This window comes from Streptomyces vulcanius (assembly GCF_042653945.1).
Taxonomy (GTDB): Bacteria; Actinomycetota; Actinomycetes; order Streptomycetales; family Streptomycetaceae; genus Streptomyces; species Streptomyces mangrovi.
Map to the genome: position 1 here is coordinate 112668 of NZ_JBHSFK010000023.1, position 57671 is coordinate 170338.

34 protein-coding genes (2 of these 34 cut by a window edge) are annotated in these 57671 nt (G+C 71.8%); 22 read left to right on the forward strand and 12 right to left on the reverse strand.

The genetic code is table 11. The annotated features are described in order from the left end of the window. Both ACFPIH_RS31500 and ACFPIH_RS31505 read left to right on the forward strand, forming a co-directional pair. A protein-coding gene (locus tag ACFPIH_RS31500) for a DMT family transporter (protein ID WP_381175976.1) crosses the window boundary here: on the forward strand, positions 1-713 show its 3' portion. The gene continues 277 nt to the left of window position 1, outside the view; only the last 713 of its 990 coding nucleotides appear in the window; its start codon lies beyond the left edge, outside the window; its stop codon occupies positions 711-713. 267 nt (positions 714-980) lie between these two features. Continuing rightward, a complete protein-coding gene (locus tag ACFPIH_RS31505) occupies positions 981-1886 on the forward strand; it encodes an endonuclease/exonuclease/phosphatase family protein (RefSeq protein ID WP_385877926.1) in 906 nt (301 codons plus the stop codon). A gap of 26 nt (positions 1887-1912) precedes the next feature. On the opposite strand, the gene ACFPIH_RS31510 is transcribed toward ACFPIH_RS31505, so the two are convergent. After that, positions 1913-2362, reverse strand: coding sequence for a hypothetical protein (locus ACFPIH_RS31510; RefSeq protein ID WP_381175982.1), 450 nt, complete (start codon positions 2360-2362; stop codon positions 1913-1915). Positions 2363-2680: 318 nt separating this feature from the next. On the opposite strand from ACFPIH_RS31510, the gene ACFPIH_RS31515 reads away from it, so the two are divergent. Next, positions 2681-3703, forward strand: coding sequence for a chitinase (locus ACFPIH_RS31515; RefSeq protein WP_381175985.1), 1023 nt, complete (start codon positions 2681-2683; stop codon positions 3701-3703). Between the two features lie 71 nt (positions 3704-3774). On the opposite strand, the gene ACFPIH_RS31520 is transcribed toward ACFPIH_RS31515, so the two are convergent. Both ACFPIH_RS31520 and ACFPIH_RS31525 read right to left on the reverse strand, forming a co-directional pair. Next, positions 3775-5358 (reverse strand): purple acid phosphatase family protein, encoded by a 1584-nt coding sequence (locus tag ACFPIH_RS31520; protein ID WP_381176138.1) that lies wholly within the window; start codon positions 5356-5358, stop codon positions 3775-3777. Positions 5359-5578: 220 nt separating this feature from the next. Further along, a complete protein-coding gene (locus tag ACFPIH_RS31525) occupies positions 5579-6808 on the reverse strand; it encodes a glycosyltransferase (RefSeq protein WP_381175988.1) in 1230 nt (409 codons plus the stop codon). A gap of 272 nt (positions 6809-7080) precedes the next feature. Between ACFPIH_RS31525 and ACFPIH_RS31530 the strand changes: the two genes are divergently transcribed. From ACFPIH_RS31530 to ACFPIH_RS31540, 3 genes are read left to right on the forward strand one after another with little or no spacing between them, the layout of a single operon-like run. After that, on the forward strand, positions 7081-11016 hold the full coding sequence (locus ACFPIH_RS31530; RefSeq protein WP_381175992.1) for a non-ribosomal peptide synthetase: 3936 nt from the start codon (positions 7081-7083) through the stop codon (positions 11014-11016). Continuing rightward, entirely contained in the window at positions 11016-20198 is a 9183-nt protein-coding gene (locus tag ACFPIH_RS31535; protein WP_385877931.1) for an amino acid adenylation domain-containing protein, read from the forward strand. Before ACFPIH_RS31530 ends, ACFPIH_RS31535 begins: the two co-directional genes overlap by 1 nt. Positions 20199-20228: 30 nt before the next feature. Further along, positions 20229-21104, forward strand: a complete 876-nt coding sequence (locus tag ACFPIH_RS31540) for a TauD/TfdA dioxygenase family protein (protein ID WP_381175997.1) — start codon at positions 20229-20231, stop codon at positions 21102-21104. Positions 21105-21118: 14 nt separating this feature from the next. On the opposite strand, the gene ACFPIH_RS31545 is transcribed toward ACFPIH_RS31540, so the two are convergent. Then, complete coding sequence (locus ACFPIH_RS31545) at positions 21119-22165, reverse strand: LacI family DNA-binding transcriptional regulator (protein ID WP_381175999.1); 1047 nt, start codon at positions 22163-22165, stop codon at positions 21119-21121. Positions 22166-22255: 90 nt separating this feature from the next. On the opposite strand from ACFPIH_RS31545, the gene ACFPIH_RS31550 reads away from it, so the two are divergent. From ACFPIH_RS31550 to ACFPIH_RS31570, 5 genes are read left to right on the forward strand one after another with little or no spacing between them, the layout of a single operon-like run. Next, positions 22256-23575, forward strand: a complete 1320-nt coding sequence (locus tag ACFPIH_RS31550; RefSeq protein WP_381176002.1) for an ABC transporter substrate-binding protein — start codon at positions 22256-22258, stop codon at positions 23573-23575. Beyond that, positions 23572-24504 (forward strand): carbohydrate ABC transporter permease, encoded by a 933-nt coding sequence (locus ACFPIH_RS31555; protein ID WP_381176005.1) that lies wholly within the window; start codon positions 23572-23574, stop codon positions 24502-24504. The genes ACFPIH_RS31550 and ACFPIH_RS31555 overlap by 4 nt, the downstream gene beginning before the upstream one ends. Positions 24505-24512: 8 nt before the next feature. Then, positions 24513-25379 (forward strand): carbohydrate ABC transporter permease, encoded by an 867-nt coding sequence (locus ACFPIH_RS31560; RefSeq protein WP_381176008.1) that lies wholly within the window; start codon positions 24513-24515, stop codon positions 25377-25379. Further along, positions 25379-27100 carry a DUF2264 domain-containing protein gene (locus ACFPIH_RS31565; protein WP_381176011.1) on the forward strand — a complete coding sequence of 574 codons (1722 nt, stop codon included), beginning with the start codon at positions 25379-25381 and terminating at the stop codon, positions 27098-27100. The genes ACFPIH_RS31560 and ACFPIH_RS31565 overlap by 1 nt, the downstream gene beginning before the upstream one ends. After that, a complete protein-coding gene (locus tag ACFPIH_RS31570) occupies positions 27097-29757 on the forward strand; it encodes a discoidin domain-containing protein (RefSeq protein WP_381176014.1) in 2661 nt (886 codons plus the stop codon). Before ACFPIH_RS31565 ends, ACFPIH_RS31570 begins: the two co-directional genes overlap by 4 nt. A gap of 53 nt (positions 29758-29810) precedes the next feature. Here the strand turns inward: ACFPIH_RS31570 and ACFPIH_RS31575 are convergent, their stop codons facing one another. The 3 genes from ACFPIH_RS31575 to ACFPIH_RS31585 all read right to left on the reverse strand — a co-directional run bounded on the left by ACFPIH_RS31575 (position 29811) and on the right by ACFPIH_RS31585 (position 36371). Continuing rightward, entirely contained in the window at positions 29811-31955 is a 2145-nt protein-coding gene (locus tag ACFPIH_RS31575) for a glycosyl hydrolase family 95 catalytic domain-containing protein (protein ID WP_385877961.1), read from the reverse strand. Positions 31956-32268: 313 nt separating this feature from the next. Further along, a complete protein-coding gene (locus ACFPIH_RS31580) occupies positions 32269-34200 on the reverse strand; it encodes a beta-N-acetylglucosaminidase domain-containing protein (protein WP_381176020.1) in 1932 nt (643 codons plus the stop codon). Then, complete coding sequence (locus ACFPIH_RS31585) at positions 34197-36371, reverse strand: endo-beta-N-acetylglucosaminidase (protein WP_381176023.1); 2175 nt, start codon at positions 36369-36371, stop codon at positions 34197-34199. The genes ACFPIH_RS31580 and ACFPIH_RS31585 overlap by 4 nt, the downstream gene beginning before the upstream one ends. Before the next feature lie 136 nt (positions 36372-36507). On the opposite strand from ACFPIH_RS31585, the gene ACFPIH_RS31590 reads away from it, so the two are divergent. From ACFPIH_RS31590 to ACFPIH_RS31635, 10 genes are all read left to right on the forward strand, one after another. Beyond that, complete coding sequence (locus ACFPIH_RS31590; RefSeq protein WP_381176026.1) at positions 36508-37536, forward strand: LacI family DNA-binding transcriptional regulator; 1029 nt, start codon at positions 36508-36510, stop codon at positions 37534-37536. A 97-nt stretch (positions 37537-37633) separates the two neighbouring features. Beyond that, positions 37634-38938 (forward strand): ABC transporter substrate-binding protein, encoded by a 1305-nt coding sequence (locus tag ACFPIH_RS31595; RefSeq protein ID WP_381176030.1) that lies wholly within the window; start codon positions 37634-37636, stop codon positions 38936-38938. Further along, a complete protein-coding gene (locus ACFPIH_RS31600) occupies positions 38935-39834 on the forward strand; it encodes a carbohydrate ABC transporter permease (RefSeq protein WP_381176033.1) in 900 nt (299 codons plus the stop codon). Before ACFPIH_RS31595 ends, ACFPIH_RS31600 begins: the two co-directional genes overlap by 4 nt. Continuing rightward, positions 39831-40664, forward strand: coding sequence for a carbohydrate ABC transporter permease (locus ACFPIH_RS31605; protein ID WP_381176036.1), 834 nt, complete (start codon positions 39831-39833; stop codon positions 40662-40664). Before ACFPIH_RS31600 ends, ACFPIH_RS31605 begins: the two co-directional genes overlap by 4 nt. A gap of 131 nt (positions 40665-40795) precedes the next feature. After that, positions 40796-42364, forward strand: a complete 1569-nt coding sequence (locus tag ACFPIH_RS31610) for an acyl-CoA carboxylase subunit beta (RefSeq protein WP_381176141.1) — start codon at positions 40796-40798, stop codon at positions 42362-42364. Between the two features lie 35 nt (positions 42365-42399). After that, positions 42400-44115 carry a fatty acyl-AMP ligase gene (locus ACFPIH_RS31615; RefSeq protein ID WP_381176039.1) on the forward strand — a complete coding sequence of 572 codons (1716 nt, stop codon included), beginning with the start codon at positions 42400-42402 and terminating at the stop codon, positions 44113-44115. After that, positions 44112-48038: a beta-ketoacyl synthase N-terminal-like domain-containing protein gene (locus tag ACFPIH_RS31620; RefSeq protein ID WP_381176042.1), complete on the forward strand. Its 3927-nt coding sequence runs from the start codon at positions 44112-44114 to the stop codon at positions 48036-48038. Before ACFPIH_RS31615 ends, ACFPIH_RS31620 begins: the two co-directional genes overlap by 4 nt. A gap of 45 nt (positions 48039-48083) precedes the next feature. Then, on the forward strand, positions 48084-49052 hold the full coding sequence (locus ACFPIH_RS31625; protein ID WP_381176045.1) for an alpha/beta hydrolase: 969 nt from the start codon (positions 48084-48086) through the stop codon (positions 49050-49052). Between the two features lie 122 nt (positions 49053-49174). Further along, complete coding sequence (locus tag ACFPIH_RS31630) at positions 49175-50407, forward strand: PucR family transcriptional regulator (RefSeq protein WP_385877942.1); 1233 nt, start codon at positions 49175-49177, stop codon at positions 50405-50407. Between the two features lie 111 nt (positions 50408-50518). Then, on the forward strand, positions 50519-51160 hold the full coding sequence (locus tag ACFPIH_RS31635; RefSeq protein ID WP_381176051.1) for a cutinase family protein: 642 nt from the start codon (positions 50519-50521) through the stop codon (positions 51158-51160). A 56-nt stretch (positions 51161-51216) separates the two neighbouring features. On the opposite strand, the gene ACFPIH_RS31640 is transcribed toward ACFPIH_RS31635, so the two are convergent. From ACFPIH_RS31640 to ACFPIH_RS31650, 3 genes are all read right to left on the reverse strand, one after another. Continuing rightward, positions 51217-52938 carry a hypothetical protein gene (locus ACFPIH_RS31640; protein ID WP_381176054.1) on the reverse strand — a complete coding sequence of 574 codons (1722 nt, stop codon included), beginning with the start codon at positions 52936-52938 and terminating at the stop codon, positions 51217-51219. Positions 52939-53137: 199 nt separating this feature from the next. Continuing rightward, complete coding sequence (locus ACFPIH_RS31645) at positions 53138-53317, reverse strand: hypothetical protein (protein WP_381176057.1); 180 nt, start codon at positions 53315-53317, stop codon at positions 53138-53140. After that, the gene (locus ACFPIH_RS31650; RefSeq protein ID WP_381176059.1) at positions 53314-53775 is read right to left on the reverse strand and encodes a methyltransferase domain-containing protein; all 462 of its coding nucleotides are present in this window, start codon (positions 53773-53775) and stop codon (positions 53314-53316) included. Before ACFPIH_RS31650 ends, ACFPIH_RS31645 begins: the two co-directional genes overlap by 4 nt. A 230-nt stretch (positions 53776-54005) precedes the next feature. Between ACFPIH_RS31650 and ACFPIH_RS31655 the strand changes: the two genes are divergently transcribed. After that, on the forward strand, positions 54006-54653 hold the full coding sequence (locus ACFPIH_RS31655) for a hypothetical protein (RefSeq protein ID WP_381176062.1): 648 nt from the start codon (positions 54006-54008) through the stop codon (positions 54651-54653). 100 nt (positions 54654-54753) lie between these two features. Here ACFPIH_RS31655 and ACFPIH_RS31660 read toward each other — a convergent pair whose 3' ends face one another. Both ACFPIH_RS31660 and ACFPIH_RS31665 read right to left on the reverse strand, forming a co-directional pair. Beyond that, positions 54754-57195 carry a glycoside hydrolase family 2 TIM barrel-domain containing protein gene (locus ACFPIH_RS31660; protein WP_381176065.1) on the reverse strand — a complete coding sequence of 814 codons (2442 nt, stop codon included), beginning with the start codon at positions 57193-57195 and terminating at the stop codon, positions 54754-54756. A 144-nt stretch (positions 57196-57339) separates the two neighbouring features. After that, positions 57340-57671, reverse strand: the 3' end of a protein-coding gene (locus ACFPIH_RS31665; protein WP_381176068.1) for an alpha/beta hydrolase. It continues 616 nt past the right edge of the window; 332 of the gene's 948 nt are visible here — the last part of the coding sequence; its start codon lies beyond the right edge, outside the window; it ends in the stop codon at positions 57340-57342.

The following is a 57671-nucleotide window of genomic DNA, read 5'->3' on the forward strand; positions in this document are numbered from 1 at the left end:
TCGGCCAGCGGAGCATCGACTCGGGCGTCGCCGGCGTACTGAACGCGACGACCCCGTTGTGGGCGCTGCTGATAGGCGTCCTCACCGGAGCCGAGCGCGGACTGCGGCCGGCCCGGCTGGGCGGACTCCTGCTCGGGTTCGCCGGTGTCGTGCTGATCCTCGCCCCGTGGCAGGCGGCCAGGCCGGACGGCTGGGGGGTCCTCGCCGTCGCCGTCGCGGCGGCGAGCTACGCGGTCGGCTTCGCGTACATGGGCCGCTTCCTCGTCGGCCGGGGAATCCCGACCATCTCGCTCTCCGCGGCGCAACTCCTCGCGGCGACCGCCCTGACGGTCCCCCTCCTGCCCGCCGGCGGCTCGGTACCGGTGGACATCGACCCGAAGACACTGATCGCGGTCGTGATCCTGGGTGTCGTCTGCACCGGGGCGACCTTCCACCTCACCTACCGCAACATCGCCGCCGAGGGGGCCACCAACACGGCGGCCGTCGGCTACCTGCTGCCGGTGGTCTCGGTCGCGCTGGGGATCGTCGTGCTGGACGAGGCCTTCAGCCTGAGGATCGCCGCCGGGATGGCGATCGTCCTCGCGGGCGTCGGCCTGACCCGCCGACACGCCCGCCCACCGGCGACCGTGACACGGCAGCCCCCGACGCCGGACAGCGCCACCGAGGAACCGGCGCACCGCCTGGCCCGACAGGGCGGTCGTCCTCGAGGGTGAGGCCGACCGGTCGGCGGACACACCGCCGGCCGTCCGGCCGGCCTTCCTCCGCCTCGCCGTACTCCTGCCCGGGACGTCTGCCACAGGTGACCGACGCGTCCGCCGGGCGGGTCCTAGTCTTCGGGTGGGACGGGATCGAGTGGGCGGGAAGCGATGGGGGAGACGGTGGGCAGGGGTGCGGTGTCGTCCGTGGGGGCGGCAGGACTCTGGTGGGTGCGGTTGGCGGGCCGGGATGTGAGGGGCCGGTGGGCCTGGGGGCGGGGGCGGGTGCTGACCGTGTTGGCGGTGCTGGCGGCCGGGCTGCTGGCGGGCCCCCGGGCTGTGCCCAACTCCGTGGGGCGGGTCGGGAGTCTGCTGGAGGTTTTCCTGCCCTGGCTGGGTCTGGCGGTCGTGGTGCTGTTCGGCCTGGCGTTGCTGCGGCGTTCGGCTGTCGCGCTGGTGGCGCTGCTGCTGCCGGTGGCGGCGTGGACGTATCACTTCGGCGGGCTGCTCCTGCCCGGGGCAGAGCCCGGCGCCCGGGATCTGGTCGTGGTGCAGCACAACGTCAGTGACGAGAACACCGACCCCGCGGACACGGCCCGCGCCCTGGCGGACGTCGGGCCCGATCTCATCGCGATGGAGGAACTGGTGCTCCCGGGACTGTCGGTGTACGCGAAGACCCTCGCCCCGGACTATCCGTACCACGTGGTCCGGGGCACGGTCGGACTGTGGTCGAAGCACCCGCTGAGCGACACGCGGTGGGTGGACATCAGACCCGATGGGATCACGGAGGGCTGGAGTCGCGGGCTGCGCGCTGTGGTCCGCACGCCGCACCGTGAGATCGCGGTGTACGTCGCGCATCTGCCCTCGGTCCGCGTCGGGGCGAGCGGCCTCGCGTCGTCCTGGCGGGACGAGAGCGCCGACCTGCTGGGCAGGGCCGTCGCCGCGGAGAGGCTGAGGACGGTGATCCTTCTGGGGGACCTCAACGGCACCGTCGAGGACCGTGGGCTGGCCCCGCTGACGTCACGGATGAACGTGGCGCAGCGGGGCTTCGCCTTCAGCTATCCCGCCGGTTTCCCGCTGGCCCGGATCGACCAGGTCATGGCCCGCTCGGCGACCGTCGGCCACATCCGCACCCTGCCCGCCACCGGTAGCGACCATCTGCCGGTGGCCGCCCGGATCATCCTGGGCTGAACGCGTGCTCCGGGCCACGAACTTGCTCAGCCGGCGTAGACCCGTCCCTCCCGCACGACGAAGCGCGTCGGCTCGGAGCAGCCCAGGGACGGTGTGAGCAGCAGGCTCACCGTGAGCGGGGCGGGCTCCGTGCTCGCGGTCGAGAACTGGCACACGGCGGCCCGGCCGGTGAGCGGATACCAGAACCAGCCGTCCACATCGCCCACGGTCACCCGGTCCGACTCCTTCCACGCCCCGTTGACCTGCGTGTAGACCTGCAACCGCACGGACGCGGCGTACTCGTCGTCCGTCGAACGCAGCGCGGTGAGGGTGACCTTGTAGTCCGTGCCGAGAACGGACGAGGCGATCTGACGAGTCTGTGGCGCCGCGGTGTCCGCCTGTGAGGCTCCTGCGCCGGCGGCGCCGAGAGCGGTCGCCGCGAGCGCGACCAGGGCTGTGGCGGTGACGCCACGGGTGCGCATACGAGTGAGGTCCATGTGATCCCCCGTTGGGGCGAGTTGTGGTGGAAGGCTTTGAATTACCCCGTTTGCACATCAGGCACGCGCAACGCCTCGAGGGTGTGCACGAGATCCGGCCAAAAAGGACTGTCCGGGTGTGGCGCGTGACTCCAGCCGCCCAGCTGGGTCAGCTAACTGTAAAGAACCTTGACAGTTAAGTGGTCTAGTCCAAGCATGGTCGCTGTTCGCCCCAGCGGTTCTGTCCTCCGCTGTCCCCGCCTGCCCCTTCCCATGGGAGCGTCAGTGAGACGACCTGGTCCCCTTCGTCCGTTGCTGTCCTGTCTGAGCGCGACCGCTGTGTCCGCCGGGCTTGTCGCCGTCGGGGGAGGGAGTGCGCTCGCCGCGCCGGACTCACTCCCCGCCCACGGCAAGCCCATGCCGGCCCACGTGGCGGCGCCCTACTTCGAGGCGTGGACCGGCGAGAGCCCGGCCGCGCTCGCCGCCGCCTCGGGCAACAAGTACCTCACGCTGGCCTTCCTCCAGACGGCCGCGCCGGGCTCGTGCACCGCGTACTGGAACGGCGAGGCCGGCCAGCCGATCTCCCGGAGCACCTTCGGCCGTGACATCGCCACGATCCAGGCGCGCGGCGGCAACGCCATCCCGTCCTTCGGCGGTTGGTCCGCGGACACCACCGGCACCGAACTGGCGGACAGCTGCACCGACGTCGACGCCATCGCCAAGGTGTACGAGAGCCTCGTCACGACGTACGGCATCACCCGGATCGACCTCGACATCGAGGGCGACTCCATCGACAACGCGGCCGGTATCGACCGCCGTAACAAGGCGATCGCCAAGGTCCAGCGCTGGGCCGACCGGACCGGCCACAGCGTGCAGTTCTCCTACACCCTGCCGACCTCCACGACCGGTCTCGAGGCCAACGGCGTGGCCGTGCTGCAGAACGCCGTCGACAACGGCGCGCGCGTGGACGTCGTCAACATCATGACGTTCGACTACTACGACGGCGCCACCCACGACATGGCGGCCGACACCAAGACGGCTGCCGCCGGTCTGCACACCCAACTGGCAGCGCTCTACCCGAAGAAGAGCGCCGCGAAGCTGTGGAACATGATCGGCGTCATCGAGATGCCCGGCATCGACGACTTCGGACCCGAGGAGACCTTCACGACGCAGAACGCGGTCACCGTGGAGAAGTGGGCCGAGGCCAAGAAGATCAACACACTCTCCTTCTGGGCGCTCCAGCGCGACAACGGCGGCTGTGTGGGCACCGGCGGCTCCGACTCGTGCTCCGGCATCGCCCAGAAGACCTGGCAGTTCAGCCACGCCTTCGAGCCGTTCACGAGCGGGGGCGCCCGCCACTAGCGCGGGACGACTCAGGAACGGCGAAGGCCCGGCGCACCACGCGACCGGGCCTTCGCCCTACGGTCGTCGCACTACCGACGGTGCCCTCCGGCCACCGTGCGCGAGACCGTGAACCGGTCGACCTCGGCGCCGGTGGCGGCCAGCGCCCGCACGGTGAGGGTCGCCGTACGCCCGGGCGTGGCCGGAGCGACGTCGACGCGGATGAACGAGTAACCGGTGTAGCGGACCCGGGACCAGTCGGCGTTCTCCATGACCTTGCCGTCCTTGCCCGTCCAGTACGTGGGCACCGAGTCGACCGCGTCCTCGTGGCCCTCGTAGCTGTCGGCGACCGGGAAGCTGTACACGCTCTCGCCGCCCGCGCCCGCCGTCACGTACACCACACCGCCCCGTGCCGGCTCGTGGGTGCCGCCGATGGGCAGGGCCCGAACGGCCTTGTCCCGGACGACGGGGTCGGTGCGCTCGTAGACGTGGTTGTGCCCGTTGACCACCAGGTCCACCTGGTGCTTCTCGTACAGCGGCACCCACTGCTCGCGCACCCCGCCCTCGGAGGCGTGCGAGCTGGTGGTCGAGAAGGCGCAGTGGTGGTGGAAGACGACGATGAAGTCCACGTCGGTACGCGCCCGCAGCTCGCCGAGCCGCTGGTCGAGCCAGGCGGTCTGGCGGCCCCCGGTGTAGCCGATGTTGGCGGGGATCTCGTACGAGACGTCGTTGGCGTCGACCGACACCACGCCCACGTTGCCGTGGACGAAGGAGTAGACGCCGGGCGCCGACGCGGCGTCGAAACCGTTGCCGGGCAGGGTGAAGCGGGCCTCGTTGCCGCCGTACCCGTTGGGCGAGTACCAGGACTCCATGTCGTGGTTGCCGAACGCCACCATCCACGGCACCCGGCTCGACAGCGGCTCGATCTGGGCCAGGAACGAGTCCCACTGGCGGGCGTCGTAGTTGCCCGCGTCCCCGGGAAGCCCGTGGCCGGTCTCCTCGGCGTAGCAGATGTCGCCCGCGTGCAGATGGAACGCCGGGTTCTGCGCCTGGACCAGCGCGTTGAGCCCGATCGACGTGTAGCTGGGGTTCTGGTCGCCGAAGGCGGTGAACGTGAAGGGCCGGGTGCTGTGCGCCCGGGGAGCGGTGGTGAAGGAGTACACGGTGTGCGCGGCACCGGCGTCCGCCGGGTCGAAGCCGTCGTGGCCGACGCCGTAGTAGTACGTGGTACCGGGAGTCAGGTTGTCCAGCGCCGCGTGCACGTAGTACTGGTCGATGTCGGTGCTCTTGCCGATCCCCGCCGGCGTGAACAGGTCGCGCACCTCCGCGGGGATCCGGTGGCTCAGGTCGAGGGGGCTGCGGCCGATGCGCAGGAACGGTTTGCGAACCGGCAGCGGTACCTGCCACGACACACGCATCTGCGTACGCGGGTCGGCCCCGTAGGCCAGGTGCCGGCCGAACGGCGCCACCAGCGAGCCGTGTACGTCGGCGGTGGCGGAACCCGTCACAAGGGTGGGCGTCGCGGCGACCGCGGTACCGGCGCCGCCCGCCAGGGTGACGCCTGCCGCGGCGACCGCGCCACCGCGCAGCAGACCGCGACGGGAGAAGGCACGGCGGAGGTACTCGTGCTGCTCGGGCATGCTCAGCGTGTCGGCGAGCCGGTCGGGGAGCCCCATACGAGGAGTGTTCATGGGCGGGAGACTGGCAGCGGTGATTGAACGACCGATTGCCGACGGCCCATGGACTGTCCATATCCAGGCCATCGCCAACAAATATGTTGCCGCCTACTCGCGAATGACGGGTGCCGAAATTACCTTCTCGGGCGTCATCCATGGGGACATGAGGAACTCCGTGAATTGCAGGAGGAGTCGCAGGAGCGAATACGGCTCCGCGTGTTCACCGGGACGCGGGTGGCCTCTTTCGGCTGGCCGCGTCGAGCAGCATCGTCGCGGCCACCGTCGTTCCGTCGGTGCGGATCGTCCCGGCCACGGCCCGTGCTCGGGCGCGGGTCTCGGGCGCCAGGGCCGTGCCGAGCGCGGCCGACAGGGACTCGGCGGTCGGAGTCGGACCGTCGTGTGCCGTGCCGATACCCAGACCGGCCACCCGGCCGGCCCAGTACGGCTGGTCCACCATCTGGGGTACCACCACCTGGGGCGCGCCCGCCCGGGCGGCCGTCGTCGTGGTGCCCGCGCCGCCGTGGTGCACGACGGCGGCCACCCGCCGGAACAGCGCCTGCTGGTTGACCTCGCCGACGGCGAAGGCGTCGTCCTGGTCGTCGATCAGGCCCAGGTCCGCCCAGCCGCGCCCGACGACCACGCGGCGGCCCTGCGCGCGGGCCGCCTCGATGGACACCCGCGCGGCGTCCCGCGGGGCGCGCATGCTGCCGAAGCCCACATACACCGGTTCCGTGCCGGCGGCCAGGAACGCCTCGAGCCCGGCCGGGAGCGGTCGCTCGTCCGGCAGGATCCACGCTCCGGTCTGTACGACGTCGAGGTCCGCCGCCTCCTGCCACGGGCCCAGCGTCGGGTCCGTGGCCAGCCACGGGCCGCCGGTGAAGACGTGGTCGCGGACGTTGTCCACGGGGGGCAGGCCGATCGAGGCGCGGTGGGTGTTGAGTGCCGCGCCGAACAACTCCTGAATGCTCCGGGCGTCCAGGTCCCACAGCGCCCGGTTGTCGGTCACGCCGGGTGGGAACGGCAGGCCCAGCCGCGGTGGTGGCGGATGGTGCGGCGACGGCAGGGCGACCGGCTGGTAACTCGCGTACACGTAGGGGATGCCCAGCCTCTCGGTCACCGACCGCGCGGCGACCTGCATCAAGCCGGCCGCCACCACCGCGTCGCATCCCTCGGCCGCCGCGGCGACCGTGTCGAACTGCGCGGCGACCAACTCGATGCGGTGCCGGGACAGGTCAGCCGCTGACGGAGGCGTCGTCCCGTGCATGATCGGGCGCACCGGCCGGCCGATCGGCACCAGCGGTACGCCGACACCCGCCAGGATCTCCGCGAACTCCTCGTCCGGCGGCGCGCACACCCGCACCTCCGCGCCCAACTCCCTTAACCGCACCGCGAGTCCGGCCAGCGGTTCGACATCCCCGCGCGACCCGTACGTCGACAACAACACGCGCATAGCCACCCTCGCATCTCTGCCGAACGGCGCGGATCCCAAACCTTTAATCGGGTTCGGCAGCCGGAATGTGAAGGCTTCTTCACCTGCGCCCTGTGGAGTTTTTCTTCCCATATACGAGTTTCGGGGGATTCCTTCGTCGAGCGGGTCGAGCGCCGATGGCGGGTGTTGACATGTACTGAGCCAGTGATTGATGATTGCGGTTGTGTCACGGAGTAATTGAGCAGAATTCTTTCTGCTATCTCTTCGGGAATCGAATAGGTCAGGTAAAGCCGGTGCAGAAAACCCCCCACCCTGTCCCCGCTGTCCCTACTCGCGTCCGGCTCGCCTCCTTCGCCCAGCAGCGACTGTGGTTTCTGGCCCAACTCCCGGGTGCCAACGCCGCGTACAACGAGACGATCGCCTTCACGTTGACCGGACCGCTCGACCGTGACGTGCTGTCACGCACCTTCGACGCCCTGGCCGACCGGCACGAAACGCTGCGGACGCGGCTGGTCGCCGAGGAAGGCGTCGTGCGCCAACACGTCGACCCGCCAGGGGTGGGGTTCGCGCTGGCCTTCGAGGACCTCAGCGCCGTCATCGACCTCGACGCCCGCGTGGCCGCCCTGCAACTCGACGAGGCGGAGCGGCCGTTCGACCTGGCGGCCGGACCTCTCGGACGTGGCCGGCTGCTCGCCGTCGGGCCGGAGCGCCACCTGCTTCTGCTGACGTTCCATCACAGCATCTACGACGGTGCGTCGATGGACGTCATGATGGATGAAGTCGGGCGGATCTACCGGGCGTTCTCGACAGGCGGTGCGAACCCGCTGCCGGCACTCGCCCGGCAGTACGCGGACCATGCGCTGGCCCAGCAGGAAGCCGTTCTCGGCGGTGGCCTCGGCGGCCAGGAGGACTACTGGGTACGCGCCCTGCACGACGCGCCGCCCGTCCTGGAACTCCCCACCGACCGCCCGCGTCCGGCGCGGCAGCACTACGAGGGCGGCCGGGCCGAGTTCGGCCTGGACGCCGAAGTCACCGCCGGGCTGCGCGCCTTGGCCAGACAGTACGGCGCCACCCCCTTCGTGGCCCTGCTGACGGGCTGGGCCGTTCTCCTGTCACGCCTGTCGGGGCAGGACGACATCGTTGTCGGCAGCCCGTTCGCGGGCCGGCGCGGCCCGGGGGCGTCCGGACTCATCGGCTTCCTGGTCAACTCCCTCCCGTTACGGATCGACCTGTCCGGCCCCCTCACCGCGTCCGAGGCCCTCGCCCGAACCCGTGCCGTCGTACGCGAGGCACTCGATCACCAGGACCTGCCCTTCGAGCGCATCGTCGAACTGGTCAACCCCCCGCGCAGCGCCTCCCGCACACCGCTGTTCCAGACCATACTGGCCTGGGTGCCCGACCGACGGGACCTGCTGCACCTGCCCGGTGTCGAGGCCGAACCGCTGCCGATCGACCACGCCCCGGCCAAGTTCGACCTCGCCGTGTCGGCGACCGAGTCCGGCGGCCGAATCACCGGGCACCTGGACTACGCGACCGCCCTCCTCGACCACGCCACCGCACAGCGCTGGACGCGTCATCTGCGGCACCTGCTCACCGACATGACCCGCCATCCGGACCGCGACATCCGGGCCCTGGAACTGATGGAGCCGCAGGAACGCCGACGCATGGTCCTCGACGGTGACGCCACCCGGCCCGCCGGCCCACCCGACCCGGGGGAAGCCGCCCTGCGCACGGCCTCCGGACTCGTCGACCTCTTCGAGACCCAGGTCCGCGAGCGCCCCGCGCAGACCGCGGTCGTCGACCGGGACCGCTCGCTGGACTACGCGGCACTCGACCGCCGCGCCAACCACCTCGCGCACGCCCTCGCCGCCCGGTCCGTGCGCCCCGGCGACGTGGTGGGGCTGCACGCGAAGCGATCCTGCGACCTGGCCGTCGGCATTCTGGGCATCCTCAAGGCGGGCGCCGCCTATCTCCCGCTCGACCCGGGCCAGCCCCGGGAACGCCTCGCGGGCATGATCGAGGACGCCGCCTGCCCCCTCGTGCTGAGCGACCACGACAGCGCGGACCGCGCCGGGGACTGGCTCGACCTGCGAGCGGTGGAGGCCGAGGGAGCGACTCGGCAGGGGGCGCCGACAGATGTCGGCCGAGCGCCCGACCGGCCGGCCTATGTGATCTTCACCTCCGGGTCCACGGGACGTCCCAAGGGCGTCGCGGTGGAGCACCGCAGCGTCCTCAACCTCTTCGCCACCTGGCACGCCCGCATGGGCACGGCCCCCGGCGAGGCAGGCTCCGCCTGGTCCGGCATCGGCTTCGACGCCTCGATCCACGAGCTGCTGCTGCCCCTGACCACCGGCGGCGTGCTGCACATCGTGCCCGAGGAGCTGCGCGGCGACCCCGAGGCCCTGCTGGCGTGGATGCGCGAGCACGCGGTCACCCAGGCGTTCCTGCCGCCCGCCTACGTCAAGTGGATCGACGAGGACCCCGCACCACGGCTGCGCGGGCTGCCGCTGCGCAAGCTGCTGACCGGAGTCGAATCGCTCACCGAAGCCGCTCTCCACCGCATGACACAGCACCTGCCGGGCCTGCGGATCTGCTTCGGCTACGGACCCACGGAAGCGACCCTGTACAGCACCGCCCACTACGACCCCCGGCCGCTGGAGCGCCCCTGCCCCATCGGCCGCCCGCTGCCCCATACCCGCATGTACGTGCTGGACGGCCGCATGGAGCCCGTCCCGCCCGGCGTCGTCGGGGAGGTGTACCTCGGCGGAGCGTCGCTGGCCCGCGGCTATCTGGGCCGCCCCGAGCTCACCAAGGAACGTTTTCTGCCCGATCCGTTCGTGCCCGGCGAACGGATCTACCGCACCGGAGACCTCGCCCGACGGCTGCCGGACGGCGAGGCCCACTATCTCGGGCGCGCCGACGACCAGGTCAAACTGCGCGGATTCCGGATCGAACCCGCGGAGGTCGAGGCGGCGCTCATGGCGCTGCCCGGCGTCCGCGAAGCCGCTGTCCTCGTCGACCGCGACCCGGCGGGGGAGCCCCGGCTGGTCGCCGGCGTCGGCCGGGGCACGGCACCGGCCCGCGGCGTCCACGACTGGCGCACCGCCCTCGAACACCGGCTGCCCGACTACATGATCCCCGCGGTCTTCCTCGACCTCGCCGCCCTCCCGCTCAACCGCAGCGGCAAGCTCGACCGGCCGGCACTGCTGCGCCTCGCCCACGAGCAGACCTCCACCCAGGTCAACACCGCCAGCCCCCGTGACCACGTCGAACACGGCCTGTACCGGATATGGCAGCGGATCCTGCTCCACCCCGACATCGGCGTCAGCGACAACTTCTTCGAGATCGGCGGCACGTCGTTGTCGGCCATCAAGATGGCCCACGCCGTCACCGAGACGTTCGGCCGCGCCCTCCCCGTGAGCGAGGTGATGACGCGGCCCACCATCGAGGCGCTGGCCGCGCTGCTGCGCGAGGACGGCGCCCCCCAGGCCCCGGGCAGCCTCATCGAGTTCCGCCCCGGCACGGGCCCGCGGGTGGTCTGCGTCCACCCCGCCGGAGGCACCGCCTTCTGCTACCTGCCCCTGGCCGCCCTCCTGCCCGAGCGGGCGGGGCTGTACGGCATCCAGTCGCCGGGAGTGAACCCCGGCGAGGACCTGCTGCCCACGGTGGAGGCCATGGCGGAGGCGTATCTGCGCCTCCTCGAACCCCTCGGCGAAGGGCCACTGGTCCTGACCGGCCTGTCCTACGGCGGCCTGGTCGCCCACGAGATGGGACGCGTCCTGGCCCGTGCCGGACGCCGTGCCGTCAGCGTCGTCCTCCTCGACACCCAGGCCACCGACGACGCGTCCGCACGCGCGGAGATCGGCGCTGTCGACGCGGCCGAGTTCCGCGACAAACTCGTGAGGTTCAACGGGATGTATCCCGGCATCGACGACGCCCAGGTCGACCGCTACTTCCACCTCTACAACCACAACCGGCTCACGGCCCGCGCACACTTACCGATACCTTCCCCGGCGCGCCTGGTCCTCGCCCAGGCCGTACCGGACGGCACCGACACCCCCTTCCACGCCGAGGTCCGTGCCTTCTGGCAGCGCCGCGCCGAGGGCGACTTCCGGGTCGAGACGATGGAGTGCGACCACTGGGAGATCCTGGAGGGCGCCGGAGCGGCCCAGGTCGGCGCACTGCTCGGCGCCGAACTGGCCCACCACGACCCCCAGCGGGAGGTGTGATGGGCCTCCACCCCGCCCGCAGCGGCTCGACGCCCCCGAACGGCACAGAGCACGCCCTCCCCGCGAGATCCGCCTCCCTCGCCGACGCCGTACTCGACCAGGCCCGCCGCACACCCTCCGCCGTCGCCGTCGAGGACGGCGACCGGGTCCTCGACTACGCGGAACTCGCACAGGCCGGCGGCCGGGTGGCCGCGCGGCTGCGGGCGGCCGGAGTGCGCCCCGGGCACGCGGTCGCCGTGTGCCTGCCCCGCTCGTGGCAACTGGTCTGCGTCATGCTCGGCATCCGCCGCGCCGGAGCCACCGTCGTCCCCCTCGACCGGCTCAGCCCGCTGGACCGGCAACGGCACATCCTCGACGACTCGGGCGCCGTCGCCGTCGTCCACGACAGCGCGACTTCGCCGCACCTGCCCGCGCACCTCGCCGACTGGGACGCCGACGCGCTCCTGAGCCCCGAGGAGCCGACCGGCAGGCCAGGCCTGCCCGCCGGGTCGTCGACGCCCGCCGCCGACACCGCCACCGGCTTCGTCTTCTACACCTCCGGCAGCACGGGGCGCCCCAAGGGCGTCGAGGTCACCGACGAAGGAGTGCTGCGACTGGCCCGGCCCGGCTACCTCGACCTACGGGCCGGCGCCCGCTACGCCTGCCTGTCCAACCCCGCCTTCGACGCCCTCAGCTTCGAGGTGTGGGTCCCGCTCCTGACCGGCGGCGTCTGCGTCGTACTCGACGACGCCCAGGTGCACAGCCCGCACCGGCTGGCCGGCGTGCTCGCCGAGCGGCGCGTAGGCACCCTGTTCATCACGGCGGCCCTGTTCAACGTGGTCGTCGAGCAGGTGCCCGACTGCTTCGCCACCACCGAACAGGTACTCGTCGGCGGTGAACAGCTCAACGCACGGATCGTCCGCCGCTGGTACGAGGCCAATCCCGCCTCCCGCACCGTCCTGCACAACGTGTACGGGCCGACGGAAGCCACGACGTTCGCCCTGTGCCACCCCATCCCCCGCGACTTCGACGGTGACACGGTTCCCATCGGTACCGCGCTGCCCGGCACCCGCGTGCGGCTGCGTACCGAGGACGGGCGCACCGCCGAGCCCGGTGAGGTGGCCGAACTGCTGCTGTCCGGACCCGCGTTGGCCCGCGGCTACCGCAACCTGCCCGAGCGCACCGGGCGGAGCTTCGTCCTGCTGCCGGACGAGGAAGGCGGCGAACGGCGCTGGTACCGCACCGGAGACCTGGTGCGCCGGGACACCGAAGGCCGGGTGACCTATGTCGGCCGGGCCGACCGCCAGGTCAAGGTGCGCGGCTTCCGCATCGAACCGGGCGAGGTGGAGCGGCAGATCCTGGCGCACCCCGCCGTCCGCCGGGCCCATGTGTGCACCCGCCGCGACGACGCGGACCGAAACGAACTGCTCGCCTTCCTCGTCCTGGGCGACGAACTCTCCTACGACGCCTACGACCGTCACCTCGCCGCCGCCCTGCCGGCCTACATGCGCCCCCACCACACGCACCTCGCCGCCGAGCTGCCGCTGAACGCCAACGGCAAGGTCGACCCGGCCGCCCTGCTGCGCGACGCCGGGACCCCGTGGCGCGGCCCGCACCAGCGCGACACACACGCGGACCCCGGTCAGCGGCGCGTGCTGGAGATCGCCGAGGACATCCTCGCCGTCACCGGCCTGCGCCCCGGCGACCGCTGGGTCCCCAGCGGCGGCGACTCGCTGAAGGCGCTGCGCTTCCGCTTCGAGATCCTCAGCCGCTTCGCCGTCGACCTGCCGCACGACCTCGTCCTGACGGCCGACTTCGCCGCCCTCGCGGACGCCGTCCACGCCCCTGACCCGGCCGAGGGCGAACACCCACCCGTGCCCGGCCCCTCCGACGAGCCGACCGCACCGGCCACCAGCGAACAGGAACGCCTCTGGCTCCTGCACCAGCGAGAGCCCGGGGACCGCTCCTACGACGTGCCGCTCGCCTTCCGCGTCCGGGGCCCCCTCGACACGGCGGCCCTGCACCGCGCGGTGCGCACGCTGGTGGAGCGGCACGTGGCACTGCGCACCCGGCTGGTCCCCACCCCGCACGGCCTGATCCAGCGGACCGGCGAACCCTACGACCCGTGGGAACGGCTCGAAGCCCACGCCGAGGAGGAGTGGCAGGACACCGCCGACCGGTTCTTCAGCCACCCGTTCGACCTCCGGGACGCCCGGATGCTGCGGGCCGCCTGGCTGTCACAGGCCGACGGCGGACTGCTCCTGCTGCACCTGCACCACGTCGCCGTGGACGGCTGGTCACTCAACCTCCTCTTCCGCGACCTCACCGACGCGTACACCACCGCCGGCGCGCCGCCGTCCGCCACCACACCCCTGGACTTCGCCCGTTGGCAGCGCACCTGGCACACGAGCCCCGCGTACCGGCGCCGGCGCGCGCGGCTGCGCTCCCACTACGGCCGCGACGGCGACCCGTCACCCGCCCTGCCGGCCCCCGACACGCCGGGCGCGCCACAGGCGCGGCTGTTACGCGGCTCGCTCGACCTGGTCCGCCGGGGCGCGCTGGACCGTCGCGCCGCACAACTCGGCCTGACGAGGTTCCAGTTGCTGGTGTCCGCGTTCGCCGCGAGCGTGTACGGCGTGACCGGCCAGAGCCGTCCGCTGGTCGCCACACCGGTGGCCAACCGGCCCCGCCCCGAATTCGCGGAAACGGTCGGCATGTTCGCCAACACCGTCCTCCTGGACCTGCCCCTGGAACCGCATCGGTCCCTGGACTCGCACCTCGCGGCCCACTCCGACGCCGTTCGCGCCGTGCTGCGGGAACAGGAGGTCGCCCTCGCCGACGTCCTCGCGGACCGCACCCTCCGTGAGCGGACCCCCCTGTTCGACTACCTGTTCGTGCTGGAGAACACCGAGTTCTCGGCGCTGCGGCTGGACGGCTGCGAGGTACGGCCGGTGTGGCCCGAGCCACTGGGCGCCAAATGCGCCCTCACGCTGTCGGTGGTGGAGCACGAGTCCGGCTTCGACTGCCTGTGGGAGTACCGCGACGACATCGGCCCCGAGCGCGCCGAAGCCGCGAGCCGCCTCTTCCGCCAGGCCCTCGACCACCTGACCGGTGACACCGGCCGCACCCTGCACGAACTGGTCGCCGACCACCGCCGCGCCCTGCCCGACCAGGGCCGAGGTCCCAGGAGGGCACCGGACTTCACCACCGTCGCCGACGGCTTCGCCCGCCAGGCGGCCAGGACCCCGCACACACCGGCCGTCACCACCGGCGACGCGACCCTCACCTACGCGGAACTCGACGCGCAGGCAGCGGAGTTGGCGACCGCCCTGCGCGCCCGCCACCACCTCCCGGCCGATCCCGCCGCCCCGGCCGCCGTGGCGCTCTACCTCCAGCCCTCCGCCGAACACATCGTGGCGCTCCTGGCGGCGGCCCGCCTCAACCTCACCATCGTCCCGCTCGACCCCGCGTATCCGCCGCCCCTGCTGCGGCACGTCCTCGACCGGGCCGACCCCCTGTGCGTGCTCGTGGCACCCGAGGACCAAGACACCCTCGACGCCATCGCGCCACCGTCTCTGCCACGGCACCTCCTGACCCTCACCGACACCCCCGCCACCACGCCCGAACCCCTCGCACACCAGGGACTGCGCCCGCTCTACACCCTGTTCACGTCCGGCTCCACCGGGACCCCCAAGGGCGTCCAGGTGCCCGACCGGACCCTGTGCAACCTGCTGACCTGGCAGCGCACCGACGGCGGCCTCTTTGCGCCCGCCGTCACCCAGCAGTTCTCCATGCTGTCCTTCGACGTCTCCTTCCAGGAGATCTTCACCACCCTGTGCTCCGGCGGTCTGCTGCGCCTGGTGCGACCCGCCTGGCGGCACGATGTCCCGGCCCTGCTGAGGGAGTTGGAGACCGGGGGAGCGGAACGGATCTTCCTGCCGTACGTGGCCCTGCAGCTGCTCGCCGAACACGGCGTACGCACCGGACAGTTCCCCTCCAGGCTGCGCGAAGTCGTCACCGCGGGGGAGCAGTTGGTGTGCACGGACGCGATCCGCCGCTGGTTCGCGGGACTGCCGGACGCCCGCCTGTTCAACCACTACGGTCCCACCGAGACCCATGTCGTCAGCGGCCTGTGCCTCGACGGCGACCCCGTGTCCTGGCCGCTGCGCCCGGCTGTCGGACGTCCGGTGGCCAACGCCGTCCTGCGCGTCGTCGACGACGGCGGGCACCCCGTCCCGCCGGGCGTCACGGGCGAGTTGCTGATCGGCGGTCCCATGGCCAACCGCTGCTACCACGGCGACGACGCTTCGCACGACGACCGCTTCACCGACGACGCCGACCTGGGGACGTTCTACCGCACCGGCGACCTGGCCCGCTTCGACACCCAGGGCCTGCTGCACTACGCGGGCCGCGACGACACCCAGGTCAAACTCGGCGGACACCGGCTGGAGCTGGGGCAGGTCGAGGCCGCGTTGTTGCAGTACCCGGGGGTGACCAACGCGGTCGCGGCCGTGGCGGACGGCCGTCTGGTGGCATGCCTGCAGTTCCGGGCCGAGGACCCCGATCCCGCGGACCTCGCCGACCATCTGTCCGGGCTGCTGCCGGCCTACGTGCGCATCAGCCGCTTCCGCCGCCTCACGGAGCTGCCGCGCACCCCGAGCGGCAAACTGGACCGCCGGGCCGCGCTCACCGTCCCGGGCCGTGAGCTGCGTCCGGCCGGCGCGAACGCCTCGGCCGTGTCGCCGCTCGAAGCACGGCTGGCCGCGCTGTTCGAGACGGTGACCGGCAGGGCGATCACCGTGGAGCAGCGGTTCTTCGACGCGGGTGCCACCAGCCTGGACCTGATGCGCTTTCAGCTCCGCTGCGCGGGCGAGGACGATCTCACCTTCTCCGTACCGGAGTTGTTCGAGCACGTCACCCTCCGCGCCCTCGCCCGCCTCCTCGACCGGCGGGGCGCTGTCCCCGCGACGGACGGTGTCGTCGCTCCCCGGGCCGACCGCGCCGCGTCCGAGGCGCTCGCACCAGGTGACCCCCGGCCGGCCGGGGAGCGGGCCGAGGAACCCGTCGCCGTCATCGGGATGGCCGTACGGCTCCCGGGCGCCCCCGACCTGGCCGCCTTCTGGGACCTGGTCACCTCCGCCCGCCGCGGCATCGAGCACTTTCCCGCGACCGGCGGCCGGATCGGCGCCCGCAGCCAGCTGACGGGGCTGCTCGCCTTCGACCCGGGCCGCTTCACGCTCAGTCCGCACGAGGCCCGGCTGATGGATCCCCAGCAGCGGCAGCTCCTGATGAACTGCGTCGAGGCACTCGCCCACGCCGGTATCGGCACCACGGCGGCCTCCCGGGTGGGACTCGTGGCCGCCTGCGGGGAGAACACCTACTTCCAGCGCATGCTGCGTGAGGCCGACCAGGCCGAACTGCCCGACACCTTCCGGCTGGCGCTGCACCACGAGAAGGACTTCCTGGCCACCAAGGCCGCCTACCACCTCGGTCTGACGGGCCCCGCCTTCACCGTGCAGTCCGCGTGCTCCAGCTCGCTCGTCGGCGTACACGTCGCCGCCGGGCTGCTCAGGCAGGGCGACGCGGACGTGATGCTCGTCGGCGGCGTCCTGGTCGACACCGAACTGACCGACGGCTACACCTACCGGCCGCAGCACATCTTCTCCCCGGACGGCCACTGCCGGCCCTTCAGCGCGGACGCCGCCGGCACCGTCGGAGCCAGCGGCACCGGCGTGGTCGTCCTCAAGCCCCTCGCCGCGGCACGCCGGGACGGGGACACCGTCTACGCCGTCGTCACGGGCTCGGGCATCAACAACGACGGCTCGGACAAGCTCAGTTACAGCGCGCCCGCCCTCGCCGGGCAACGCGCCGCGATCGGTGCCGCCCTGCACCGCAGCGGCCGTACCGGTGCCGACCTCGGCTATGTGGAGGCACACGGCACGGGCACCCGCCTCGGGGACCCGGTGGAGGCGGCGGCGCTGCGTCAGGCGTACGGCCTGGCGGACGACGCACGCATGGCCCTGTCCTCCGTGAAGAGCCAGATCGGGCACCTGGGCGCCGCCGCGGGCGTCGTCGGCATGGTGCGGGCCGTGCTCGCCGTGCACCACGGGACCCTCCCGCCCACGGCGGACTTCGACCGTCTCAACCCGGAGATCGACGACGGTCCGTTCCGCGTACCGACCACGGCCGAACCCTGGCCGCGGGACCTGCCACGCGTGGCCGCCGTCAGCAGTTTCGGCATCGGCGGGACCAACGCCCACCTGCTGCTGGAGCAACCGGACACCACACCGACCGCCCACACCCCGCCCGAACCGGTGCCGTGTCTGGTCCTGTCCGGCTCCTCCGAGGCCGCCGTGCGCGCGGACGGCCGACGGATCGCCGACTACCTGAGCGCACATCCCGAGACCTATCCGCGGGTACTGCGCCACCTCCAGGCCGGCCGCCCCGCACTCGCCCACCGGGCGGCGGCGGTCTGCCCCGACGCCGCGTCGGCCGTGGCCTGGCTGCGCTCGCTCGCCGTTACCGAGCCGGCGCCGTCGGCGCAGCCGCCGGAGCCGGGCCGTGACCCGCAGGCGCTCGCCGAGGCCTGGACGGCCGGACAGACCCTCGTATGGCCCGAGGGCCCCGCCGGGCCTCCATGGGACTTCCCACCACCCGCCTTCGACACGGCCGAGTACGACTTTCCCCGAACTCCCTCGGCGCAGGCATCCGACCCCCGGCCACAACGGCTCCCCGCCACCGACTGGCTGCACCAGCCGCAGTGGACGCGTCTGCGCCGGGCCCGCACCGGACCCGCCCACGCACCGCGCCGCACCGCTGTGGTGGTCACCGCACCGGGCACGGACCCCGACGCGTGGCGGTTCCTGGAGCGCCACTACGACCGGGTGGTCCGGGTACGGGCCACCAGCAGCCTCATCCGTCTTGACGACGATCACTACGAGGCCGATCCCACCGACTCCGGGCACCTCGCGGCACTGTTGGCCCGCGTGACCGATCACGGCGCCTCCGACATCGACTGGCTGCACACGCTCCCGCTCACCCTGGACGGCAGCGTCGACGAGCACTCGCTGGAGACCGCCCAATGGGCCTGCCTGGACACCGTCGCCGCCCTCGGCAGAGCCCTGGCCGACGTCCCGGACACCCGACGGCCACGCGTATGGCTGCTGTCCCACCAGGCGCAGCCGGTCACCGGTGCCATCCGCAGACCCGAAGCGGGACTGCTCGCCGCGGCGACCGAAATCCCCCGTCAGGAACTCGGCGTGACCCTGCGCTGGGCCGACCTGCCCGGACCCGGTCCGGCCGACTGGGCGGACCACCTGCCCGACCTGCTCCTCGACGACACCGTCGCCCACCCGGCGGTCGCCCTGCGCGACGGCTTCTGGTGGCTCCGCACCCTCCACCCGGTCCCCGCACCCGAAACCCCGCCCACGCCCTGGTCCACCACCCCCGGAACCCACCTGATCCTCGGCGGAACCGGCGGCATCGGCAGCACCCTGGCCGCACGCATCCTGCACCACCCCGGAACCCGCGTGGTCCTGCTCGCCAGGGGCGACGGGACGCCGTCCCCTCTGCGTGCGCACGCGGACCGCGTCACCGTCGTCCCGGCCGACCTCGCCACGGAAGACCTCCACACGCTCGCCACGCGCCTGGCCCCGCACCTCGACGGCCTCACCGGCATCGTGCACGCTGCCGGAACAGCCGCGGGCGGAATACTGGCCCGCCGCGACCCCACCACCGCCCGCCGCGCCACGGCGGCCAAGCTGCGCGGCGCCCTGCTCGTCGAGCGGCTCATCGCCGACCACCGCCCCGACCACGCGGCCTACTGCTCGTCGATGGCGGCCCAGTACGGCGGTGTCGGCCAGTTCGACTACGCGGCGGCCAACGCCTGTCTGGATGCCTTCGCCCAGTACGCACCTCCCGGCGCCGGCGACGCGACGGTCCGGATGAGCATCGGCTGGGACGCCTGGCGTGAGGTCGGCATGGCCCAGCACGCACTCGGCGCCGACGCCCGCCACCAGGAGCACCTCGCGGTGGCGCTCACCCCCGAGGACGGCGCGGCCGTCTTCGAACAGGCCCTGCACCTGCAACTGCCCCACCTGATGGTCAGCACCACGCCCTTGCCGCAGGCACGCTTCTTCTACGAACCGGCACCGGCACCGGCCACCGCCAGGCATCATGACGAAACGTCAGCCGCCGACGACCTCGCCGAGGTCCTGCGCGACCTGCTCGGCGTGGACGCCGTCGACCCCGCGGCGCCGCTGTACGACCTGGGCGCCGACTCCCTGACCCTGCTGGAACTCATCGACGAGGTCAAACGCCGCTACGGCGTCGACATCGACCTGTCCCGGCTCAGCCACCGCGTAAGCCTCGCCGAGATCCTCGGCCACCTCGACACCGTCACCCGCCCGACCGATCCGGCGGGCGCCCTGGTGGACGTCGAGGTGTGGCAGCGCGGCACGGGCCGTGACGTGCTCTGCGTAGTGCATCCGGTCGGCGGCGACATCCAGGCCTACCGTCCACTGGTGTCGGCGCTGCCGGACGAACTGACCGTCTGCCTGATCGCCGACCCGGCGCTGCGCGACCCGCAACTGCCCGCCACGTCGATCGCCGACCGCGCAGCGCACTACGTCGACGACGTACGGGCCGCGTTCCCCGGCCCCGACCGCCGACTGCGCCTGACAGGCTGGTCGTTCGGGGCGTGGACGGCCCTGTCGATGGCGGCCCTCGCCGAGCCGGCCGGCCGGCCCGTGCAGGCCCTGTACCTCCTCGACCCGCCGCCGCCCGACGCCGGCGAACGGCTCGCCGCCTACGACGAGCGGCAGGTGGACGCCGTCTTCGCCCGGGAACTGAGCGGCAACGGCACCGACCGCCTGACCGGGCCGGGCCGCGCCTACGCCGAACGCCTCGCGCGCTGCTGCCGTACCAACCTGACCGCCATGGCCGGGCACCGGCTGCCCCGGCTCCTTCGGACACCCACCACCGTGTGGCTCGCCCAGCGCCCCGTCGACGACATGACTCCCCTGGCCCCGGAGCCGACCCCGCCCGAAGCGTGGGACGCCCATCTGCCCCGGCCGGTGTGCGTCCACCATGTCGACGCGACCCACTACGAACTCGTCGCCGAGCCCCATGTCCAGCAGATCGCCGCCGCCCTCAGGGACGACCTCGCCGACGCACCCGAGGCCGCACAGCCGCCTGTTCACTGACGCTCGCTTTCCACCTCACGGAGGTTTCCCATGGAGGACCACGCACGGCAGGCAGTCGCGCGGCTGACCACCCGGCCCGCCGAGCCGTACGACACTCTCTCCGTCACCCCGCTCACCCCGCTGCTGGGCGCGGAGGTCTCGGGGCTCGACCTGTCGCAGGAACTGACCCCCCGACAGGAGAAGGAACTCAAGCACGCGTTCCACACGCACCACGTCCTGGTCTTCCGCGACCAGGACATCACCCCCGAGCAGCACAAGAGGTTCGCGGGCGTCTTCGGCGAGCTGCACCCCGTCGCGCTTCCGGCCGAGGGATCCGACCCCTACATCCTGGAGATCAAGGCGACCGAGGAATCCCGGGATGTCGCGGGCAACGGCTGGCACGCCGACGGTACGGCGGACGCCGAGCCCTCCCTCGGGTCGCTGCTGCACCTCACGACGGTTCCCGAAGACGGCGGCGGCGACACCCTGTTCGCCAACATGCATCTCGCCTACGAGCTGCTCTCGCCGTCCATGAGGGAGTTCCTCGACGGACTGACCGCACTGCACGACGGGGCCCTGCCCTGGAGCGCCGCCGGGCAGACCCCGCCGCCCGAGTACGACATCCCGCGCACCGAACACCCCGTCGTCGTCCGGCACCCGGAGACGGGCCGCAAGCTGCTGTTCGTCAACGCCCCCTACACCTCGCACATCACCCAGTTGTCCCGCGCCGAGAGCGACGCCCTGCTCGCCATGCTGTACGCGCACATCGCCCGGACCCCGCTGCTGCACTGCCGTGTCCACTGGCAGCCGCGCACCCTCGTGTGCTGGGACAACCGCAGCGTGCAGCACCACGCCGTGTGGGACTACTTCCCCCACACCCGCCACGGCCGCCGCGTGGCCGTCAACGGCACCCGCCTGGAGGGCTGAGCCACACCGGGGGTTCAGACCCCCGGAGGTCCGCTGCTCTCGCGCACGACCAGTTCCGTGGCCACCTCCACCCGCCTCGTCTCCGGCTCCTGCCCCGACAGCAGCCGCAGCACCATGCGGGCGGCGAGCGCGGTCATGTCGGCGAGCGGAGTGCGGATGGTCGTCAGCCGTGGGGTCACCCAGTCCGCGAACGGCAGGTCGTCGAAGCCGACCACACTGACATCGTGGGGGATGCGCAGTCCCAGTTCGGCCGCCGCGCGGTAGGTGCCCAGCGCCTGGTGGTCGCTCCCCGCGAAGACCGCCGTGGGGCGGTCGGGCAACGCCAGCAGATCCAGGGCGTGCCGATGGGCGAGTGCGTGGGTGAAGTCGCCGTAGCGGACCAGTCCGGGGTCGAAGGGGAGCCCGGCCTCCGTCAGCGCCGAGCGGTAGCCGTCCACCCGGGCGCGTGAGGTCAGCCGCCGCTCCGGGCCGCTGATCACGGCGATGCGCCGGTGGCCGAGCTCGACGAGGTGACGGGTCGCGGCCAGCCCGCCGGGCCAGTTGGTCGCGCCCACCCAGGGGATGCCGGGTGCCGGTTCGTCGATCGGCGCGACGAGGGCGTACGGAATGCCGAGGCCGGCGAGGTCCCCCTGCTGCTCGGGGGTGAGTTCGGGCACGACCAGGATCGCGCCGCGGGTGGGACGCGTGGCCAGCGAGTCGAGCCACTGACGCGCCCGCTTCTGCCGGCCGTGCGTCGCCGAGACGACCAGCCCCATGCCCGCCTCGTGCAGCACATCCTCCGCGCCACGGATCAGCTCCACCGCCCACGGGCTGTCCAACTCGTTGATGACCAGGTCGATCAGCCCGCCCGGCGGTGCCGCGGTGGCCGAGGCACGCTGCCGTGCGAGATAGCCGTGCTTCTCCAGCAGGCGCTGCACCTTGGCCCTCGTCCCGGCAGATACATCGGATCTATCGTGCAGCACCTTGGAGATGGTGGAGACGGAAACCCCCGCCTCCTCGGCGATTTCGGCCAGCGTACGCCGCCGGGCATCACCGGATCCTGTCCCGACTGTTGACGTCATCGGATGAATCTCCTACGTTTCGGAGCGGCCGCAGATTGCGAAAACTATCGCAATCCAACCCTCCAGCGTAGAGGTGGCAGGTGGTTGTCCATGAAGAGATGGCGTCCGGTCCGGAGTTGGCGCACCGCAACGCTGGCCACCGCCACCGCGGCGCTTTTACTGGCCGGCTGCGGTGGCACCGGAGGCGGCGGCAACTCGGGAGGTGACAAGGGCGAGTTGCTGGTGTGGGTGGACAACACCCGTACACCGGCGGCCCAGCAGTACAAGAAGGCGCATCCCGACGTGAAGATGCGCATCGTCACCATCCCGCCCGACGCGGGCTACGTCCCCACCAAGGTCTCGCTCGCCAACCGCACCAAGAGCGGCTGGCCCGACGTCGTCTTCCTCGCCAACCCGGCCGAGGCGGCGACCCTCGCGAGCGACAGGTTCGGCTACGCCGCCCCGCTCGACGACCTCGTCCCGAAGTCCGTCCGCGACGGATTCGCCCCCGGCTCCCTCGACACCTGCACCTTCGGCGGCAGGACGTACTGCCTGCGCAACGACATCGCGCCCACGGTGCTCTGGTACGACGCGAAGCTCATGGAGCAGTACGGCTACGACGTCCCCAAGACCTGGGCCGAGTACCAGCAGGTCGGCCTGAAGGCGGCCGAGGAGCACTCCGGCACCGTCGTCGGAGCGGTCAACGGCAAGTACGGCGCGGGCGTCTACTTCGGCAGCAGCGGCTGCCCCACCCGCGACACGCTCAGCCTCACCAAGGTCCACATCGACCTCACCCAGCCGAGCTGCACCCGGGTCGCCGACCTCCTCCAGCCCATGGCAAAGGCCAAGGCGGTCACCATGGTCGTACCCACCGACCCCGCCTTCGCCAGGCTCGGCACCGAGAACAAGATCCTCATGCTGCCGGGGCCCGCCTGGTTCGGCGACTTCATGTTCGGCCCCGCCTTCAAGATCCCGAAGGGACGGATCGCCGCGGCCCCCATGCCCACCTGGCCCGGCGAGACCAGGTCCTACGCCGGCCAGGTCGGCGGCGGCGCCTTCCTCGTCTCCGCGCACGCGGGCGACCGTACGAAGGACGCGGTGGACCTGGTCCGCTGGATGACCACCGACGTCACCCTGCAGGCCGCACAGCCCACCTATCCCGCGTTCACGGCAGCCGCCCAGAAGTGGGGCGAGACCAAGTCCAAGGACCCCTACTACGCCTCCGACCCGATGCCCGCCCTCAGCGCGGCGGCGAACGCGCTGCGCCCCGGCTTCGGCGCCGTCCGCTTCGAGGCCGACTGGCAGACCACCTTCAACGACACCGTCGGCAAGGCGGCCGACTCCGGCGGCGATCTCAAGAAGGCGCTCACCAGCTGGCAGGACAAGCTGGAGGCGGCGGCCGGGACCAGCGACTACACGGTCGGGCCATGACACTCACCCCCACCCGGCCACCCGTGCCCGCCACCGAGGCCCCGGCCGTACCCCGGCGCCGCAGACAGCGGGGCCGCACCACCGCCGTATGGATCCTCGTCGGCCCGTACACCGTGTTCCTCGCGGTGTTCGGGCTGGCGCCCGCCGGATACGCCCTGTGGACCTCCTTCGTCCACGACGGTTCCTTCTCCGGCGCGCGCAACTGGACGGCCGTCTTCGACGACTACCGGCTCGGCGAGGCGGCGCAGAACGTCACCCTGTACCTCCTGCTGTGGCTGCCGGTCCTGCTGCTCACCGTCCTCTCGCTCGCCTTCACCCTGCACGCCAGGCCGGGCCGGGTGTCCGGCGCCTTCCAGCTCGTCTACTACCTGCCGGGCGCGGTCACCGGCTCGGCGGCGGCCCTGCTGTGGCTGTTCATGGTCAGCCCGGGCAACAGCCCGTTCGGACCGCTGCTGAAACTCCTGCACGTCAAGAGCGCCACGGACGCGCTCTCGGGCGGCAGCCTCATCGCCGTCCTCGCCGTGATGGGCGTCGCCGTGCACGCGGGCGGCTGGATCGTCGTCCTGTACGGGGCGCTCACCGCGCTCCCCAAGGACGTCCTGGAGGCGGCCCAGGTCGACGGCGCGTCGGCCTGGCGCACCATGTGGCACGTCAAACTGCCCATGGTCCGCACCTACGTCGCCTTCGTCCTGATCTCCAGCTTCGCCTCCGGCAGCCAGGTCTTCGTCGAACCCACCGTGCTCGGCACCGGCGCCCCCGGCCAGATCAGCCCCACCTGGTCCGTCAACCAGCTCGCCTACGTCTACGCCACCCAGGACGGCGACTTCGGCAAAGCAGCCGCGCTGTCGCTGGCCATGCTCGCGGTCGGACTGCTGGCCGCCTGGATCGTGATCACCCGCACCCGTATGTACGCCACGGACACCCGGTGAGTGAAGCGATGACCGTTCTGTCCCGCGGCGCCCGCGCCCTGTTTTTGCTCGGCGCCGCCGCCTTCTTCGGACTTCCCCTGCTCTGGCTCCTGCTCGCGCCCACCCGCACCGCCGACGACCTGACGACCGGCTCACCGCTCGGCTTCGGCGCGCTCGGCAACGTCACCGACGCCTGGTCGCACCTGATGTCGTACAACGACGGCGAGATCACCCTGTGGATCGGCAACTCCGTCATCTACGCCTCGGCGAGCGTCGCCCTCGCCCTGCTGCTGTGCGTACCCGCCGGCTATGTGCTGGCCAAGCACGACTTCGCGGGCCGCCGGACGCTGCTCACGCTCTCCGTCGTGACGATGATCCTGCCCCCGGCCGCCCTGGTCCTGCCCCTGTACCTGGAGATGTCGGCGGTCAACCTCACCGGCACGGTGTGGTCGGTGATCCTGCCGCTCTCCTTCTACCCCTTCGGCGTCTACCTCGCGTTCCTGCACTTCCAGGCCAACCTGCCGGACAGCCTGCTGGACGCCGGACGCGTCGACGGCGCGAGCGAACTGCGGTTGTTCTGGTCGGTGGCGGTGCCCCTGGCCCGCCCGGCGATAGCCCTCATCGCCTTCTTCGGGTTCGTCCGCTGCTGGACCGACTTCTTCCTCCCCTTCGTCATGCTCTCCGACGACCGCACCTTCACCCTCCAACTCGGCCTGATGTCCCTGCTCCAGTCCACCGGCGCGGTCAACAACTCCAGCGGCTTCGCCGACCTCGACATCCATCAGCCGGAGGCCGCGCTCGCCGGTCTGGTGGCGTGCGCGCCCCTGCTCGTCGGGTTCGTGCTCGCCCAGCGCTTCCTGCGGACGGGCCTGCTGGCCGGAGCGGAGAAAGGCTGATGAGAAATCAACTCCAGCAAGAGGTAGGGCGGTTGGCGGCCCCCGTCGTACCGCACTTCAGCGCGGGCCGGGCCCGGGTGCGACTCGGCGTCAACACCGCCATCCACGACGACACCGCCGCCGAACTGGAGTCCTTCGCCCGCCCGTTGTGGGGCCTGGCCCCGCTCGCCGCCGGCAAGGGCGAGGTCCCGCACGCGGAACTCTGGCAGCGCGGACTGGCCGCGGGATCCGATCCCGGCCACCCCGAGTACTGGGGCGAACCCGGCGACCGCGACCAGCGGATCGTCGAGATGGCCGCGATCGGCTTCGCCCTCGCGCTGGCACCCGAAACGTTCTGGGACCCGCTCACCGGCCCCGAACGCGACCGCCTCGCCCGCTGGCTGCTGAGCGCGCTACCGCGCGAAACGGCGGACAACAACTGGCACTTCTTCCCGGTGCTGATCGGCCTCGGCCTGGACCGGGTGGGGGTGGCGTACGACCATGAGCCGATCGCCGCCCGCCTCGCCCGCCTGGAGACCTTCTGGCTCGGCGACGGCTGGTACTCCGACGGACCGACCGAACGCCGCGACTACTACGTGCCCTGGGCGATGCACTTCTACGGCCTGCTGTACGCCCGGCTCACGGGAAAGGGCGACCACTTCCGCGAGCGCGCGGCCCGTTTCGCGCTCGACTTCCGGCACTGGTTCGCCGACGACGGCGCCGCCGTCCCCTACGGCCGCAGCCTCACCTATCGCTGGGCGCAGGCCGCCTTCTGGGGCGCGTTGCCCTTCGCCGGGGTCGACGTGCTGCCGTGGGGCGAGGTCAAGGGATATCTGCTGCGGCATCTGCGCTGGTGGCAGGGGCGTCCGGTGACCGGCCCCGACGGACTGCTGTCCATCGGCTACGGCTATCCGCAGCCCGCGCTGGCCGAGCAGTACAACGCGCCGGGGTCGCCGTACTGGTCCCTGAAGGCGTTCCTGCCGCTGGCGCTGCCCGCCGAGCATCCCTTCTGGACCGCTCAGGAGGAGCCGGCCCCCGAACTGCCCGCCGTCAGCGCGCAGTCGCACCCCGGTGCCGTGCTGATGCGCACGGACGGAGACGTGACCCTGCTCGCCGGACGGCAGCACCACGCCTGGGTACGGCACGGCGCGGAGAAGTACGCCAAGTTCGCCTACTCCTCACGCTTCGGCTTCAGCCTCCCGAACGGACGGCTCGGCCTGGAGCAGGGTGCGTACGACTCCATGCTCGCCCTCAGCGACGACGGCGGCGCGCACTACCGCGTCCGCGAGGAGCCCATGGACCCCCACGTCACGGCTGACACGGTGCGCAGCAGCTGGCGGCCCTGGCCCGACGTGGAGATCACCACCTGGCTGACCGCCGCACCGCCCTGGCACCTGCGCAGACACCGCATCCGCACCGCGCGTGCGCTGCACACGGCGGAGGGCGCCTTCGCGGTCGACCGCGACGCGGGTACGGACCGCGAGACCGGCACCGGATACGCGTGGGCGTCCGCGCCGACGGGCTTCACCGGCGTACGGGACCTCGACGGTCTGCGCGAGGGCGAGGTCATCGACTGTCTGCCCGGCACGAACGTCCTCGCGCGGCGCACCGCACTGCCCATGCTGACCGGTCAACTCCCGCCAGGGGAGCACTGGTTGAGGTCCGCGGTGCTCGGCACCCGCAACGGTCCCGAGGCCGAGGCGGCCTGGCGACGACCCCCGACACTTGGAGACGGGACATGAGACTGAAACACCTGTCCGTACTGGCCGCCGTGACAGCGCTGCTGGCGCTCCCGGTGCAGGCGCAGGCCGCGGGCGCCGGCCGAACCTATGAGGTCGCCCCCTGGGGCAGCGACCACGCACGCGGCACCCAGGCCGCCCCCCTGCGGACCATCGGCGCCTGCCTCGACCGCGTCCGCCCCGGCGACACCTGCCTGATCCACCGCGGCACCTACCGCGAGCAGCTGACCCCGCCCTCGGGGACGGCGGGCGCCCCGATCACCCTCGCCGCCTACGGTGACGGCCCGGTGACCGTCGACGGCACCGAGCGGGTGACGGGCTGGAAGGACGCCGGCGACGGACTGGTCGCCGCCGACACCAACCTCCCGCCCGACCCCGACTTCAACGCGGTGTTCCTGGACAACTCCCGTGCAGCGGAAGGCCGTTGGCCCAACTCCGGCTCCGACCCGCTGAACACCACCTGGGCCGAGGCCGATCCCACCTCCACCGACCAGCACATCGACGACACCGATCTGCCCGACGCCGACTGGACCGGCGCGACCGTGCATCTGTGGGCGGGCTCCAACCCCTGGGCCCAGCAGACCGGCACGGTCACCGCCGGCTCACCCGGCAAGCTGGACTTCAAGGGCGGCAACTACCGCTGTCCGCCGCTGTGCATGGGCAACCAGAACTACCGCAACTACTACCTCGTGGACTCCAAGGCCGCCCTCGACCAGCCGGGGGAGTGGTACTACGACGAGGCCGCGCACCGGCTGTACATGGTGCCCCCGAAGGGCGGCATGGCCGGCCACACGGTGACCGCCAAGCACCGCCTGTGGGGCGTCGACCTCACCGACAGCTCGTACGTCACCGTGCGCGGCCTGAACCTGTGGGGTACGTCCCTGCGAACGGGCAAGTCGAGCACGGGAGTTGTCGTCGACGGCCTGCACGCCACCTATATCTCCGAGTTCTCCACCCTCCCCATGCCGCCGGACAGCGACCTCGCGATCCCGCCGACCGAGGGGCACATCGTCGCCTCCCGCATCCTCGACTCCGGCGTGCAGATCCTCGGGACCGGCAACACCCTGAAGAACAGCGAGATATCGCAGTCCGCCGGCGACGGCGTCCTGGTGCGCGGCACCGGAAACACCGTCACCAACAACTACATCCACGACGTCGGCTGGATGGGCAGCTACACCCCCGGCATCGAGATCAACGGCAACGACCAGACGGTCACGCACAACACGATCCGCCGTACCGGGCGCGCCTCCATCGACACGGCCTGGCAGCTCAACGGCACCGAGTTCCACGGCAACCGCATCGCGTACAACGACCTGTCCGAGGCGATGCGCACCTCCCGCGACGGCTCGCCCTTCTACGTGTGCTGCAGCCTGAACGGCTCCGGCACCTCCATCGACCACAACACCTCGCACGACGCCGACGGCCAGGTCGGCTACTACGTCGACAACTACTCCGGGAACTTCCTGCTGCACCACAACGTGGCCTGGAACACCGGCAGTCGGGGCACCTTCTTCAACGGCCACACCGGCCCGAGCATCGCCAACCAGGACCACAACTCCAGCTACGGCATCGGCATCAACGGCAACTCGGTGCTGCTGAGCGGCGCGACGGACGCCTCCGGCTCGTACATCAGCAACATCGTCGGGCCGAAGCCGATCAGCGTGACCCAGATCGGCGACCCGCTACCGGTGGTCCGCTCCAACCTGATCAGCGACCAGCCCGGCTACACCGACCCGGTCAACGGCGAACTCTGGCCGAAGGCCGGATCCCCGGTCATCGACGCGGGCGAGACGATCGACGGGATCACCACGGATGTCCGGGGCACGGCGCCCGACATCGGCGCGTACGAGGACGGTGAGCCGATCTGGTCCACCGGCTGTGATCTCCCCGGCTGTCAGCAGCGTGTCCGGCACGGTGCCTGGACCGCCACGGCGAGCGACGGCACGGACGCCTCCGCCGCTGTGGACGGAGATATCAACACCCGCTGGACGGCCGCCGCCGCACAGGCTCCCGGTCAGTCACTGACCGTCGACCTGGGGGAGACGAAGACCTTCGACCGGCTCTCCCTCGACGCCGGACGCGACACCAGCGGACAGCCGTACGGCTTCTCGGTGTCCGTCAGCCGGGACGGCAAGGCATGGAGCGGGGCGGTCGCCCGGGTCGCCGGCCGGTCCTTCACCCAGGACGCGGCCTTCCCGGTCCGGACGGCCCGGTACGTCCGGATCACCCTTACCGCGAGCGGTCCCGTCCCCTGGGTGGTCAACGACCTGCGTCTGTACGGCGAGGGCCCCGACGCCTCCAGCACGCTCCAGGCCGAGCAGGCCACGTCCACGTACGGGGTGCGGCTCGGTACGGCCGCCACCGGCGTGCTCGGCTCCGGCGACCGGATCGGCTACCGGCAGGCGAGCGTGAACGGCGGCCGTCTGACCGTACGCCTGGCCTCCACCTGCACCACTGGCTGCGCACTCCAACTCCGCCTGGACTCCCCGCAGGGCCCGGTGGCCGCAACCCTTCCCGTGCGTGCCACGGGCTCCGCGTCGACATGGCGGGAGCAGTCGGTCACCCTGCCCCATCGCGTCACGGGCATCCACACCCTCTACCTCGTCGCGAAGGGAGCCCACCAGGTCGCGGCCGTGGACTGGCTGACGATCCGTCCCTGACGCCGGCGTGGCGTGCCGCCGAGGTGCCCGAATCGCGCACCTCGGCGGCACGCTCAGTTGCCGGGCAGTCCCCAGCGGGGCGCCTCCGCGTTCGGGCGTACGGGCGCGACCGCCAGGTCGGGCCGGTCGCCCTTGGCCGTGATCAGCACCGAATCGCCCTTGCGCAAGGTGACGTGGACGGCGCCGTCGCCGGCGTCGGAGTAGCGGAGGGGGCGGCCCCGCCCGTCCCGTACATCGATCGGCCCCGCGATCCCGTGCCGTACGACGCAGGGGGCGCCCGCCTCGCTGACCAGCCGCACCCAGCGGGTCGCACCGCCCTTGCGGCGCGCGCTGAGGAGGAAGGCGCCCTGCGTACGGAAGTCGTGCACCATCAGGTCCGCCCAGGCCGCGGGCAGCGCGGGGAACACCCTGATGACCCCGCCCCACGACTGGCAGACCATGTCGTGCAGTGACTGCGCCGCCGACAGGGGTGTCTCGATGACCGGCCCCGACTCCTGGTACATGGTGTTGGGCTGGATGAAGCGGGTCATCAGCTCACCGAGGTACCCCAGCGCGTCCTCGCCCTTGCCGAGCAGCGCCGACATCGAGGCGGCGCCCGTGAAGGTGTATCCCTGGAGGGCGCCCTCGAAGCCCACCCAGTGCGCCAGTGACTTCTCGATCAGGGCGCGTTCCTCGGGGGTGCGGCCGGTCACCTCGTACAGCGGGTAGACGGCGAGCATATGGGAGTAGTGGCGGTGGGACTTCGCGAAGGGGATGTCCGCGCCGATCATGAAACCGTTCGCGTCCGTCGGATACGGCACCCGCTTCGCCAGCACCTCGCGCCAGCGTGGCGCCAACGCGTCCTTGATTCCGAGGAGTTCGGCGGATTCGAGGAGGGTGCGGCAGCCCCAGGTCAGCAGCATGAGGTCGTAGTTGCAGTCGCGGGAGTCGCCGCCGTACTCGGGGGAGAAGGTGGCGGGCAGATGGAGTTTGCCGTCCGGGCCGGGCTCCAGGAAGTGCAGGTAGTAGTTGACCGCCTTGCGGAGGAGGGGGAACAGGACGTCGCGCAGGATCCGCTTGTCCATCGTGTGGCGGTAGCTGAGCCAGACGTTGTGCAACGCCCAGGTCAGATTGCCGACTTCGGGGGTCGGCGGGTCCTCGCCGGGGATGCCGACGCCGTACCCCATGAGGGTGCTGGCCGCGCCGTTGACGAGGTGGGGATCGGTGGTGCGGGGGATACCCAGCGAGTCGGCGCGGTACGGCGTCGGCGTCTCCTGGGCGAGGTTGTCCCGGAACTCGCTCAACGCCCGGGTGATCGCGTCGAGTTCGAGGTGGTTGGAGCCGTGGATGAGCCAGTACTCCAACTGTGCGTTGAGGTTCCACCAGGTGTTGGGCCAGGGCGTGGGTTCCAGCCAGGGGCCGCTCGTCGCCATCACCGGGGCGTCGCGGCGGGCGGCGGAGGCCGTCTTGTAGAGCTGGATCCAGTAGAACCGCTGGATCCGGGCGTCGGGAACGGAGAGGAAGCTCTGCCGGTAGTAGGCGTGCCACCATGCGCGATGGGTCACCGCCAGGGCGGAGTACGGCAGCAGGGCCGCGGCACGGACCGCCTTCAGCGCCCGGCCGAGAGCCGTGGTTTTCGGGTAGGAGTGGGCGACGTGCGCATACAGCGTCCGCGTCCGGCCCCTGGTCCGCTCCTGCCACGCGGTGACGTGCTGCCCGCCCGCCAGCAGCGGCTGTACGGCGGCGGTCACACCGTCGTGGCCGGCGACCTCGGCGGGCGGGTTGCCCTGGTAGCCGTCCGGCAGCGGCTTGAAGGCGGCCCGCGGACTGATGGCGTCCGCGGGGTGGAACACCCAGCGGAAGCCGCGCTCGCCCTCGCTCGCGGTCACTTCGACGGCGAGGATCGAGTGGTCGTTGTGGACCAGGGCGCGCAGGGACAGGGTGCCCTTCTCCGTGGTGAGCGTGCCGGTCAACTCGGCCTCACGCAGGGACAGTCGCCAGTCGAGGCCGGTGATCGCGCCCACCGGCTCCAGTGTGAAGTACCCGATCGGCAGCCGGGCCAGGCCGAAGAGGGAACCGAACTCGGGGCGGTGGTCCTGCACTTCGGAGTGCTGGACGTTGAAGCGCACGGCCGTCGACGCGGCGCCCGGCTCGGCGTAGATCCCGGAGCCGAGCAGTCCGTTGCCGAGGAACGGGCCTTCGTACCAGGCCGTCGGCATCCGCTGCCAGACCAGGTCGGCGTCATCGAGGACGGTGCGCCAGGGGTCGGAGTCGTGGCCGGCGGGCAGCGCGGCGGCCTGGGTGGCCAGGCCCGAGGTCACCAGGACGCCACCCAGAGCGGATCCGGTGGCGAGGACGGTACGTCTGGACGGATCGGAAGCAGAGGGACATGACACGTTGCCTCCAGGCGAGCTCGGTGCGGGCGCGGTGCGGGCGCCATGAATCATCGGAGCTTTCTCGCCAGGAAACATAGAGACGGGGAAGGTGTGCGTCAATGCATAGGGATAGATCCGATGTATTGGCTGCTGTGGCTCAGTGAAGCGAGCGGGCTTCCGTGAGGAACACGTCGAGCACCCCGTCCGCGACCCGTACCGGCCCCTGTGGGCGGGTTTCGCCCGGGATGGTCTCGATCGCGCCGGCCTCACCGGCCAGTTCGGCTGCCGCGTCGAACATCTGCTCGGCGCGCTGCTCGTCGCCGGACAGCCGGGCGTCGAGCGCGTCCAGCGTCCGTTCGAACGCGGCCCCCCACAGCCCCAGCGCGTCCAGCCAGGGCGAGCAGTCGGCGACGAAGCCCCGGTCCACGACCCCGCTCCTGATCCGCTGCGGCGCGTCGGCCAGCCACTCCGCGTAGGGAAGCAGGACGTTCAGCGCGTCCGGCTTGGCCCCGTCGTCCCAGGCGGCACGGAACTGCCCGAGACGAGCGGCCAGTTCGGGGGCCTGCGGCTGCCAGGGATCCGCGCCGAAGGTGGGTGCGAGATGCTCGACGTCGAAGAAGGCCAGCAGCGCCGAGACCGTGTCCGGGTCGCCTCCCGCCAGGTAGTCGGCGGCGGCCGTCCAGGCGCGCCGAGGGTCGTAGCCGGTGTCGTTCCAGGCGAAGTCGGCGCCGCCGAACAGGGCGATCTTGCTCGCCGCCGCCTGGTTCATGGGGTTGAGCACCAGCCCGGACAGCTGCCCGTGCAGCCCCGGTTCGCGCTCCGCGTAGGGGGCGAGCAGCAGCCGCCCCTCCGCCTGGCCGTAGTCGTTGACCGGGTAGTTGTCCCACAGGAACACCTTGCGGCCCCACACCGCGGCGGCCTGCGCGGCGTCCTGGACGGTGATACGCGGCGGCACCGTGTCGGTGCCCGTCCACATCACCTGGATCGCGGGGTCGAGCTGTTCGCGGACGGTCTTCTTGTAGGCGGTCTCGGTGACGTCCCCGTACTCGGTCGGCACCATCTGCAGCGGTTCGGTCCCCTCCCGCGATGCCAGGAAGTCCCGCTCCAGCCGGTTCAGCATTTCCACCTGCGCCCGGGCGGCGGACTCCCGCGACGGCGCCCCGTACACCGTCCGGTCGCCGGTGCAGTTCCACCGCGTGTAGCTGATGTCGTCCAGCGGCACGGAGAAGCTGCGCACCCCCAGGTCGTACACGGCCTGGAGCTTGGCCTCCAGCGCCGCCCGGTCGGCGGCGGAGCTGTAGCAGATGGAGACCCCCGGCGAGAGCGCGAACGTGAACCGCACATGGTGGTCCGCGGCCTGTCGCACCAGCTCGCCCAGCTCGGCGAGCCGGTCCGCCGGGTACGGATCCCGCCAGCGTTCACGGTGGTAGGGGTCGTCCTTCGGGGCGTACAGATAGGTGTTCATCTTCAGATCGCCGTAGAACGCGAGCTGGTCGAGGCGCTCGGCATGCGTCCACGGGCTGCCGTAGAAGCCCTCGATCGCGCCGCGCAGCGGCATCAGCGGATAGTCGACCACCGAGACTCCCGCGACGGTAGCGCCGACGGTGAGCTGACGCAGTGTCTGCGCCGCGTAGTACATGCCGTTCCCGTCCGCGCCGGCCAGGACCACCGAGCCGCCGTCGGGGCCGGAGCGGGAGGCCAGCGCGTAGCCCTCGGCGGGCAGGGCGTCCGGCACCGTGCCGCCCGCCGCCCGCAGTGCCCGCGCCACCGGGGCGTCGTCGATCCCTCCGACGACCACGGTCAGTTCGCCCGCCGCGCCGCGTCCGGCCGGCAGGGGGTCCTCCTCGATCTGCTCGGCGCCCGCCGCGCGCAGCACGGAGACGACCAGGTCGAGGGCCGGGCGGTCGACCGCACCGGACGTGACCACCCGCACCCGGGACGGGACGACCACGGCGTCCCCGTTGGGTTCCAGTTGCTGCGGACGGGGGGTGACGGCGGGCGGCGTCGCATCGACCGGCGTCGCGTGGGCCGCCGGGAGGAAGCCGGTGAGCAGGCAGAGCAGAGCGAGCGACGCGAAGGCGCGGCTCACCAGCTCAGCTCCGTAGTGGCGGCCGGACCGCGACGGCCCGTCACCGACACCGCCTCCAGCTCCAGGAGGGTCGTGGCGGTGTCCGCGTCCCGCGTCAGTGCGCAGAGGCAGTAGGCGCCGTCGTAGGTCCGCCCCAGCCACTTCCGGCCGCCGGCCGTCCTTCGGAAGATGTCGTAGTGGGCCACGCCGTCCGGCTCGAAGTCCCAGCTCAGATAGACACTGGCGACGTCCTGGGCCCGTACCGCCCGGTCCACCGTGAATCCCGAGGGGGTGCGCGGGGTGGACTCCAGGGCGGAGTCCGCCAGTTGCAGCTCGCCCAGGTTGACGGCGATGCCCTGCGCTCCCGCGGTGCCCGACACCAGGGACACGGCGACGGCGGCCACGGTCCGGCCGGACCACTGCCCGAGGCCGCCCGTCCAGCGTGTCCAGCCGGTACCCGCCACGCCGTCCGCGGTGAGCCACTCCGGCTGCGCCGGGGCGTCCTCGAAGACGAGTCCGACGCGCAGGGTGAGGCCGGCGGCACCCCGGTGCACAAGGGTGACGGCGGTGGTCGGAGCGAGCGTCAGCCGGGTCTTGTACAGGCGTACGGTCGCCGACTGCGACGGGCCCAGGGCGCCGCTGAGACGGAGCGAGGAGCCGCCGTCGTAGGCGATGGCGTGGTCGTAGTCCACCCGGACCGCGGTGCTCGGGGCCCCGGCGGCGTCGCGCACCCACCACTGCCAGGTGGGCAGCAGGTCCTGCACACCGATGTCGAACCAGGGCCGGTCGCCGACCTGTATCCCGTCGACGAAGAACCGCTCCCCGGTGCCGGTGCAGAAGCGGGTCGCGAAGGGCAGCTTCCCGATCGCCGACTTCTCCACGATGTGGTGGGCCGTACCGTCCCAGCCCGCCGGGTCGAGCGGACGGCTGCTGTCGGGCTGCCGGGTACGGCCGGAGCGTGACGGGTCCTCGGCCGGGCCCGACCACAGCTGGCGCTCCCGAGCGTAGGCGGGGGCCTGCGCGGCGAGGGTGGTCTTGTCGCCCTCCACCGTGTACCAGACCATCTCGGAGCCCAGGAACGCCCAGCTCGTCCGGGGCTCGGCCCCCTCGGGGAAGATCGCGCGGGGGTCGTAGGGCTGGGCGAACCGGTACATGCCGATCTCGCTGCCGGCGTAGACGACCTCGAAGGGATCGAGGCCCAGCGAGAGCGCATGGGAGCGGGACGCCTGGATCTTCGCGGAGCTCCACCAGTAGTTGAGGAAGACGCTGGTGTTGATCCGGTCCGAACCGGAGCCCACCCAGGGGGAGTTCACCCGGTTGAACTCGTTCTGGTAGGAGATCCGGCCGTCCACCGTCAGCGAGTCGTACCACTGGAGGTGGAAGCCGGCGGGAGCCTTGCGCGCCATGTAGCGCAGCATCTCCATCAGGAGTGTCGCCTGCGCCGCCGGGATGACCGCTTCCTGGTTGATGAAGTACCCGTCGAAGCCGAAGTACTCCGCCATCGCGATCAGCTTGTCGGCGGTGGGGAAGGTGCCCTGCGGAGTCTTCTCGACGATCTCGGCGAAGTTCTCCGGGCGTGGCCAGAACCAGCAGCCCAGGCTGAGGACACCGTTGCGGTGCGCCGCGTCGGTGTACCCGGGGTTGGGCAGGTTGACCAGTCCGTACGGTGGGTTCGCCTCGTCGTGCCGGCCGTCGAGCGGTAACCCGTGCCAGGACGCGTAGAGATCGGCGTACTGCCAGAACCGCAGGGCGTACGCCTCGGCGCCCGGCCCGTACGGATAGCCCTCGGTCTCCCAGCCTGGCTGCAGATAGTCGTTGGCGAGCACGGCCAGCCTGGGGCGGGGGTCGAGCCCGCGCCGGGCCTGGGCCGGCTCGAACGGGGCGATCCGCGTGGCGAGCGGGACCCGCGAGCGCAGATAGCGGGCGTAGCGGTCGGTGGCCGGGTCCCAGGCCTTGATCTGCGGGCCCGAGTACCCGTGCATCAGGGGAGGTTCGGGTCCGAAGTCGGCTGTCGCGGCGACAGCCGCCGCCGAGATTCCCGCGCCCGTCGCCGGCAGCGCGGCGGCCAGCAGTCCGGCGCCGGTGGCCTGGAGGAATCGCCGGCGTCGCAGCCAGGTGGGGGATCCGGGCTCCCCCGCGGGAACCGGCCTCGCGGGTGGACCGTTCTGTTCGCCGATCTCGTCAATGGGCATGGGGGTCCCCTCTGGCGGACACGGGTCGGGTCGCGCAGTCCAGAACGGAGCCGACACTAAAGCGCTAAAGTTGGTGCTGCAAGAGGCAGTTGACGTCACATCAGCTTCGGCGGGGTCACAACACATCGAGGTTTCCATGACAGCCGAGGGCCGTCGTCCCAGGCTCCGGGACATCGCCGACCTGGTGGGGATATCCGAAGCCGCGGCTTCCTTCGCCCTCAACGGGAAGCCCGGTGTCTCGGAGGCCACCCGTCGCCGCGTGCTGGAGGTCGCCAGGGAGCTGAACTGGTCACCGCACCCGGCGGCACGCGCCCTCACCGGCGCCGGATCCTCCACCGTGGGCCTGGTCATCGCGCGCAGCGCGCAGGACGTCGGGACGGAGCTGTTCTTCCACCGGCTGATGACCGGGATGCAGACGGTGTTGAGCCGCCGGAACTACGGGCTGCTGTTCCAGGTGGTGGGGTCCGTGGAGGAGGAGATCGAGACCTGCCGGAGGTGGCAGCACGAGCAGCGGGTCGACGGAGTGGTCCTGGTCGATCTGCGGCGCGACGACCCACGGCCGGCCGCCGTGGCGGCGCTCGGCCTGCCCGCCCTCATCGCGGGCGGGCCCGACCCCGGGGGAGCCCTGCCCTCGGTCTCGATCGACGACGCCGCGGCGATGCGGGCCATCATGCGGCACCTCAAGGACACGGGCCATGACCGGGTCGCCTATCTGTCCGGAACCGCCTCCATGCTCCATGTGCACCGCCGCATCGAGTCCTTCGAGAGGACCGGGCGCGACCTCGGCTTCAGCGACTGCCGCACCCTCCCCACGGACTTCTCGGCGGCGGCCGGCGCGGCCGTCACCGAGTCCGTGCTCCTCGGCGGACCGCGGCCCACGGCGCTGGTCTACGACAACGAGGTGCTCGCGGTCGCCGGTGTCGGCGTCATCCGCCGGCACGCACTGCGCATCCCCGACGACGTCGCGGTGGTGGTCTGGGAGGACACCCCGGTGTGCACCGCGCTCACGCCCGCGCTCACCGCGCTGCGGCGCGACGCGGTGGGGTTCGGCGCGGACGTGGCGGAGCGGCTGCTCGAGCTGCTGGCCGGTGAACCGGCGAAGGACCACGAGGAACGGGTGCCGTCCCTGATCGCCCGCGCCAGCACCCTGGGTACCGACCGTTGACACTCTCAACTTAAGCGCCTTAGTGTCGCTCGCGTCTTCCCGGGCTCCGGCCCCGTCCAAAACTCACCTGCGGCACCACCGACCAAGGGAGTTCACGATGCGACGGACGAGATTATGGGGGGCCGCGAGCGCGGTCATGGCGTTGAGTCTGGGGATGGCCGGCTGCGGTGTGGGCGGCGGTGGTGACGACGACGCGGGCGATCCCGGCGCGTCGGCCGGCGGCAAGGTCACCGGGGCGGTCACCTTCCAGACGTGGAACCTGAAGGGCGGGTACCAGGACTACTTCACCGACCTCGTCGCGGCCTTCGAGAAGAAGTACCCCGGCACCGACGTGAAGTGGATCGACCAACCCGCCGACGGATACTCCGAGAAGCTCTCCGCGGACGCCGCCGCGGGCAATCTGCCGGACGTCGTCGACCTCGGCCCCGAGGCGGGCTACACCCTGGCCGGCGCGGACATGCTGCTGAACATCGCCAAGGCCGACCCTTCCGCGAAGAAGGACTTCCTCCCCGCCGCCTGGAACGCCATGACCTGGGCCGGCATCGACGGCGGCACATACGGCTACCCCTTCTACCTCAACACCGGGCCGTCGTTCTTCAACACCGCGCTCATGTCCGAGGCCGGCCTCGATCCGAAGAACATCCCCGAAACGTACGACGAGTTGTTCGCCCAGGCCGACGAGATGGCCGACGCCGCGAAGGGCGAGTACTCGATGCTCGGCCGGACCCCGGTGATCGAGACCTTCGGGACCTACGGCGTCGAGCTGATGAACAACGACGCCACCGCGTTCACCTTCAACAACGACAAAGGCGTCGAACTCCTCACCCGGTACAAGGAGATGTACGACTCCGGAGCGCTGACCGAGGACATCCTCAACGAGAAGCAGGTCGGCGAGGTCGACAAGTTCAAGGCGGGCCGCCTCGGCTGGCTGCCCGGCAGCGCCTACAACCTGGCGGACTTCAAGAAGAACGCCCCGGACATCTACAAGAGCGTCGCGATCGGCCCGATGATCGCCAACTCGGCGCCGAACATGTACATCGAGTCCCTCGCGGTGAGTTCCAGGACCAAGAACGCGTCGACGGCCGTCGCGTTCGCCAAGTTCGCCACCAACGCCGAGAACCAGCTGGCGTTCGCCCACCGGGCGGCGATCTTCCCGGCCACCGCCGGCACGCTCGACGACCCGTTCTTCACCAAGGACGACGCAACGGACGAAGGCAGGGTCCGGGTCGAGTCCGCCGCACAGATCGAGCGGGCCGTCGTCCACTGGCCACCGGCCTTCTCCCAGGCCATGGTGGACGAACTGCGCGAGCAGGTCGCCCTGGCGCTGAAGGGCGACAAGTCCCCGAAACAGGCCCTGGACGACACCGTCGACTTCTGCAACGACAGACTCGACCGGACGTGACGTCCCCCGTCAGCCGGACACACCACCGGTGGACGGCGCCCTGGCTCTTCCTCACCCTCGGGCTCGTCGTCACGGTCGTCTTCGTGCTGTTCCCGTTCGTCAACACCGTGGTCCTGTCCTTCACCGACGCCACGATGGTGCGCGGCGGCCGGTTCATCGGCCTGGACAACTACGGTCGGCTGACCGACGACCCCCGCTTCTGGACCGCTCTGCTGAACTCCAGCCTGTACGTCGTCTGCGTGGTCCCGTTCATGGTGGTGCTCCCGCTGCTGCTGGCCTGCCTGGTGAGCCGGCCGGGCAGGTTCGTCGGAGTGTTCCGCAGCGCGTACTACATGCCGGTCGTCACGTCCGCGGTCGTGGTGGGACTGATCTGGACCAATCTGCTCGACAGCCGTGGGCTGGTCAACGAACTCCTGTCCTCGCTGCGGCTGATCTCCACGCCCGTCCCCTTCATCGCGGACCGCTGGCTCCTCCTGTTCAGCGCCATGTTCATCACCGTGTGGACCGGCATGGGCTACTACATGGTCATCTATCTGGCCGCGCTCGCACACATCCCTCCGGCCCTCTACGACGCGGCGTCCGTCGACGGGGCGGGCCCCGTGCGGCGGTTCCTCGCGGTGACGGTCCCCGGGGTCCGCTCGACCATGGCCCTGGTCGGTGTGCTGTCGTCGGTGGCCGCGTTCCGGGTCTTCAGCGAGATCTACGTGCTCTCCGGCAACACCGGCGGCACAGGCGGCAAGGACATGACGATGACGATGCTCATCCAGCGCGAGGGCACCGGCCTGTCCGCGGACACCGGCTACGCGACGGCGATCAGCGTCGTCATGTTCGTCATCACCCTGGCCATGCTGCTGGTCCAACTGCGGCTGCAACGGCGGGACGGGGACGCCGAATGAGCCGGCAGCGCCGCACCGGGGCGGGCGTCCTGCGCCATGTGGCGCTCGTCCTGGTGTTCGTGATCCTCGTCGGCCCGTTCGTGTGGCAGCTGTCGCTGTCCTTCAAGGGCACCGGCGACAACCTCTACAGCCGACCACCCCAGCTGCTTCCCGGCGATCCCACACTGGAGAACTACCGGGAGGCCGTCCGGCGGGTACCCGTACTCCACTACCTGCTGAACTCCGCGATCGTGGCGCTGATCTCCGTCGCAGCGAACGTCGTCGGGGCCACCTGCGCGGGCTTCGCCCTGGCCCGGTTGCGCTTCCCGGGGCGGGGCGCGGCACTGTCCGTGTTCGTCGTCGCGCTCCTGGTGCCCGGCGAGATCATCATCGTGGCGCAGTTCCTGCTGATGCGCTCCCTCGGGCTGAACAACACCCTGCTGGGGGTGGCCCTGCCGACGGCTGTCGCGGCCCTCAACGTCCTGCTGATGCGCAACGCCTTCCTCTCCCTTCCGGCGGCCCTGGAGGAGGCGGCGGTCATCGACGGGGCCAACGTCTGGAAGCGTTTCCTGCTGATCTGCGTGCCGCAGGTGAAGGGCGCGACCGCCGTCGTCGCGATCTTCGCCTTCGTGGGCTCCTGGAACGACTTCCTGTGGCCGCTCATCGTCCTGTCCGACCAGGACAAGTACACGCTCACCGTCGGCCTCAACGCCCTGCGGGGCACGTTCTTCGACAACCCGCGGGTCGTGGCGGCCGGCACCGTCATCGCGGTGGCACCCATCCTGCTCTTCTTCTTCGGCCTCCAGCGGTTCTTCTTCCGCGGGGTCGAGGAAGGCGGGATCAAGGGCTGAGCCGGCGCCGTCGCTTGTCACCTCACGACGAACCTCCGGCCCCCAGGACTCATCTCACGCAAACAGAGCCCCGATCACCCCGGGACGCTCCCGCGGCACTGCCATATTCGAGGACCACTTCGGAGGTGGCTGTGAAGCGAGAGGCGACAACGACCCGGACGACGGTGACGAGCGCGGCGGACCACACCGCCGGACGCATAGCGGACCTGGAACACCGTCGCGCGCAGGCGGTGGTGCAGGGCCCGCCGAGGAGACCCGGCGCCTTCGGCGCGCGGGAGCGGATCGAAAGGCTGCTGGACGAGGGGTCCTTCACGGAGACCGGCCTGTTCGTCCGGGCCCGGCCCACGGGGGACGACGCACGCCGACCCTACGGCGACGGAGTCGTCACCGGGTACGGCACGGTCGACGGCCGGCCGGTCTGTGTGTTCGCCCAGGACTCCACGGTCTTCGGCGGCAGCATGGGCGAGGCCTTCGGCGAGAAGACCGTCGCCCTCATGGACCTCGCGCTGAAGACCGGCTGCCCGGTCATCGGCCTCAACGACTCCGGCGGCGCCCGCATCCAGGAGGGCGTCGCCTCGCTCGCCCTCTACGCCGAGCTGGTGCGCCGCAATGTGCGGGCGTCCGGGGTGATCCCGCAGATCTCGGTCATCCTGGGACCCTGCGCGGGCGGGGCCGCGTACTCGCCGGCCATCACCGACTTCACCGTGATGGTGGACGGCGTCTCGCACATGTTCGTCACCGGGCCCGACGTCATCGAGGCCGTCACCGGCGAGCGCACCACCGCCGAGGAACTGGGCGGCGCCCGCGCCAGCAACACCGTCAACGGCAACGCCCACTTCCTGGCCGTCGACGAGGAGGACGCCCTCGACACCGTACGCGACCTGCTGTCGTACCTGCCCGCCAACAACCTCGGCCGGCCGCCGGAGTACGCGCCCGGCTCCGCTCCCGCCGACGACCGGCTCGACCGGGTCGTCCCCGACCGGACCGGCCAGGCCTACGACATGCGCGACATCCTGCACGCCGTCGTCGACGACGGTGAACTACTGGAAGTACAGGAGCTGTTCGCGCCGAACATCATCTGCGCCCTGGCCCGGATCGAGGGTGCCACCGTCGGGCTCGTCGCCAACCAGCCGCTGCACGCCGCCGGTGTCCTCGACATCGACGCGTCCGAGAAGGCCGCGCGGTTCGTACGGTTCTGCGACGCGTTCGGCATACCGCTGCTGACCTTCGCCGACGTCCCCGGCTACCTCTCCGGCGTCGGCCAGGAACAGGCCGGCATCATCCGGCGCGGCGCCAAACTCCTGTACGCCTACGCCGAGGCGACGGTCCCGAAGATCACGGTGGTGGTCCGCAAGGCGTACGGCGGCGGGTACGCGGTGATGGGCTCCAAGCACCTGGGCGCCGACCTCAACCTCGCCTGGCCCACCGCCCGCATCGCCGTCATGGGCGCGGAGGGCGCCGTCGGCGTGCTGCACCGGCGTGAACTCGCCGCCGCCGACGACCCCGAGGCACTGCGCGCCCGCCTCGTCGCCGCCTACGAGGCCACCCACGGAACCCCGTACCCCGCCGCCGAACGCGGATACGTCGACGCCGTCATCGCCCCCCGCGACACCCGCGCGCACCTCTGCCGGGCCCTGCGCGCGCTGCGCGGCAAACGCGCCCCGATGCCGGAGCGCCGGCACGGCAACATCCCGCTCTGATCCGCCCGACACCGTGACGTGAGGAGCAACGCCCGATGGACGACAGCCGGACTCTCCCCGAGTACGTGCGGCACTGGGCCGAAACCACCCCCGACCGCCGGGCGTTCACCTTCGTCGAACACCCCGCCCCGAACGCGCGCGGCACCCACCGCACCCTGACCTGGCAACGCCTGGACCTGCGCGTACGCGCCCTCGCCGCCCGGCTCGTCGAGGAGGCCGAGCCCGGGGCACGGGTCGCGCTGCTGTGCCCGCAGGGCACGGACTACATCACCGGTTTCCTCGCGGCGCTCACGGCCGGCCTGGTCGCCGTACCGCTGTATCCGCCAGGACTGCCCGGACACGGGGACCGGCTCGCCGGGGTGCTGGCCGACGCCGGCCCCTCGGTCGTGGTGACGACGAGCCGGGCCATGGGGGAGTGGTGCGCACGCACGGGGCTGCCCGTCGTAGCGGCCGACCAGGTGCCGGACACCGCCGCCCGCGACTGGTCCGCGCCCGCCCCGGACCCCGCCGCGACCGCGTATCTCCAGTACACCTCCGGATCCACCCGCGCCCCGGCCGGCGTGGAGATCACCCACGCCAACGTGGTCGCCAACGCCCACCAAGCGCTGACCGCCTACGGAGCCGACACCCATCCGGTGACGTGTGTGGGCTGGCTCCCGCTCTTCCACGACATGGGCCTCGTACTGAGCGTCGCCGCCCCCGTCGTACGCGGACTGCTGTCGGTCCTCATGGACCCGGCCGCGTTCCTGCACGAACCGGCGCGCTGGCTGCGGCTCCTCGCCGCGCATCCGCGCACGGTGAGCGCCGCGCCCAACTTCGCCTACGACTACTGCGTCTCCGCCGTCACCGACGCGCAGAAGGCGGACCTGCGGCTGGACGATGTCGCCGCGCTGATCAACGGCAGCGAACCGGTCCGGCCCGGCACCGCCGACCGCTTCCACGCGGCGTTCGCCGCCCAGGGGCTCGCCGCGGACGTCCACTGTCCGTCGTACGGGCTCGCCGAGGCCACCGTCTTCGTGAGCGCCGCCCGCCCCGGCGGGCCGCTGCGCCGGTTCGCGCTCGACCGTGACGCCCTCGCCACCGGAAAGGCCCTGCCCGCACGGCCCGACGACCCCCGGGCCGTGCAGCTGGCCGGCTGCGGTACTCCGGCGGGCCAGCGGGTCCGCGTCGTCGATCCCGTCTCCGGGGCCGTCCTGTCCGAGGGGGAGGTCGGCGAGATCCGGGTGCAGGGCCCCAACGTGGGGCGCGGCTACTGGAACAACGCGGCGCAGAGCCGGCGCGTCTTCGGCGGCGTCCTCGCCGACGCCCCCGGCGGCTGGCTGCGCACCGGCGACCTGGGGACGGTCCTGGACGGCCAGCTGATCGTCACCGGGCGGCTGAAGGACCTCATCGTCGTCGACGGCCGCAACCACTACCCGCAGGACGTGGAGGCCACCGTCCAGGACGCCCATCCGGCCGTGCGCCGCGACCGGCTCGCCGCCTTCGGTGTCCCGGGCGTCCGGCGCGGCGAGGGTGAGCGGGTGGTCGTCGTGGCCGAGCACACGCGGGTCACCCGGCTCGCCGAGACCGACGTCCCGGGCCTGGTGCGGGACCTGCGTGCGGCCGTCTCCGCCCGGCACGGACTGCGGCTCGCCGACGTCGTCCTCGTCCCTCCCGGCACCGTGCCCCGCACGTCGAGCGGCAAGGTGTCGCGCGCCCTGACCCGCGCCCGGTACCTGGACGGCGCCTACGCCGCGGAGGGCGCGCGATGAGTTCCGTGGACGCGGCCGAACTGCGCCGCCTGATCGTGCAGCGGATCGCCGAGTGGACCGGCGGTGAGGCGCCGACGGACGTGCCGCTGGCCGACCTCGGCATGTCCTCGCGGGACGCGGTCGTTCTGGCCGGGGACCTGTCGGCGGCGACGGGACGTGACCTGCCGGCCACGCTGCTGTGGGAGGCACCGACGGTAGAGGCCCTGGTGGCGCACTTGTGCGGCGACACCGAGGCGCGGCACATGCCCGAAGCCCGGAGCGTACCCGACGAGCCCGTCGCGGTCATCGGGGTCGGTTGCCGGCTGCCCGGCGGGGTGCGTGGCCCGGCCGAGTACTGGCGGCTGCTGGTCGACGGGGTCGACGCGATCGGACGCGTCCCGGCAGACCGCTGGCGCGACTTCACCGCCTTCCCGCCCGCCGACGCCCCCGCGTACGGCGGCTACCTCGACGACATCGCCGGCTTCGACGCCGACTTCTTCCGCGTCACCCCGCGCGAGGCCGCGGTGATGGACCCTCAGCAGCGGATCCTCCTGGAGGTAGTCCGCGAGACCCTCGACCACGCCGCCGTCCCGGCCGCCGCCCTCGCCGGCACGGCCACCGGCGTCTTCGTCGGTGTCTCCGCCCCGGAGTACGGACAGCTCACCGGCGCCGACCCGGCCGCCGTCGACCCGTGGGCCCCGGCGGGCGCCGCGCTCAGCGTGACCGCGGGCCGGCTGGCGTACGTCCTGGACACCCGAGGCCCGAGCATGGCGGTCGACACCGCCTGTTCGTCCTCTCTCGTCGCCGTGCACCAGGCCTGCGTCAGCCTGCGCACCGGCGAGAGCGACACCGCGATCGCCGCCGGCGTCAACCTGCTGCTGTCGCCCGTCGTCGGCGTCGCGTTCCAGCGGGCCGGCGCGCTCGCCCCGGACGGGCGCTGCAAGCCGTTCTCCAAGGCGGCCGACGGCATCGGGCGCGGCGAGGGCTGCGCGGCCGTGCTCCTGAAACGGCTGTCCGACGCCGAGCGGGACGGCGACCGCGTGCTCGCCGTCATCCGCGCCACCGCCGTGAACTCCGACGGCCGCTCCAACGGCCTCCTGGCGCCCAACCCAGCCGCCCAGCAAGCACTGTTGACCACCGCCTACGCCCGGGCCGGACTCGCCCCGCCCCGCATCGACCACGTCGAGGCGCACGGCACCGGCACCCCGCTCGGCGACCCGATCGAGGCGGGCGCGCTCGGTGCGGTACTGGGCGCGGGACGTGACCCCGACCAGCCGCTGCTGCTCGGCTCCGTCAAGGGCAACCTCGGCCATCTGGAGTCCGCCGCGGGCCTCGCCGGCCTGGTGAAGACGGTCCTCGCCCTCCATCACGACCTCGTCCCGCCGTCGCTGCACTGCGCTCACGGCAGCGCTCTGGACGACGTACGGCTGCGGGTGGTGACCGAACCCGAGCCGTGGCCCCGCTACGGCGGCACGGCCACCGCCGGGGTGTCGGGATTCGGGTTCGGCGGCACCAACGCCCATGCCGTACTGGAGGAATGGCGGCCCGACGTCCTCCCGCCGCCCCCTGCCGAGGAGCGGGCCGCCCGTCTGCACCTGCTGTCCGACGTCGGCACCGAGCGGGTCCGGGACACCGCGGCCCGGCTCGCCGCGTGGCTGCGTACACCCGAGGCGGACACCGCCCGCCCGGCCGACGTGGCCCGCACGCTCGCCGGACGCACCGGCCGGGGACCCGTGCGCGCCGCCGTCGTCGCCCACGACCGGCACGAACTGGCCGACGCCCTCGACGCGTTGGCGCGGGACCGACCGGACGCGCGGGTGGTGACCGGCGACCGCGATCTCGTCGGGCGCGGCCCGGTATGGGTGTTCTCCGGGTACGGCAGCCAGTGGCCGGGTATGGGACGGCAACTGCTGGCCCAGGAACCGGACTTCGCCGCCGCCGTCGAGAAACTCGACGCACGGCTCGCCGACGCGTTCGGCTTCTCCTTCCACGGCCACCTGGCGTCCGGCGGAGCTCTCGATCGCCTCGATGTCGCCCAACCCGTCCTGTTCGGGCTCCAGTTGGCGCTCGCCGAGCTGTGGCGCGGCCACGGAGTCGAACCGGCCGCGGTGATCGGCCACTCCATGGGCGAGGTGGCCGCCGCCGTCTGCGCGGGCGCCCTGGACGTGCCGGACGCCGCCCGGGTCGTCGCCGTACGGGCCCGGCTGCTGAGCGGACTGCACGGCGGCGCGATGGCCGTCGTCGACCTGGACGACGACGAACTGGCCGTCCTGGAAAGGGAGTTCCCGAGTGTCCGGATCGCCGTCCACTCCTCGCCCCGGCAGAAGGTCGTCACCGGCGACGAGGCGGCCGTCGGCCGGCTCGTGCACCGGCTGGAAGAGCGGGGCCGCACCGCCCGGGCCATGCGGGTCGTCGGCGCCGGGCACTCACCGCAGGTGGACCCGCTGCTGCCGGAACTGACCGACGCCCTGTCCGACATCCGGGGCCGGCGCCCGCACGTCCCGGTCTACTCCACCGTCCTCGACGACCCGCGCGGCGACTGCGCGTTCGACGCCGCCCACTGGGCCGCCAACCTCCGCAGGCCCGTACGCCTGGACCGGGCCCTCGCGGCAGCCGCAGCCGACGGCCACACCGCCTTCGTCGAGATCTCGCCGCACCCGGTCCTGGCACGGCCGGTGACCGACACCGTGCCCGGCGCCCTCGCCGTGGGCACACTGCGCCGCGACGCGGACGGATCCGCCGCGTTCCTCTCGGAGCTGGGCGCCCTCCACGCGGCGGGCCTGCCCCTTCCGCCGCCGTCCGGCCGGGTCATCGACCTCCCGGCGCCGCGCTGGCGCCACACCCGGTACTGGTGGACGGACGGCCGCACGCCCGGCGCGGCGGCGAAAGTGACGACGGCGGAGGCGGAGGAACCACCCACGTCGGTCACCGCCCGCCTCAGCCACCACATCGCCGCCGTCACCGGCCATCCGGCGGCCCGCGTCACACCCGCCACACCGCTGTCAGACCTGGGCCTGGACTCGCTGATGGGCGTCCGCATCCGCACCGCCCTGGAGCGCGACTTCCGGATCGAACTGCCCCTGCGCGACCTGCTCACCGCCGCCACGGTCGCCGAAGTGGCCGACCGCATCCGGCAGGCGATGGGCGCGTCCGCACCGCTGCGGGCTCTGCGCACCACCGGATCACAGCCACCCCTGTTCCTGTTCCACGCGGCCGGCGGCCCCACGAGCGTCTACCGCGCACTCGGCGAACGCCTGGGCGACGAGCGCCCGGTGTACGGACTGGAACGGCTGGACGACGCCCGTACCGTGCCGGAGAAGGCGAGCCGCTACGCCCGGGCCATCGCCGCCGCCCGTCCGGGCGGGCCTCTTGTGCTGGGCGGCTGGTCCTTCGGCGGCTTCCTCGCCCAGGAGACGGCACGCCGACTCACCGCCGACGGACGGGACGTGCGGATGGTGGTGCTCATCGACTCCGTACGGCCCCTCCCCATGCCCGACCGGGTCCGCGCGCACCTCACGGGCTTCGCCCGGCACGTCGCCGACACCTACGGCGTCCAACTGCGGCTGCCGTACGACGAACTCCTGGCGATCGACGACGACGGTGAGCGCATCGACCTCGTGCTGCGGGCCCTGCGCGGGGCCGCCGAGGTGCCGGACGCCGCGCTGGAGCACCACCGTGCCTCCTATCTGGACCTGAGGATCGGAGAGGCCCACCGCCCGGGCCGTTACGACGGCCGCGTGCTCCTGTACCGGGCCACCGAACCGGCCCCGCACACCGTGCGCGACCCGGCCTACGAGCGCGACGACGAGGCCCTCGGCTGGGACGAGGTGTGCCCGGACCTGACGGTCGTACCGGTCCCGGGGCACCACCTGTCCCTGCTCGACCCGCCGCACGTCGACGAGATCGCCGCCCATCTGCGGCAGACCCTTGCCGCATCGGACTGAAGCCCGAAGACCGAAGCCCGAAGACCGAAGCCTTGAGGAGCCGCAATGCCGCAGCACACCGCCGGAGCGTCCCGAAGCACCGCCGGCATGTCGTCCCGACGCGCCGTCACCAGGGCCGCCGTGACCACGGGCCTGGCCGCCCTGTTCGGCACCACCGCGGCCGGCGGACGGGCCCGGGCCGCGACCCGGCGGGTACCGCGCACCTTCGACGTGTCCGTGTCATCCCCGGCCCTGGGACGCGCCGCGCCGGTCCGGCTGATCCTGCCGTCGGACTTCGACGCCCGGCCCACCCGGACCTACCCGGTCCTGTATCTCCTGCACGGCGCCCACGACGACTACACGTCCTGGACCAGGGAGACCGACATCGAGGCCTTCACCGAGGGCCGCGACCTGATCGTGGCCATGCCGGACGCCGGCCCCACGGGCATCCCCACCGCATGGCGCGGCGGCACCGACTACGAGACCTTCCAGCTCCAGGAGGTCCCGGCGCTGCTCGCCCGCGACTACCGGGCATCCGGCGTACGGGCCGTGGCCGGCGTCTCCACCGGGGGCTACGGCGCGATGGCGCACGCGGCCCGCCACCCGGGCGTGTTCACCGCGGCGGCCTCCTACAGCGGCATCCTCGACACCACTGCCCCCGGCGTGCCCACCCTCATGGACGCCATCGTGGCCCGCGAGAACCTGGTGCCCCTCTCCCTCTGGGGCAACCCGATCCTCAACGCCCTGACCTGGCGCGACTTCAACCCGCGCGCCCGCGCCACCGGACTGCGCGGCACCCCCCTGTACGTCTCGAGCGGCAGCGGGGTGCCCGGCGACCTCGGCGACTGGCTGCCCGGGGTGCTGGAAAGCACCCTGTGGCCCTCCGCGCACGCCTTCACCGACCTCCTCGCACTCCTGGGCATCCCGGTCACCACGCACTACTACGCGGGAGGAGGACACAGCTGGACCTACTGGAAGCGGGAGTTCACCGCGTCATGGCCGATGCTCGCCGGTGCGCTGGGAGTGCCGGAGTGATGTCGGTGCAGCCGGGGCACGGAACGGAGCGCAAGGGGCGTGCGTCCAACACAGGACGTCCCCCTCGTCCCGCGGGCAACGGTCCGTGGGCGAGCCGTCTCCGGGTGAAAGGAGTGTCCGTCGTGGCCGGCCCCACACCGCACGGCGTGCCCACCGGTCCCGCAGCCGCTTCGGGAGCCGCTTCCGTTCGGGGCGACCTCGCCGATCTGCTGCGCGCCCAGCTGGAGGACGTCGCCGACGAGGTGGAGGAGGAGGTCCGCAGACAGGTCCCCGAGTACGCGCGGCCGGCCGACGGCGCCTACGGCCGCAACCTCAGGGCCGGAGTGGTCCAGGCGCTCACGTTGTTCGTCGACCACATCGCCGACCCGCGCGGCCAGGGAGCCGCCATCGCCGCGACGTACTACGAACTCGGGCGCGGCGAGGCCGTCGAGGGCCGCAGCCTCGACGCCCTGCAGTCCGCGTTACGTGTGGGCGGCCTGCACGCCTGGCGGCTGATGGGCCGCACGGCGGAGGAACTCGGGCTGGACTCGACGACCGTGACCGCACTCGGTGAACTGGCGTTCCGGACCGTGCACGAGGTCGCGGAGGCCGCCGCCGCAGGCTACGCGGAGGCACAGTCGCACAGCACGGACGAACTGGCACGGCGCCGCAGGCGCCTGCTGGAACTGCTCCTTGGCGACGGACCCGTGTCCCCGGAGGCGGTGCAGGACCTGGCGCACGGCGCGCGGTGGCGGGTTCCCGCCCAGGTCGCCGTCGTCACGCTGGCGGCCCCCGCGGACCCGAACGCGGGGGAGCCGCCCCAGGCGATGCCCGGGGCGCTGGTGGACATGGAGTCACGGCCGCCGCGCGTGCTGGTGCCGGACCCGGAAGGATCGGGCCGGTTCGGCAGCCGGTCGTTCACCCTCGGTCTGCAGGGCCGCCCGGCGGCGATCGGCCCGACGGTCCCCGTCACCGAGGCCGCGCGCTCCCTGCGCTGGGCCACCCGGGCACTGGGGCTGATGGGCCGCGGAATCCTTCCCCGGCAGGGCGTGGTGCGCTGCGCCGACCACCTGTCCACCCTGCTGCTGCACAGCGACGAGCCGGTGCTCGACCGGCTCCAGGCCCGGGCCCTCGCGCCCCTCGACGCCGCCTCCGAGGGACAGCGCCCCCGGCTCGCCGAGACGCTGCTGGCCTGGCTGCTCAGCGGCAGCAACGTGCCCGATGTCGCCGCCCGGCTCCACATCCACCCGCAGACGGTCCGCTACCGCCTGCGTCAGCTGGAGAAGCTCTTCGGCGACGCCCTGCACGACCCGGACACCCGCCTGGACCTGATTCTCGCCCTGCGCTCCACACCGACACTAACTTCGGAACAATAATCACGGGGATTTCTGAATTCCCGTCCATAACACCCGTGCGGAAAACGCGAATACCTTCGGGACCGTCCTTTTCAACAGGCGCTTCACGCGCCCCACCCGCAAAGGATCCCCATGCGTATCCGCTTGTGCCTCGCCGCGCTCTCGCTTGTCGGCGGGGCCGGTCTCGCCACCCTCTCGGCACCCATGGCCTCGGCCGCCGCCTGCTCGGACATCGACGTCGTGGCGGCCCGCGGCACCTTCGAACCGGGCACCCTCGGCCTGATCGTGGGCGACCCGGTGTACTCCGCGCTCCGGCAGAAACTGACGGGCAAAAACCTGTCCAGCTACGCGGTGAACTATCCCGCCGACCTTTCCCTCACCTCCGCCGCGCAGGGAAACGCGGACCTGGTGAACCATGTCAAGGCGCAGGCGGCGGCCTGCCCCGGTCAGCGTTTCATTCTCGTCGGCTATTCGCAGGGTGCGAACGTCGTCGACAACTCCATAGGAATCAGCAGCGCGGGCGCGGTGGTCGGCAGCCCCATCGTGGCGACCCTCCCCGCGGCCGTCGAGCCGAAGGTCGCCGCGGTGCTGCTGTTCGGCAACCCGATCCGGGCCCTCGGCAAGAGTGTCACCGGCACCTACCAGAGCCGCACGATCGACTTCTGCGCCGACGGTGACCCCATCTGCGAGAACGGCGGCGACGACGTGCTGGCGCACCTCGGCTACACCTCCGACGCCACGGCGGCGGCCACGTTCGCCGCGACCAAGGTCTGATCCGGCACACGGGGAAGGGGCCCGGGAGGAATCTCCTCCCGGGCCCCTTGCGGTGTCTAGTGCGGCGAACGGGCGAACGCCGTGAGACTGCTGGACACGGGCTCGGGCCGGCCGTCGTTCTGCACGGGCGCCGCGGTCAGCACGTCGAGGTGCTGGTAGCCGGCGGCGACCACGGGGTGCAGGTCGGCCGGGACACGGCCGGCGAGCAGCCCGTCGCCCGCGAGCACGGTGAGCGTCGGGCGGGCCGTCAGCCCTTCCGGATGGACGACGAGTCTCCTCACCTGCGGCGACGTGGCCAGCTGGATGTCGGTCACCAGCTTGGTCGGGAAGTACTGCTCGGTGAAGTCCAGCGGCTGCTCCGCCAGACTGCGCGCCAGCTCCTGGATGTCGGTGACCTCCTTGCCCGCCCCGGTGAACGGCGTACCGTCGGCCGACCGGTACCCGGGATCGTCGGCGTCGCCGACCCGGTCGTAGTCGCGCCAGGTGTACAGCGGCCCGTGCGGCTGCGCGGGGATGGCCTTGTACTCGACGCCGAACAACTGCGTCGGCTGCGAACTGCCGTTGGCGGCGGGGAAGTTCTTGTCGGTGACCGGCCCGCCGTCGAAGAGGCCCACACTGCTCTGCAGAAACGCCAGGGGTACGGAGTTGTCGTCCATCAGCGCCCCGAGCACGGCGGCGTTGGTGAGCCGGAAGTCCTTCACCCCGGGGGAGCCGGTGAGAAAGGCGGCGGTGTCCTTGGAGAACAGGAACCTGTTGGTGGCCTCGATGTTGACGTTGGAGGGCAGATAGGCGGGCAGGTCCGCCTCGCCGTCCGGATCGGCCACGGCACCCATGCCGGCGATGGCGAGCAGGGTCATCGTCTCCGGATTGAGCAGCACCGGCGCGGACAGCGAGCGCGACAGCAGGCCCGTGTCCAGCCCCGCCTGCACCGCCGCGTAACCGAGCCCGATGTCCGGCAGGTCGGTGTCGTCCGGGATGCTGCCGCTCAGGTCGGCCAGCGAGGTGGAGACCGTCGTGTCGAGGGCGAAGTACCCGGCGCACTGGTTCTGTCCCGCGTCCGCCGTGGTGGCGGGGTCGCCGTCGAAGTCGGCCGCCGCGAAGTACCCGGTGATCACCCCGCCCAGCGAGTGCCCGCCGCACAGCACCTTGCGCTCCCTCAGGCCCTGGTCGGGCAACTCGTGGACGAGCAGGTCGTACTCGTCCCGCACGGTCTGCTCGATCCCGAGCTTCGCCATCCACCCCAGCCGGTCGTTCCCGACGAACCCCCCGAAGGTCCGGCCGTCGACCTGCCCGCCGCGGTAGTAGTAGTCGACGGCCGCGTGCTGGTCGCCGGAGGCGATGCCGGTCCGGTCCTCCAGACAGTTGGAGCGCCGGTCCAGCGCCCAGAACTCGATGTGCCGCCCCTCGGCGGCGGCCTTCGCCACGGTCTGGCGGGCGACGCTGTCGAACGCTCCGGCACCCTCCAGGATGCCCGGCTGGGCCATCAGGATCCGGTCGGCGTCGGCCGACACCTGCGGTCCTCCGGCGGAGCGGTAGCGCAGGTACGACAGCCAGTCGCAGGCCGCCGGACGGGCGCCGAAGGACGCCGGCAACGGCACCTTCACCCGCACCACCGACTCGGTCACACCGTCGGCCGGGTGCGTCGACACCACGGGCGTCTCGGTCCGCGTGCCCGCTCCAGAGGCGTCCGGGGCGGCTGCGGTGAGCGCCCCCGAGGCCAGCAGCACCGCCAACGCGGCGCCGCGCCATGTCCTTCCTCTTCCACGACTCGTGTTCATAGCCGGACGGTAGGGCCGGGCAGTGCCCGCGGTCGGGAAGTGCTCACAAGAACGCAGCCTCCGAGACCCTCCTTGTCACCGGCCCGCAGACCGGCCGAACAGGGCGTTCCACAGGTACAGGGCTTCGTCCCCGAGGTCTTCGAGGCCGAGTTCCTCGGCGGTCTGCCGCAGCGGCTCGGCGAGCGCCTGGGCAAGTCCCTCAGTGGCGTCGACAGGCCGTCGCGGTGGACACCTCGGCGTGCTTGGCGATCTCGGCAAGGTTGACGGGCGCCGGCGAGTTCTCGAACAGCCGCGCTTCCGCCTTGGTGAGATGCCTGTGATCGCGCTCGGTGTCACCACGCGTGGGGCGACTCCTCGTGGGGTCCGGGACAGTGGTCATCGCAGGGGGGCGACGCGGACGTCGGCGAGCCTCGCGCCGGCCCGCACTCCGCGCAGCGGTTCCGGACGGCAGACGGGGAACCGGCGGTCCTCGTCCAGCGCGGCCACGGACGGATCCACCGCGAGAGCGGCGTCAAGGAAGTTCAGTGCCAGGCCGCTGACGGCGACATCGCAGGCGGTGTCACGCACGGGCAGCGACATCGCATCCGCCACGACGAACCGCGCGGCGCCGCAGGCCGCGGCCCGGGCCGAGCGGACGAACCCCGCCGACCGGTCGATTCCCACCCCCATGCCGCACCGTGAACTCCCGTGCGACCAGGCGGCTCCACGTCCTGTGTACCGCTCGTACGCGGTCCCTGCCTTCCGCGCCTCCAACGGTTGCTCTTCCATGCCTTCACGATCAAAGCCTGCTGCATCTGGGGTGTTAATGGGTGAATTGTGTGAATATGTCATAGTCATTGTCAATACCGAGTCAGGCACGGTGGCGCGTTCGCGCCCGCCGGGGACCGGCACCTGTCCGGCCCTTCAGCTATCTGGAAGGAGTGAGTGTGAAGGCTCGCTTTGGCGTGAACCGGGTAAGGGCGCTTGCGGTCACAGCGCTGGCCGCGATCGTCGCTTCGACCCTCTCCGGATCGGGTCCTGCTCTCGCCGACGGATACGGAGACGGATCGCGCTCAGACCACTGGGGCGTGATCACCCGGAACACGATCGGCTCTCCCGTCGCCGATCTGAGGAACGGCCCGTTCGGCTCGTTCGGCGTGACGGGACCGTCGGCCAGACCGCCCTACGGACAGGGCAGTCTTGGCATCGAGGTGGCGAACAACTCCACTTCGCTGACTCCTCCCAGCGAGAAGGTCGACTTCGGCAACGAGGTCGACTTCTTCGGCGATCCGGTTCTGGGCCTGGACAACCTCGGGTTCCATGTCTTCCAGACCGGCGAGAACGTCGGCTACGGGGGTACGGGGAACCTGCCGAACATCAAGTTCGAGATCGATCCGAACCTGAGTGCGCTTCCGGCCGACAACTACTCCACGCTGGTGTGGGTGCCGGACGGAACCACGGTGGTGACGAACAGGTGGAGCGGGTTCATCGACGCCACCACGAACGGCTACTGGTACCTCACGGGCGGCGAGGTCTGCCCGGCGGCCGACCAGTGCACCTTCGCGGAGGTGAAGACCGCGCTCAATGACGCCGACAGCCAAGGGGCGACCATCTACACCGCCGCGGTGGGCAAGGGCCGCGACTACATGTGGATCGGTGCCGTCGACGGTCTCCGTATCAATCAGCGCATCTACGACTTCGAAGCCAAGGGCGTGAGAACCCGCAGCGCCGCGTGACGTGACTTTCGAGCTCCCGGACCGGCCGGTCCGGGAGCATCTCCGCGCGCACCACCGCGTTGGGTGTGCGCGGTGCCGGGCCGCCGTTGGGTCGCGTCTGCTAGTCGACGTCGACCAGGACTTCGACCGGGTCGCACTCGGGTGCGGAGGCGAGGAGGTGGATCTTGCCGGGACCGGTCGGCCGGAGGACGGCCAGGGCGCGGCCCTCATACGTACGGCGTTCGGTGGCGTCGAAGCGTTCCTCGGAGGCCGGGTCGGCGCTCCCGAAGCCCAACAGGACGCCCGCGCCGGAGACTTCGACCGTGACCGGTCGGTCGGCCGCGGTGTGGAGGGTGCCGTCAGGGTCGGTGAGGGTGAGGGCGATGTAGGCGAGGTCGCCGCCGTTCGCGGTGATGACCTGGCGGTCGGCCTCTGCGCGCAGCTCCACCCGGCCGGTCGCGGAGCGCAGGGTGTGGCGGCCGGTTTCGGTGCCGTCGCGATAGGCGACGGCGAGGAGTTCGCCGGGCTCGTACGTCGTGTCGAACTCCGTGCGGAAGCGGTGGTCCTCGCCCACCGGTTGCCGCCCCAAGGAGCGTCCGTCGAGGAGGAGTTCGACCTCGTCGGCGTCGCCGTAGACCTCGATCGTGACCGGGGATCCCTCGAAGCCGGGCCAGGTCCAGCCGGCGAGGGTGTCGCTCCAGGCCCAGGGCGATCCCGCCCAGGTCCTGCCGTGGTGTTCGGGCCTGCGGACCGCGATGTAGGGCCGGGTGCGCAGGCCGAAGACGATCTCGCGGTAGTAGGAGGCGGGGCGGCGGTGGCCGGTGATGTCCAGGTCGCCGCAGTCCGCGAGCAGGTAGGGGTAGGGCGCGGTGTGGGAGGGGCGGGGTGCGCCGGGGGTGGCGTACTGGGGGCGCCCGATGCCGACTTCGCCGAGGTAGTCCCAGCCGGTCCAGGTGAAGTCGCCGATGACATGGCCGTGTTGCTTCACCAGACGCCAGTTGCCGTCGACGCGGGTGGGGAAGGTCTCGGTGCCGAGGATGATGCGGTTGGGGAACAGGTCGCGGTCCAGGGCGTAGCGGGCCTCGGCGTAGTTCATGCCGGCGACGTCGAGTACGGCGAAGGACTCGGCGGTCTTCTCGGTGACGAGGCCGGAGGCGCTGATCGCGTTCATCATGTCTCCGGCGTCGGCCATGAGGGTGTTGATGCCGGCGCCGTCCTCCGTCGCCCTCTCCTGTGACTGTCGGAGCAGCTTGCCCAGTTCGGACATGACGGCGAGCATGCCGTTCACCGCGTTGGTGACATAGCGCGTGTGGTCCGACGAGCGGACCTTCTCGGCGAGTTTGCGCCCCCACGCGGCCCCGAAGGGCGAGCCGGTCTCGGGGATCTCGTTGCCGATCGAGTACATGATGACGCTGGGATGGTTGAAGTCCTTGGCGACCATCGCCTCGATGTCGCGTTCCCACCATTCCGGGAAGTTCAGGCTGTAGTCGAACTCGCTCTTGCCGGACGTCCACACGTCGAAGGATTCGTCCACGACGAGCATGCCGAGGCGGTCGCAGGCGTCCAGCATCGCCTTGCTCATGGGGTTGTGGGACATGCGGATCGCGTTGAACCCGGCGTCCTTGAGGAGGTGGACCCGGCGTTCCTCGGCCCGGGCGAAGGTCGCGGCGCCCAGAACTCCGTTGTCGTGGTGGACACATGCGCCGCGCAGCTTGACCGTCTCGCCGTTGATCCGCAGGCCGCGTTCGGGGTCCAGGCTCAGGGACCGGATGCCGAAGGTGACGGTCTCGGTGTCCAGGTCCTTCAGGGTCACGGTGGCGGCGTACAGGGTGGGCGAGTCGGTGCTCCAGAGCAACGGGGCGCGGACGTACAGGCGTTGGCGCACGGTCGCGGGCTCGCCCGGCAGCACCGTGACCTTCGAGACGTCGCCCGCGACGACGCTCCCGTCGGCGTCGCGGATCTCGGTGACGACGTCGACCGTACGGACCGCGGTCGAGTCGTTCTCGACCCTCGTCGCGAGCTCGACCACCGCCCGCTCCCCGTCGATGTCCGGCGTGGTGACCCGGACCCCGTCGGGCGCGATCCGGACCACCTCGCCGACGAGCATCCACGTGTCGCGGTAGATACCCGCGCCGGTGTACCAGCGCGAGTCGCGGTGGGTGCGGGCCTCCACGCGGATCTCGTTGTCCTCGCCGAAGCGCAGGAAACGGTCGGCGTCGATGTGGAAGTGCGCGTACCCGAAGGGCCGTTGCCCGGCGTAGTCCCCGTTGATGAAGACGACGGCATCGCGGTAGACGCCCTCGAACTCGAAGAGGATCCGCTTGCCCCGGTGCTCCTCCGGAACGGAGAAGGTCTTGCGGTACTCGTAGGTCCCGCCGGGAAAGTAGGCGCCGGCGCCCCCCTCCATCGTGACCTCGCCGCCAGGCGCGGCGCGTTCCCGCTCGATCATCGCGTCGTGCGGCAGCGTCACCGGGCGGAAGGGAACCGTCGAGCCGGACAGTTCGGCGAAGGGGTTGACCTTGGGGCGGGTCTGCCAGCCGTCGTTGAAGGATGTGCGCATCATGTGATCTCCGTGGGGTGTGGGGCGGGCACCGGTCCGGGGCCGTCGCTCCTCACGACCAGTCGTTGTGGCGATGTACCGATATGCGGATGTGAAGGCAGCGGTCTCGGCCGTGCGGACGCGGTCGGCACACCCCTCCGCGAAGGCCTACGCCTCGCCGGGGACGGCCGGGGCCGATCCGGTCACCCGCGCGCCCAACCAGGCGCGGCTGCGCTCCAGCAGCTCCCGGGCGACGCGAGTGTCGGGAGCCCAGTCCTCGAAGCCGTGGGGCGCGCCGGGGACGAGGTCGAATGCGCAGTCCACGCCCGCGTCGCGCAGGCGTCCGGCGTAGGTGCGGCACTCGTCGGCGAACAGGTCGATGTCGCCCACGCCGATCCAGGCCGGTGGCAGCCCGCTGAGGTCGGTGCGTCGGGCCGCGACCGCGTAGTCAGGGGTGCGTGGGCCGCCGGGCCCGGCGCCGAGGTATGCGCCCCAACCGG

Coding starts and splice junctions, on each gene's coding strand:
- ACFPIH_RS31555 (WP_381176005.1), top strand. CDS start 23,572: ATGACACTCACCCCCACCCGGCCACCCGTGCCCGCCACCGAGGCCCCG.
- ACFPIH_RS31595 (WP_381176030.1), top strand. CDS start 37,634: ATGCGACGGACGAGATTATGGGGGGCCGCGAGCGCGGTCATGGCGTTG.
- ACFPIH_RS31650 (WP_381176059.1), bottom strand. CDS start 53,775: ATGACTATGACATATTCACACAATTCACCCATTAACACCCCAGATGCA.
- ACFPIH_RS31510 (WP_381175982.1), bottom strand. CDS start 2,362: ATGGACCTCACTCGTATGCGCACCCGTGGCGTCACCGCCACAGCCCTG.
- ACFPIH_RS31565 (WP_381176011.1), top strand. CDS start 25,379: ATGAGAAATCAACTCCAGCAAGAGGTAGGGCGGTTGGCGGCCCCCGTC.
- ACFPIH_RS31575 (WP_385877961.1), bottom strand. CDS start 31,955: ATGCCGACGGCCTGGTACGAAGGCCCGTTCCTCGGCAACGGACTGCTC.
- ACFPIH_RS31645 (WP_381176057.1), bottom strand. CDS start 53,317: ATGACCACTGTCCCGGACCCCACGAGGAGTCGCCCCACGCGTGGTGAC.
- ACFPIH_RS31635 (WP_381176051.1), top strand. CDS start 50,519: ATGCGTATCCGCTTGTGCCTCGCCGCGCTCTCGCTTGTCGGCGGGGCC.
- ACFPIH_RS31570 (WP_381176014.1), top strand. CDS start 27,097: ATGAGACTGAAACACCTGTCCGTACTGGCCGCCGTGACAGCGCTGCTG.
- ACFPIH_RS31585 (WP_381176023.1), bottom strand. CDS start 36,371: ATGCCCATTGACGAGATCGGCGAACAGAACGGTCCACCCGCGAGGCCG.
- ACFPIH_RS31545 (WP_381175999.1), bottom strand. CDS start 22,165: ATGACGTCAACAGTCGGGACAGGATCCGGTGATGCCCGGCGGCGTACG.
- ACFPIH_RS31535 (WP_385877931.1), top strand. CDS start 11,016: ATGGGCCTCCACCCCGCCCGCAGCGGCTCGACGCCCCCGAACGGCACA.
- ACFPIH_RS31520 (WP_381176138.1), bottom strand. CDS start 5,358: ATGGGGCTCCCCGACCGGCTCGCCGACACGCTGAGCATGCCCGAGCAG.
- ACFPIH_RS31550 (WP_381176002.1), top strand. CDS start 22,256: ATGAAGAGATGGCGTCCGGTCCGGAGTTGGCGCACCGCAACGCTGGCC.
- ACFPIH_RS31620 (WP_381176042.1), top strand. CDS start 44,112: ATGAGTTCCGTGGACGCGGCCGAACTGCGCCGCCTGATCGTGCAGCGG.
- ACFPIH_RS31660 (WP_381176065.1), bottom strand. CDS start 57,195: ATGATGCGCACATCCTTCAACGACGGCTGGCAGACCCGCCCCAAGGTC.
- ACFPIH_RS31540 (WP_381175997.1), top strand. CDS start 20,229: ATGGAGGACCACGCACGGCAGGCAGTCGCGCGGCTGACCACCCGGCCC.
- ACFPIH_RS31525 (WP_381175988.1), bottom strand. CDS start 6,808: ATGCGCGTGTTGTTGTCGACGTACGGGTCGCGCGGGGATGTCGAACCG.
- ACFPIH_RS31615 (WP_381176039.1), top strand. CDS start 42,400: ATGGACGACAGCCGGACTCTCCCCGAGTACGTGCGGCACTGGGCCGAA.
- ACFPIH_RS31605 (WP_381176036.1), top strand. CDS start 39,831: ATGAGCCGGCAGCGCCGCACCGGGGCGGGCGTCCTGCGCCATGTGGCG.
- ACFPIH_RS31590 (WP_381176026.1), top strand. CDS start 36,508: ATGACAGCCGAGGGCCGTCGTCCCAGGCTCCGGGACATCGCCGACCTG.
- ACFPIH_RS31640 (WP_381176054.1), bottom strand. CDS start 52,938: ATGAACACGAGTCGTGGAAGAGGAAGGACATGGCGCGGCGCCGCGTTG.
- ACFPIH_RS31625 (WP_381176045.1), top strand. CDS start 48,084: ATGCCGCAGCACACCGCCGGAGCGTCCCGAAGCACCGCCGGCATGTCG.
- ACFPIH_RS31560 (WP_381176008.1), top strand. CDS start 24,513: ATGACCGTTCTGTCCCGCGGCGCCCGCGCCCTGTTTTTGCTCGGCGCC.